The organism is Streptomyces sp. NPDC002055, assembly GCF_040296705.1.
Lineage (GTDB): Bacteria > Actinomycetota > Actinomycetes > Streptomycetales > Streptomycetaceae > Streptomyces.
This window is the reverse complement of record NZ_JBEOXS010000059.1, coordinates 1-43,324: the sequence shown is the minus strand read 5'-3', so window position 1 is coordinate 43,324 and position 43,324 is coordinate 1. Positions and strand designations below refer to the sequence as shown.

The 43,324-nt window shown below is 72.6% G+C and carries 32 protein-coding genes, 4 tRNA genes and 1 pseudogene; 17 read left to right on the top strand and 20 right to left on the bottom strand.

What is annotated here, in order from left to right; genetic code table 11:
* Positions 1-471: 471 nt before the first annotated feature.
* Positions 472-2,070 carry a hypothetical protein gene (locus ABT112_RS28180; protein WP_351514261.1) on the top strand — a complete coding sequence of 533 codons (1,599 nt, stop codon included), beginning with the start codon at positions 472-474 and terminating at the stop codon, positions 2,068-2,070.
* A 127-nt stretch (positions 2,071-2,197) separates the two neighbouring features.
* Here the strand turns inward: ABT112_RS28180 and ABT112_RS28175 are convergent, their stop codons facing one another.
* Positions 2,198-2,452 (bottom strand): hypothetical protein, encoded by a 255-nt coding sequence (locus tag ABT112_RS28175; RefSeq protein WP_351514259.1) that lies wholly within the window; start codon positions 2,450-2,452, stop codon positions 2,198-2,200.
* A 206-nt stretch (positions 2,453-2,658) separates the two neighbouring features.
* Here ABT112_RS28175 and hrpA point away from each other — a divergent pair, with 206 nt between their 5' ends.
* The 3 genes from hrpA to ABT112_RS28160 all read left to right on the top strand — a co-directional run bounded on the left by hrpA (position 2,659) and on the right by ABT112_RS28160 (position 7,498).
* Positions 2,659-6,612, top strand: coding sequence for an ATP-dependent RNA helicase HrpA (hrpA, locus tag ABT112_RS28170; protein ID WP_351514257.1), 3,954 nt, complete (start codon positions 2,659-2,661; stop codon positions 6,610-6,612).
* Positions 6,613-6,747: 135 nt separating this feature from the next.
* Positions 6,748-6,822 (top strand) — tRNA-Asp (locus tag ABT112_RS28165).
* 121 nt (positions 6,823-6,943) lie between these two features.
* Complete coding sequence (locus tag ABT112_RS28160) at positions 6,944-7,498, top strand: DUF6274 family protein (protein WP_351514255.1); 555 nt, start codon at positions 6,944-6,946, stop codon at positions 7,496-7,498.
* A 494-nt stretch (positions 7,499-7,992) separates the two neighbouring features.
* Here the strand turns inward: ABT112_RS28160 and bldC are convergent, their stop codons facing one another.
* Both bldC and ABT112_RS28150 read right to left on the bottom strand, forming a co-directional pair.
* Entirely contained in the window at positions 7,993-8,199 is a 207-nt protein-coding gene (bldC, locus tag ABT112_RS28155; protein ID WP_003949541.1) for a developmental transcriptional regulator BldC, read from the bottom strand.
* A 489-nt stretch (positions 8,200-8,688) separates the two neighbouring features.
* Positions 8,689-9,525, bottom strand: a complete 837-nt coding sequence (locus tag ABT112_RS28150; RefSeq protein ID WP_351514253.1) for a DUF8083 family protein — start codon at positions 9,523-9,525, stop codon at positions 8,689-8,691.
* Between the two features lie 242 nt (positions 9,526-9,767).
* On the opposite strand from ABT112_RS28150, the gene ABT112_RS28145 reads away from it, so the two are divergent.
* The gene (locus ABT112_RS28145) at positions 9,768-10,871 is read left to right on the top strand and encodes a Leu/Phe/Val dehydrogenase (RefSeq protein ID WP_351514251.1); all 1,104 of its coding nucleotides are present in this window, start codon (positions 9,768-9,770) and stop codon (positions 10,869-10,871) included.
* A 400-nt stretch (positions 10,872-11,271) separates the two neighbouring features.
* The gene (locus ABT112_RS28140; RefSeq protein WP_351514250.1) at positions 11,272-11,526 is read left to right on the top strand and encodes a DUF3073 domain-containing protein; all 255 of its coding nucleotides are present in this window, start codon (positions 11,272-11,274) and stop codon (positions 11,524-11,526) included.
* 272 nt (positions 11,527-11,798) lie between these two features.
* On the opposite strand, the gene purM is transcribed toward ABT112_RS28140, so the two are convergent.
* The 3 genes from purM to ABT112_RS28125 all read right to left on the bottom strand — a co-directional run bounded on the left by purM (position 11,799) and on the right by ABT112_RS28125 (position 15,800).
* A complete protein-coding gene (purM, locus tag ABT112_RS28135) occupies positions 11,799-12,866 on the bottom strand; it encodes a phosphoribosylformylglycinamidine cyclo-ligase (protein ID WP_351514248.1) in 1,068 nt (355 codons plus the stop codon).
* Positions 12,867-12,901: 35 nt separating this feature from the next.
* On the bottom strand, positions 12,902-14,476 hold the full coding sequence (gene purF, locus ABT112_RS28130; protein ID WP_351514246.1) for an amidophosphoribosyltransferase: 1,575 nt from the start codon (positions 14,474-14,476) through the stop codon (positions 12,902-12,904).
* Between the two features lie 508 nt (positions 14,477-14,984).
* Positions 14,985-15,800, bottom strand: coding sequence for a maleylpyruvate isomerase family mycothiol-dependent enzyme (locus tag ABT112_RS28125; RefSeq protein ID WP_351514244.1), 816 nt, complete (start codon positions 15,798-15,800; stop codon positions 14,985-14,987).
* 113 nt (positions 15,801-15,913) lie between these two features.
* Between ABT112_RS28125 and ABT112_RS28120 the strand changes: the two genes are divergently transcribed.
* Complete coding sequence (locus ABT112_RS28120) at positions 15,914-16,309, top strand: nuclear transport factor 2 family protein (protein WP_351514242.1); 396 nt, start codon at positions 15,914-15,916, stop codon at positions 16,307-16,309.
* A 228-nt stretch (positions 16,310-16,537) separates the two neighbouring features.
* Here the strand turns inward: ABT112_RS28120 and purL are convergent, their stop codons facing one another.
* The 3 genes from purL to purS form a co-directional block, all read right to left on the bottom strand.
* Entirely contained in the window at positions 16,538-18,787 is a 2,250-nt protein-coding gene (gene purL / locus ABT112_RS28115) for a phosphoribosylformylglycinamidine synthase subunit PurL (protein ID WP_351514240.1), read from the bottom strand.
* A gap of 85 nt (positions 18,788-18,872) precedes the next feature.
* Positions 18,873-19,553 carry a phosphoribosylformylglycinamidine synthase subunit PurQ gene (gene purQ, locus ABT112_RS28110; RefSeq protein ID WP_351514238.1) on the bottom strand — a complete coding sequence of 227 codons (681 nt, stop codon included), beginning with the start codon at positions 19,551-19,553 and terminating at the stop codon, positions 18,873-18,875.
* Positions 19,550-19,795, bottom strand: coding sequence for a phosphoribosylformylglycinamidine synthase subunit PurS (purS, locus tag ABT112_RS28105; RefSeq protein WP_351514237.1), 246 nt, complete (start codon positions 19,793-19,795; stop codon positions 19,550-19,552). Before purS ends, purQ begins: the two co-directional genes overlap by 4 nt.
* A 298-nt stretch (positions 19,796-20,093) precedes the next feature.
* On the opposite strand from purS, the gene ABT112_RS28100 reads away from it, so the two are divergent.
* The 6 genes from ABT112_RS28100 (at position 20,094) to ABT112_RS28075 (ending at position 23,524) form a co-directional block, all read left to right on the top strand.
* The gene (locus ABT112_RS28100) at positions 20,094-20,411 is read left to right on the top strand and encodes a histone-like nucleoid-structuring protein Lsr2 (protein ID WP_351514235.1); all 318 of its coding nucleotides are present in this window, start codon (positions 20,094-20,096) and stop codon (positions 20,409-20,411) included.
* A gap of 87 nt (positions 20,412-20,498) precedes the next feature.
* Positions 20,499-20,570 (top strand) — tRNA-Gly (locus ABT112_RS28095).
* A gap of 92 nt (positions 20,571-20,662) precedes the next feature.
* Positions 20,663-20,735: transfer RNA gene (locus ABT112_RS28090), tRNA-Gly, on the top strand.
* 384 nt (positions 20,736-21,119) lie between these two features.
* A complete protein-coding gene (locus ABT112_RS28085) occupies positions 21,120-22,676 on the top strand; it encodes a sensor histidine kinase (RefSeq protein ID WP_351514234.1) in 1,557 nt (518 codons plus the stop codon).
* An 86-nt stretch (positions 22,677-22,762) separates the two neighbouring features.
* The gene (locus ABT112_RS28080) at positions 22,763-23,410 is read left to right on the top strand and encodes a response regulator (RefSeq protein WP_351514232.1); all 648 of its coding nucleotides are present in this window, start codon (positions 22,763-22,765) and stop codon (positions 23,408-23,410) included.
* Between the two features lie 41 nt (positions 23,411-23,451).
* Positions 23,452-23,524, top strand: a tRNA-Gly gene (locus ABT112_RS28075).
* A gap of 159 nt (positions 23,525-23,683) precedes the next feature.
* Here the strand turns inward: ABT112_RS28075 and ABT112_RS28070 are convergent.
* The 4 genes from ABT112_RS28070 to purD all read right to left on the bottom strand — a co-directional run bounded on the left by ABT112_RS28070 (position 23,684) and on the right by purD (position 30,520).
* A complete protein-coding gene (locus ABT112_RS28070; protein WP_351514230.1) occupies positions 23,684-24,586 on the bottom strand; it encodes a phosphoribosylaminoimidazolesuccinocarboxamide synthase in 903 nt (300 codons plus the stop codon).
* A 202-nt stretch (positions 24,587-24,788) separates the two neighbouring features.
* Complete coding sequence (locus ABT112_RS28065) at positions 24,789-26,282, bottom strand: N,N-dimethylformamidase beta subunit family domain-containing protein (protein WP_351514229.1); 1,494 nt, start codon at positions 26,280-26,282, stop codon at positions 24,789-24,791.
* Between the two features lie 522 nt (positions 26,283-26,804).
* On the bottom strand, positions 26,805-28,583 hold the full coding sequence (locus ABT112_RS28060) for a hypothetical protein (protein ID WP_351514227.1): 1,779 nt from the start codon (positions 28,581-28,583) through the stop codon (positions 26,805-26,807).
* A gap of 647 nt (positions 28,584-29,230) precedes the next feature.
* Positions 29,231-30,520 carry a phosphoribosylamine--glycine ligase gene (purD, locus tag ABT112_RS28055; RefSeq protein ID WP_351514225.1) on the bottom strand — a complete coding sequence of 430 codons (1,290 nt, stop codon included), beginning with the start codon at positions 30,518-30,520 and terminating at the stop codon, positions 29,231-29,233.
* 501 nt (positions 30,521-31,021) lie between these two features.
* Between purD and ABT112_RS28050 the strand changes: the two genes are divergently transcribed.
* Positions 31,022-31,777 (top strand): SLATT domain-containing protein, encoded by a 756-nt coding sequence (locus ABT112_RS28050; protein WP_351514223.1) that lies wholly within the window; start codon positions 31,022-31,024, stop codon positions 31,775-31,777.
* Positions 31,778-31,975: 198 nt separating this feature from the next.
* Here ABT112_RS28050 and ABT112_RS28045 read toward each other — a convergent pair whose 3' ends face one another.
* The 7 genes and pseudogenes from ABT112_RS28045 to ABT112_RS28015 form a co-directional block, all read right to left on the bottom strand.
* The gene (locus ABT112_RS28045) at positions 31,976-32,626 is read right to left on the bottom strand and encodes a putative DNA-mimic protein (RefSeq protein WP_351514221.1); all 651 of its coding nucleotides are present in this window, start codon (positions 32,624-32,626) and stop codon (positions 31,976-31,978) included.
* Positions 32,627-32,727: 101 nt separating this feature from the next.
* Entirely contained in the window at positions 32,728-34,941 is a 2,214-nt protein-coding gene (locus tag ABT112_RS28040) for a glycosyltransferase family 2 protein (RefSeq protein ID WP_351514220.1), read from the bottom strand.
* On the bottom strand, positions 34,938-35,840 hold the full coding sequence (locus ABT112_RS28035) for a dolichyl-phosphate beta-glucosyltransferase (RefSeq protein WP_502975471.1): 903 nt from the start codon (positions 35,838-35,840) through the stop codon (positions 34,938-34,940). The genes ABT112_RS28040 and ABT112_RS28035 overlap by 4 nt, the downstream gene beginning before the upstream one ends.
* A gap of 246 nt (positions 35,841-36,086) precedes the next feature.
* Positions 36,087-36,176: pseudogene (locus tag ABT112_RS35450) on the bottom strand (transposase); the annotation flags it as partial.
* A 100-nt stretch (positions 36,177-36,276) separates the two neighbouring features.
* Entirely contained in the window at positions 36,277-36,675 is a 399-nt protein-coding gene (locus tag ABT112_RS28025) for a hypothetical protein (protein WP_351514218.1), read from the bottom strand.
* A 422-nt stretch (positions 36,676-37,097) separates the two neighbouring features.
* The gene (locus ABT112_RS28020; RefSeq protein WP_351514216.1) at positions 37,098-37,796 is read right to left on the bottom strand and encodes a GntR family transcriptional regulator; all 699 of its coding nucleotides are present in this window, start codon (positions 37,794-37,796) and stop codon (positions 37,098-37,100) included.
* Positions 37,797-38,200: 404 nt separating this feature from the next.
* Positions 38,201-39,556 carry an aspartate aminotransferase family protein gene (locus ABT112_RS28015; RefSeq protein WP_351514214.1) on the bottom strand — a complete coding sequence of 452 codons (1,356 nt, stop codon included), beginning with the start codon at positions 39,554-39,556 and terminating at the stop codon, positions 38,201-38,203.
* 278 nt (positions 39,557-39,834) lie between these two features.
* Here ABT112_RS28015 and ABT112_RS28010 point away from each other — a divergent pair, with 278 nt between their 5' ends.
* From ABT112_RS28010 to ABT112_RS28000, 3 genes are all read left to right on the top strand, one after another.
* Complete coding sequence (locus tag ABT112_RS28010; RefSeq protein ID WP_351514212.1) at positions 39,835-41,691, top strand: protein kinase domain-containing protein; 1,857 nt, start codon at positions 39,835-39,837, stop codon at positions 41,689-41,691.
* A gap of 146 nt (positions 41,692-41,837) precedes the next feature.
* Positions 41,838-42,467, top strand: coding sequence for a DJ-1/PfpI family protein (locus ABT112_RS28005; RefSeq protein ID WP_351514210.1), 630 nt, complete (start codon positions 41,838-41,840; stop codon positions 42,465-42,467).
* A gap of 95 nt (positions 42,468-42,562) precedes the next feature.
* Positions 42,563-43,120: a MarR family winged helix-turn-helix transcriptional regulator gene (locus ABT112_RS28000; RefSeq protein ID WP_351514263.1), complete on the top strand. Its 558-nt coding sequence runs from the start codon at positions 42,563-42,565 to the stop codon at positions 43,118-43,120.
* The last annotated feature ends 204 nt before the right edge of the window (positions 43,121-43,324 follow it).

Below are 43,324 nucleotides of genomic sequence, written 5' to 3'. Positions count from 1 at the left end.
CGGGCGGGCCGGCGGTGGTGGCCGATGGTTGGTGGGCCGACGGCTGGTGGGCCGACGCTTGGCGGGGCCGATGGCCGCCGCACACGGTGGGGGCAACCGCACACGGTGGGGGCAACCGCACACGGTTGGGGACAGCAGCACGCGGTGGGGACAACCGGACACGGCGCACAGGGCCCACGTTCCGGCCTCCCGTCCCTTCCGGCCGCCGGATCCCTTCCGGCCGGCCCCGGATCCCTTCCGGCCGCCCATTCCCTTCCGGCCTCCCCTTCCGCTCCGGCCGCCGCCCCGCGCGTCCGCCGCGTCGTCGGCGTCAGGTCTTCCCCTGCGGCGTCGGGTCGGATCGTCCGTTGCGCCGCCGGGTCGGATCTTCTGCCGCTTTGTCGGGGTCGGGCACTCCTTGCGGCGCACATCCCGATACGATCAACTGCTCCGCGCGGATGCGCGAGTGAGCATGTGGACCCGGGGGGGTTCTTGAAACGCATCACCATGGGCGCTGCCACGGCTGTGGCCGCGCTCGTCAGCGCTCTCGTCGTGCCCGGCACGGCCTACGCGGCAGGCCCGGCCATCGAGGACGTCGGCAGTTCCCTGAAGGACTGGTCCGTCATCGACGTCCGGCTGAACCACAGCGGACCGATCACCGACGTCACCGCCCATGTGCGGCCCCAGGGCAGCGACACCGAGGTCGCCACCGTCAAGGGCTTCACCGAGAGCGACCGGGTCGGCCCGGACGAGGGGGTCTGGAGCTCCGCGCCCGTCCGCCTGAAGGAACTGGGCGACTACGCGATCGACGTGGAGGTCACCGACGCCTCCGGAGCGACCACGACGAAGAAGGACGCCGGCACGCTGCACTACGCGAAGCAGCCGGTCTTCTCGTCCTTCCGCGTCACACCGACCGCACCGACCCTGGAGGACCGGACGGTCACCGCGACCGGCGACCTCGTGGTCCGCGACCCGGTCACCCGCGACACCACTGCCCTGCCCGACGCCCCGGTCGAGGTCTCCCTCGACCGGAACGGCGAGGCGACCGCCACCACCGACGCCGCCGGGCACTTCTCCGTCTCGCACGAACTGGAGCAGGGCGGCTGGGCCTCGGCGACGTACCGGGGCGGCCTCGGGTACGCCCACGCGGACTGGATCGCCGTCACCCCGAAGGCCGCGCCGACCCGGATCGTGCTGGACAAGAGCTCGCACCGGGTCGACCTCGGGCAGCAGGTGGACGTCTCCGGGCTGCTGCAGTACCGGAGCGGTACGGCGTGGAAGCCGCTGCCGGGCGTCAAGCTGGCGCTGGACCGGAAGAACTGCACCGCCTGCGACCCGGTCGAGGCGACGAGCGACCCGTCGGGCCGCTTCACCTTCACCAAGTACGCGACGGAGCGCGCCACCTGGCAGGTCGGTTTCCCCGCCGGGCGCAACCCCTGGATCGACCGCACCACCACCGCGGCGGTGACGGTCGACGTCGTGGCGCGGACGGCGTTCGAGGACTTCTCGGCCTCGCTCGACAAGAACGTCGGCCTCGAGATCGCCGGACGTCTGAGGATCACGGGCCGGGACGAGCCGTCCGGGCGGGTTCCGGTCCGGATCCAGTACTCGCCGGACGGCCGCACGGGATGGACGACCCGCAGGACGACCGACGTCTCCTTCGGCTCCCGGTTCACCGAGCAGCTGCCCGGCCACACCGACGGCCACTGGCGGCTGCAGTACGCCGGAACCGCGGACATCAAGGGCACCACGAGTACCGCCGTCCACGCGAGCCGCACCCTGACGCGGATCAAGGGCGCGGGCGCCTCGCCGGAGCCCGTGCGCAAGGGCCGCACGCTCACGGTGCGGGGCACCCTGCAGGAGCGGAAGCCGGGCTGGAAGGGCTACGGCGCGCAGAAGGTGCAGATCCTGTTCCGGCCCAAGGGCCTGCAGGAGTGGTCGCTGATGGGGACGACGACCACGAAGTCCGACGGCAGCTTCAGCAAGGGGTTCACCGCGCGGCGGGACGGCACCTGGGCCCCGGTCTTCCTCGACGCCGACAGCGGACACTTCGTCGCCGGCGGCCACGAGGACTACGTCGACGTGAAGTGACCCGCCCGGCACCACCCACACAGCAACCCGGCACCACCCGCACAGCTCAGAGCCCCGCTCCTCGTCGAAAGGAGCGGGGCTCTCACGTCGGGAGCCGGGGGCGCCGGCGGGCGGGACGGGCCCCGGGTCAGCCGCTGCCCCCGGGTCCGGCGGGCTCGGGCTCCGCCGCCTCGCCCTCCCGGGCATGCCCCTCGGACTTCTCGGGGAAGAACAGGTGCACCCCTCCCCGGATGATCCCCAGACTCATGGCCGCGAGGGCCCAGCGCACCCACCGCATGGACCCCTCCCAGTCATGGGGAGGGCCGAACACCAGCCAGGACGCAACGGCGACCCCCGCCAGTACCATCACCACTGAGCCGATCCGGCGTAATCCACTCTGCATGGGCTCATCGTTCCACCCGGGATCCCCGCCCCGCCAAGCCTTTCCCGGCCCACGGCGCGCCTCCCCGGCCGGCCCCGCGTGCCGCCCCTCCCGACCCGATACTCGGCCGGGCCCGGCAGCGCGGCGGCCCTCCGATACCGCCCCCGCCCGGTCGTTACGGAAATGGTTGGCCGACAGTTTCGGCGGGGTGAGATCCTTGACCAGGTATGCCTACATCCTCGCCTTCCGCCTCCCCCGCGTTCGCCGCTCTGCAGGAGCGGCTGTCCGAGCTGACCCTCCGCGACGAGCGGCGGCTCGGCCGCCGTCTCGACGGCGCGCGCCGCATCCGTAAACCGGAGGCCCGGCAGGCCGTCCTCGACGAGATCGCCGCCGAGGTCGACCAGGCCGCGCACCGGGTCGACCGGCGTCGCGCCGCCGTCCCGGCGGTCGACTATCCGGAACAGCTCCCGGTCAGCCAGAAGAAGGACGACATCCTGGAGGCGATCCGCGACCACCAGGTCGTGATCGTCGCGGGCGAGACCGGCTCCGGCAAGACCACCCAGATCCCGAAGATCTGTCTGGAGCTCGGCCGGGGTGTCCGGGGCCTCATCGGCCACACCCAGCCCCGCCGGATCGCGGCCCGGACGGTCGCCGAGCGGGTCGCGGAGGAGCTGCGGACCCCGCTCGGGGAGGCCGTGGGCTGGAAGGTCCGCTTCACCGACCAGGTCGGCGGCGACACCCTCGTCAAGCTGATGACGGACGGCATCCTGCTCGCCGAGATCCAGACCGACCGCGAGCTGCGCCAGTACGACACGATCATCATCGACGAGGCCCACGAGCGCAGCCTCAACATCGACTTCATCCTGGGCTACCTCGCCCAGCTGCTCCCCCGCCGCCCCGACCTCAAGGTCGTGATCACCTCGGCGACGATCGACCCGGAACGCTTCTCCCGGCACTTCGGCGACGCACCGATCGTCGAGGTCAGCGGGCGGACGTACCCGGTCGAGGTGCGGTACCGGCCGCTGCTGGAGGAGGGCGGCGAGGAGGGCGACCGCGACCAGGTCACCGCCATCTGCGACGCGGTGGACGAGCTGCAGGCCGAAGGCCCGGGCGACATCCTGGTCTTCCTCTCCGGCGAGCGGGAGATCCGCGACACCGCCGACGCGCTCAACAAGAAGAACCTCCGGCACACCGAGGTGCTGCCGCTCTACGCCCGGCTGTCCCACGCCGAGCAGCACCGGGTCTTCCAGCGCCACACGGGCCGCCGGATCGTCCTGGCGACCAACGTCGCCGAGACGTCGCTGACCGTCCCCGGCATCCGCTACGTCATCGACCCGGGCGCCGCCCGGATCTCCCGCTACAGCCACCGCACCAAGGTGCAGCGGCTGCCCATCGAGCGGATCTCGCAGGCCAGCGCCAACCAGCGCAAGGGCCGCTGCGGGCGGACCAGCGACGGCGTGTGCGTCCGGCTCTACTCCGAGGAGGACTTCCTCTCCCGGCCGGAGTTCACCGACGCCGAGATCCTCCGCACCAACCTGGCCTCCGTCATCCTCCAGATGACCGCGGCGGGCCTCGGCGACATCGAGAAGTTCCCCTTCATCGACCCGCCGGACCGCCGCAACATCAAGGACGGCGTCCAGCTCCTCGAGGAGCTCGGCGCGCTCGACCCGCAGCAGAAGGACCCGAAGAAGCGCCTCACCGACACCGGGCGCAAGCTGTCGCAGCTGCCGGTCGACCCGCGGCTGGCCCGGATGGTGCTGGAGGCCGACCGCAACGGCTGCGTCCGCGAGGTCATGGTGATCACCGCGGCGCTGTCCATCCAGGACCCCCGCGAGCGGCCGTCGGACAAGCAGCAGCAGGCCGACCAGCAGCACGCCCGCTTCAAGGACGAGACCAGCGACTTCCTCGCCTTCCTCAACCTGTGGCGCTACATCCGGGAGCAGCAGAAGGAGCTGTCCTCGTCGGCGTTCCGCCGGATGTGCCGCAACGAGTTCCTGAACTACCTCCGGATACGGGAGTGGCAGGACATCTACACCCAGCTGCGCCAGGTCGCGAAGTCGATGGGCGTCCACCTGAACGAGGAGGACGCGGCGCCGGAGCGGGTGCACACCTCCCTGCTCGCCGGTCTGCTCTCGCACCTCGGGCTGAAGGACACCGACAAGAACGAGTACCTGGGCGCGCGCAGCGCCAAGTTCGCCGTGTTCCCGGGCTCGGCGCTGTTCAAGAAGCCGCCGCGGTGGATCATGTCGGCGGAGCTGGTCGAGACCTCCCGGCTGTGGGCGCGGGTGAACGCCCGGGTCGAGCCCGAGTGGATCGAGCCGCTCGCCCAGCACCTGGTCAAGCGGAACTACAGCGAGCCGCACTGGGAGAAGGACCAGGCGGCGGTGATGGCGTACGAGCGGGTGACGCTGTACGGCGTGCCGATCGTCGCCCAGCGCAAGGTCAACTACGGGCGCATCGACCCGGAGACCAGCCGCGAGCTGTTCATCCGGAACGCCCTGGTGGAGGGCGACTGGCGCACCCACCACCAGTTCTTCCACGACAACCGCAAGCTGCTCGGCGAGGTCGAGGAGCTGGAGCACCGCGCCCGCCGCCGCGACATCCTGGTCGACGACGAGACGCTCTTCGACTTCTACGACCGGAAGCTCCCCGAGCACGTCGTCTCCGGCGCCCACTTCGACTCCTGGTGGAAGCACAAGCGCCGGGAGGAGCCGGAACTGCTCAACTTCGAGCAGTCGATGCTGATCAACGAGAACGCGGAAGCCGTCACCAAGGACGACTACCCGGACTCCTGGCGGCAGGGGAAGCTGAAGTTCCGGGTGACCTACCAGTTCGAGCCGGGCACGGACGCGGACGGCGTGACCGTGCACATTCCCCTCCAGGTGCTCAACCAGGTCACCGCCGAGGGCTTCGACTGGCAGATCCCGGGGCTGCGCGTGGACCTGGTGACCGAGCTGATCCGGTCGCTGCCGAAGCCGATCCGGCGCAACTACGTCCCGGCGCCCGACTTCGCCCGCCGGTTCCTCGACTCGGCGGTGCCGCGCCAGGAGCCGCTGCCGCTCACGCTCGCCCGCGAGCTCCAGCGCATGGTCGGGGTGCCGGTCACGGCGGAGGACTTCGACCCCGGCAGGGTCCCCGACCATCTGAAGATCACCTTCCGGGTGATCGACGAGCGCCGCCGCAAGCTCGCCGAGGACAAGGACCTCCAGGGGCTGCAGCTGAAGCTGAAGCCCCGGACCCGGGCTGCGATCACCAAGGCCTTCGAGAAGGCCGCGGACGCGGCCCCGGGCAGCGCGGGCCCGGAACAGCGCACCGGCCTGACCCGGTGGACGATCGGCGCCCTGCCGCGGACCTTCGAGACCCGGCGGGCCGGCCATCCGGTGAAGGCGTACCCGGCGCTGGTCGACGAGGGGTCCACGGTCGCGGTGCGGCTCTTCGACACCGAGGCGGAGCAGGCCGAGGCGATGTGGCGCGGCACCCGCCGCCTGATCCTGCTCAACATCCCGTCCAACCCGGCCAAGTTCGCCCAGGGCAAGCTGAGCAACCAGGCGAAGCTGGCGCTGTCCCGTTCGCCGCACGGCAGCGTGCAGGCGCTCTTCGACGACTGCGTGACCGCGGCGGCCGACCGGCTGATCGCGGCCCGCGGCGGCCCGGCCTGGGACGAGGAGGGCTTCCGCAAGCTCTTCGACGCGGTGCGCGCCGACCTGGTGGACGCCACGCTGGACACCGTCCGCGCCGTCCAGGAGGTGCTGGCGGCCTGGCACTCCTGCGAGGGCCGGCTGAAGGCCACGAAGTCCCCGGTGCTCCTGCCGTCGCTCACCGACCTCAAGGAGCAGCTGGCGGGGCTCATCAAGCCGGGCTTCGTGACCGATCACGGCGCCCGCCGGCTGCCCGATCTGCTGCGCTATCTGGTCGCCGCCGACCGGCGCCTCCAGCAGCTCCCCACCAACGCCGAGCGGGACCGCACCCGGATGGCGAAGGTGAAGGAGATGCAGGACGAGTACGCCTGGCTGCTGGAGCAGTTCCCCGCGGGGAAGCCGGTGCCGCAGCAGGCCCGGGAGATCCGCTGGATGATCGAGGAGCTGCGGGTCAGCTACTTCGCGCACGCGCTGGGAACGGCGTACCCGGTGTCGGACAAGCGGATCGTGAAGGCGGTCGACGCGGCGGTCCCGGGGGCCTGAGAGCCGGGCCGGAGCGCCGCCGGGGGCGGTGGTTCCCGGCTCCGGGCACCCCGCGCGGGCGCGAGTTCGACCGCACCCCCTGACCTGCTGTAGAGTCTCGTATCGCAGCGAAGAGAGATCGCCGCTGCGACACCTGGTCCTGTGGAGCAGTTTGGAGTGCTCGCCACCCTGTCAAGGTGGAGGCCGCGGGTTCAAATCCCGTCAGGACCGCAGCAGTAAGGCCCGGATCCCCAGGATCCGGGCCTTCTTCGTGTTCCCGCCTCCTTGACTGCGGCCCGGACCCCGAGTACCCAGGCACGTAGGGGAACGGGGAGCCCGGGAGGTGCCGCACATGAGGACACCGGTCCGACATGAGACGAAGGCCCTGCTGCGGGCGCACTTGGCCGCCGCTTCCGGCTACCGCCACCTGACCCGGCACTGCCCGATCTGCCACCGGCTGCTGCGGCTGGCGATGGAGCCCGCGGAGCGGAGCGCGGACACGGGGAGCCCTCCGGCATCGCGGGACCGGGAGGGACCGGGCGGGATGCCGGACACGGAACCGACGGAGAGCCGGCGCTCCCCGGACCGGACGGCCGGGCCGGAGTCCATGCCCGTCCCGTCCGAAACACCCGCGGAGTCGGGCCCGTCCGGAACGGGCGCCGAGTCCGGCACGTCCGACGCGCCCGCCGGCACCGGCCCGCACGACGGCACCGCCGCCGCTTCCGGCACCACCCCCGACACCGCGACGGCACAAACCTCCCAGGACGCCGCCTCGCGGCCTCGCCGCAACTCCCGCGCCGATCAGGGCCCCGAGGCCGCGCCGACCCCTCAGAACGCCGCCTGCGGCCGCATCGCCCCGCAGGGAGCCCCGGGGTGCGATGAATCCGGAAGCACTCCCACCGCTTGACCGGCCCGCCTCCGAGTGGCGATCGGACGCGATGCGTCCGGCGTGTCCACTACCGCAGGGTTACCCAGCAGTACAAGCTTGAGGCCATGTGACGGGAGTCACCGACGAAGTTTAAAAAAGGGGGGAACTTAACCCCTCCCTACAACAGCTCAATTTAATATGTGCAATTGCACTCTCGGGAGCGGCACCCTGTCCGCATCCCCCGGAAGGCCACCGGGGAGCTCGCCCGGAGCCGTCCGCTCCGCACCGGCCACCTGCCCGTCCGGCCGCCGGCGACGGCCCGCCGGCCAGGAACCCGCCACCCGGGGGCCGTTGGGTCACCGGGCGGGTGCGGACACAAAAAGATCGCGCTGGACCCGGCGGAGTCCAGCGCGATCAAACGACGCACCCTCGATGCCGAGGGAAGGAACCTGTTGGGGCAGGCGCCCGTCGTGTGGAGCTGAGGTGGGCAACAGCCGGGTTGGGGGCCCCGAATTGCCCGGTTATGCGGTTGTTCAGGCTTCGCTGCGCTGCTGCGGAATGCCCGCGAGCAGCGCCCGGACCTCCGCTTCGCGGTAGCGCCGGTGTCCACCGAGCGTACGGATGGACGTGAGCTTGCCAGCCTTGGCCCAGCGCGTGACCGTCTTCGGGTCCACGCGGAACATCGTGGCAACCTCAGCCGGGGTCAGCAGCGGCTCGGCATCAGGGGTGCGAGCGGTCATGAGCGGCCTCCTCGGGAGAACCGAACCATCACGGTTCTTTCCTCTAAATTCTGCACCTTGACCCGCGTTGCCCGAAATGGCGCACGCAGGCCGAGTCGGTTATAGGACGAACGGCTTGTCCTCGGCACTACAACTACACCATCCGTCCAGCCGGGTCGGCCAAACCGATGGAATTGCCCTCTGAGGTGTTCAACCTCGGCGGATGCCGATGGACCATGCCATAGCGGACAGTCACGCCGTCGTGACGATCAGTCACAGCGTGACCAGAGGCCACGAGACCCACCAAGCAGTGCAATACCGATCTTTCCGCCCTTAGTTGGACGGAAGGAGCCCTTCCTGGACTCCTTGTCCTATTTTGACACGAGGGTAGTGGTTGAGGGCAAGGCCCGGCTTAGTGCCGTCCATCACCCTTGCCACGTTGGCCCGGATCGGGACTTAAGTCCCTTGCCTCGGGTCAACCCTCCGCATGCGGCCCGCGGAGACGCTCCCTCAGCTCGCGAACTGGCGCTCCCGCACTCCGCGCCACCGGTCCGTGAGCCGCTCGTACGCCTCGCCGGCCCGCGCGCCGTCTCCGTCGCGCAGCGCCTTCAGCCCCTCGGCCACATCGGCGGCCGAATGGTCCTCGGTGAGCAGGTCCTCGGGAAGAGCATGCACCAGCCCTCCGTAGTCGAGCTCCACGAGCGACCGCGGATGGAACTCCTCGAGCCACTTTCCGACGTCCTCCAGGCCGTCGATCAGCGTTCCCTCGTCCAGGGCGTCGCGCAGCACCTTCAGCCCGCGGGCCACCCGGCGGCGGGCCTGCACCATCGGGGTCCGGTAGCGCAGCACCGGACCCTCCCCGCCCTTGAGGTGCTCGCGCTCCTTGTCCGCGAAGAGCACGAACCACCGGACCGGGACATGCCAGGTCGCCGAGCGGATCCACGGGCGGGCGTCGGGATTGCGCTCCAGCCACTGCTCGTAGTCCGCCTCGGCCTGCCGGCGCACCACCGGCGGCAGCACGGCGTCCAGCACCGGCGTCGGCAGGGTCTCCGCCAGCTCCTCCAGGGCCAGCCAGCCGCGCAGCCGGGTGCGCCAGGGACAGACGCAGGTCACGCCGTCCACGACCGCCACGAAGGCGTCGCTGCTCTCGTGCACCGGGACGGGCACCGGCGGCACCGGCAGCAAATCCGCCAGCGAGCGTCGGAGTTCGTCCTGCGCCGTGGGCAGCTCCTCCCGGGCGGCATAGCGGTACCAGTGCGAGCGCTCGGGTTCGGGGAAGGCGGCCAGCGGCTCGTACACCCGCAGATACGCCGCGTACGGAACGACCACCGATGACGCCGGACTCACGCGCCTACTCCTCCGCTGCCGCCGCGAGTTGCCACCTGACAGTGCTGATCGTCCCACGTGCGGGCGCCCCCGGGGCGCTCCGGGGCGGCCGGGTGCACCGGCGCCGACCGCCGAATGCCGGAGCCCCGGACCCCCGATCGGGGCACCTCGGTGCCCCGGAGGCCGCACAGGATCTACCCTGACCCCAGCCGGCCCTCCCCACCCACAGGAGGGCGTCCCATCACGCTTCGGGAGTCACCACCGTGACCGACGTTCCCCCGCCAGCCGACGATCTCGGCGTGCTGTCCACCCTCTTCCGCTCCGAGCAGGGCGGACACGAGCAGGTCGTCCTCTGCCAGGACCGCGAGACCGGCCTGCGGGCCGTCATCGCGCTCCACTCGACCGCCCTGGGCCCGGCCCTCGGCGGCACCCGCTTCCATGCCTACGCCTCCGACGCCGAGGCCGTCATGGACGCCCTCAATCTCGCCCGTGGCATGTCGTACAAGAACGCCCTGGCAGGGCTGGACCACGGCGGCGGCAAGGCCGTGATCATCGGTGACCCGGACACCCTGAAGAGCGAGGAGCTGCTGCTCGCCTACGGGCGCTTCGTGGCCTCGCTCGGCGGCCGGTACGTCACCGCCTGTGACGTCGGCACCTATGTCGCGGACATGGACGTCGTCGCCCGCACGTGCCAGTGGACCACCGGCCGCTCCCCGGCCAACGGCGGCGCCGGCGACTCCTCCGTCCTGACCGCCTTCGGCGTCTTCCAGGGCATGCGCGCCAGCGCCCAGCACCTGTGGGGCGACCCGACGCTGCGCGGCCGCCGGGTCGGCATCGCGGGCGTCGGCAAGGTCGGCCACCACCTCGTCGAGCACCTGCTGGAGGACGGCGCCCAGGTCGTGGTGACCGATGTGCGCGCCGAGTCCGTGGACCGCATCCGGGCCAAGCACCCGGAGGTCATCGCGGTGCAGGACACCGACGCGCTGATCCGGGACGATCTGGACGTCTACGCTCCGTGCGCGCTCGGCGGCGCGCTCAGCGACGAGAGCGTCCCGGTGCTCACCGCGCGGATCGTCTGCGGCGCGGCCAACAACCAGCTGGCCCACCCGGGCGTCGAGAAGGACCTCTCCGACCGCGGCATCCTCTACGCCCCGGACTACGTCGTGAACGCCGGCGGCGTGATCCAGGTCGCGGACGAGCTGCACGGCTTCGACTTCGAGCGGGCCAAGGCCAAGGCGACGAAGATCTTCGACACCACTCTGGCGATCTTCGACCGGGCCAAGGCCGACGGCATCCCGCCCGCCGCCGCAGCGGACCGTATCGCCGAGCAGCGCATGGCCGAATCGCGCGCCCGTAGCGCACGCTGACGCCCGGCGCCCGGGCCGTCCCGGGCGCCGTTCACGCACCGTTCACCCCGCTGTGGGCCGCTCCCCCGCCTCCGGGCGGACTTCACCGGCCCGCGGCGGGGCCGGCGAACGCCCGGCAGAGGCCTTCCGGCCCCCGGGTCCGCCGCTGACGAGACGGAACTCACCTCACCTCGGCGGGTCGATCCCGGCCGGCCGGTAAAATCGCGACTGACCAGCGGGGACGGGGCTCCCCGCGGGTCCTGCGGTGTGGCGCGTCCTGCGGACGACGTACCGTATGGCCACGGAAGCAGGTACCGTTGAAGCCCTACGGACCGGTCTCTCCCAGGGGAGTCCGCTCCGACTCATGAACGCGTGTCAAGACTCTGGGGCCGTCGAGCCCCGTCGTTGAGGGGGTCGAGCCATGGGGCGCGGCCGGGCCAAGGCCAAGCAGACGAAGGTCGCCCGCCAGCTGAAGTACAACAGCGGTGGGACTGATCTCTCACGCCTGGCTCAGGAGCTGGGCGCATCGAATTCGAGCCAGCCGCCGAATGGCGAGCCGTTCGAGGACGATGAGCTGGACGACGACCCGTACGCACAGTACGCGGAGCGCTACAACGACGAGGACGAGGACGACGAGCAGTCGTCCGACCAGTCCGCCTATCGTCGGCGCGCTTGACGCTGTCTGCTGCGGCTCCGGCCGCGGCGCGTACGCAGCGAGGCCGTCCACTGCACGACCGCTGAGCCGGTCCGGGACATATCCCCGGGCCGGCCCATTGTCGTGTCCGGACGCTTGTCGTGTCCGGACACAGTGCCGGGACCGGTGGCCCGGCCGGGAGTGCGCACCGTCCCGGGCCGTGGGCCGGGACGGCCCTCCGCGCAGGCCCCGCGGCCGGAGTCCGGCCTGTCGGGGCGCTCCGCGGTCCCCGGCCCTGTGCACGGCCCGGCTCCTCAGCCGGCGTAGTCGCCGGTCAGGGACACGGCCTCGGCCGCGTCCGCGCGCTCGGTGACCCGGCCGGCGACCCAGGCGTCCACACCGCGGTCGGCCAGCGTGGCCAGGGCCACGTCGACCGACTCCTGCGGAACGACGGCGATCATGCCGACGCCCATGTTGAGCGTCTTCTCCAGCTCGGGCCGCGCCACCTGTCCGGCCGCGCCGACCACGTCGAAGACGGGGCCGGGGGTCCAGGTGGAGCGGTCGACCGTGGCGTGCAGGTGGTCGGGGACGACCCGCGCCAGGTTGTTGGCGAGCCCGCCGCCGGTGATGTGCGAGAAAGCGTGCACCTCGGTCGTGCGGGTGAGCGCCAGGCAGTCCAGCGAGTAGATCTTGGTGGGCTCCAGTAGTTCCTCGCCGAGGCTGCGGCCGAACTCCGCGACCTCCCGGTCCAGGGACCAGCCGGCCCGGTCGAAGACGACGTGCCGGACCAGCGAGTACCCGTTCGAGTGAAGACCGGAGGACGCCATGGCGATCACCGCGTCGCCGCTGCGGATGCGCTCCGCACCGAGCAGCCGGTCGGCCTCGACCACACCGGTGCCGGCGCCGGCGACATCGAACTCGTCCGGGCCCAGCAGGCCGGGGTGCTCCGCGGTCTCGCCGCCGACCAGCGCGCAGCCGGCCAGCACACAGCCCTCGGCGATGCCCTTGACGATCTGGGCGACCCGCTCCGGGTAGACCTTGCCGACGCAGATGTAGTCGGTCATGAACAGCGGCTCGGCGCCACAGACGACCAGGTCGTCGACGACCATGCCGACCAGGTCGTGGCCGATGCTGTCGTAGACCCCCATCTGCCGGGCGATGTCGACCTTCGTGCCGACGCCGTCGGTCGCCGACGCCAGCAGCGGACGCTCGTAGCGCTTGAGGGCGGAGGCGTCGAAGAGGCCTGCGAAGCCGCCGAGGCCCCCGAGGGCCTCCGGGCGGGTGGCCTTCTTCACCCACTCCTTCATCAGCTCGACGGCGCGGTCGCCCGCGTCGATGTCCACGCCCGCGGCTGCGTAGCTGGCACCAGTGGTCTCAGACATGGCCTTGAGATCTTTCGTGTCGTTGATGGCGGGCTCTACGGGCGGCGCAGCGCGTCGGCGGCGCCGATACCGGCCGTCAGTGTCCCGACCCCGTCCACATCGCTGCGCGGCGCGGCGGGCTTCGCCGGCTCGGCGGCGGAGGCCTCGAGGAGGTGCTTGCCCAGCAGCTCCGGGTCGGGCAGGTCCATCGGGTACTCGCCGTCGAAGCAGGCGCGGCAGAGGTTCGGCTTGGCGATGGTGGTCGCCTCGGTCATGCCGTCGATGGAGATGTACGCCAGCGAGTCCGCGCCCAGGGACTTGCCGATCTCCTCGACCGACAGCCCGTTGGCGATCAGCTCGGCCCGGGTGGCGAAGTCGATGCCGAAGAAGCACGGCCACTTGATCGGGGGCGAGGAGATCCGGATGTGGACCTCGGCGGCCCCGGCCTCGCGGAGCATCCGCACCAGCGCGCGCTGGGTGTTGCCGCGGACGATCGAGTCGTCGACGACCACCAGGCGCTTGCCGCGGATGACTTCCTTGAGCGGGTTGAGCTTGAGCCGGATGCCGAGCTGGCGGATGGTCTGGCTCGGCTGGATGAACGTCCGGCCCACGTAGGAGTTCTTGACCAGGCCCGAGCCGTAGGGGATGCCGCTGGCCTCGGCGTACCCGACGGCGGCCGGGGTGCCGGACTCCGGGGTCGCTATGACCAGGTCGGCGTCGGCGGGCGCCTCGGCGGCCAGCTTGCGGCCCATCTCGACGCGGGAGAGGTAGACGTTGCGGCCCGCGATGTCGGTGTCGGGGCGGGCCAGGTAGACGTACTCGAAGACGCAGCCCTTGGGGCGGGCCTCGGCGAACCGGCTGGCGCGCAGCCCGTCCTCGTCGATGGCGACCATCTCGCCGGGCTCGATCTCCCGGATGAAGGAGGCGCCGACGATGTCGAGGGCGGCGCTCTCGCTCGCCACGACCCAGCCGCGCTCCAGCCGGCCCAGGACGAGCGGGCGGATGCCCTGCGGGTCACGAGCGGCGTACAGGGTGTGGTCGTCCATGAAGACGAGGGAGAAGGCGCCCTGGACGTGCGGCAGGACCAGCGAGGCGGCCTGCTCGACGGTCAGCGGCTTGCCGTCCTCGTCGACCTGGCCCGCGAGGAGGGCGGTGACCAGGTCGGTGTCGTTGGTCGCGGCGACCTGGGTGGCGCGGCCGTTCTCGCGCGGCAGGGCGGCGACCATCTCGGCGAGTTCGGCGGTGTTGACCAGGTTGCCGTTGTGGCCGAGGGCAATGGAGCCGTGCGCGGTCGCGCGGAAGGTCGGCTGCGCGTTCTCCCAGACCGAGGCACCGGTGGTGGAGTACCGGGCATGGCCCACCGCGATGTGGCCCTGGAGGGAGCCGAGAGAGGTCTCGTCGAAGACCTGGGAGACCAGACCCATGTCCTTGAAGACGAGGATCTGGGAGCCGTTGCTCACCGCGATGCCCGCGGACTCCTGTCCCCGGTGCTGTAGCGCATACAGCCCGAAATAGGTGAGCTTGGCGACCTCTTCTCCCGGAGCCCAGACCCCGAAGACGCCGCAAGCGTCCTGAGGGCCCTTCTCGCCGGGGAGGAGATCGTGGTTGAGTCGTCCGTCACCACGTGGCACGACACCGAGTCTAGGCCAGGTCGCGGATTCATCCGAACCACGTACACCGGTGAAGCCCTCCCGAAAGATCATCCGAGCGTCCGCGGTGCGGTCCGGGTGCCGGAACACCGGCGTCCTGCCTGGCCGGAAGGGGGTGCGGGGCGACGGGGGCGGATTCCGATGACGTCTACGTCACACTTCCCGGCCGGGCTTCGGACGGCGGCTCCGGACGGCCGGGAGGCGGGTGGACGGTGGCGTTCCGGTGGCCGGAAGCGGAGGGGCGGGGAGGGGGCCTCGGGCTTGCCTTCCGCCGCGGGCCTTGCCTCCGCCGGCCTTGCCTCGGGCGTTCCCCCCGGGGATTCCGGCTTCGGGTCCGCCGGCTTCAGCTGTGCGGCTTCGGTTGTTCGGCTTCGGTTGTTCGGCTTCGGTTGTTCGGCTTCGGCCGTGCAGCTTGGCCGTGCGGCTCCGGCTGGGCGGCTCCGGCTGGGCGGGGGCTTCGAGTGCCCGGATCCGGCTGCCGACGCGGGTGTCACCGCATGAGCGGCAGGTGATCGCTCAGGTCCGCGCGCTCCCCGCTCGCGGTGACCGCCCCCGCCTCCACCGCCGCGTCCCACCCGGTCCGGCCGGTCGCCAGCCGGATCCAGGTCAGCGGGTCCGTCTCCACGACGTTCGGCGGGGTGCCGCGGGTGTGGCGCGGGCCCTCGACGCACTGCACCACCGCGAACGGCGGGATCCGCACCTCCACCGCGCCGCCGGGCGCCCGGGCCGCCAGCGCGTCGGCGAACAGCCGCGTCGCGGCGGCGAGCGCCTGGCGGTCCGTCGGGATCTCCGTGCCGAGCGCGTCCGCCAGGTCGTCGCCGTGCACCACGAGTTCCACACACCGGGTGACCAGGTAGTCGCCCAGCAGCATCGCGCCGGAGGGGACGGCGAGCAGCCGGTCGTCGGGGGCTCCCGGGAGGAGGCGTTCCAGCCGGTCCACGGCGGCCGTCAGCAGCTCCTCCGGCTCCTCCGGCCCGTCGGCCGGGGTCGCGGCGCGGGTGCTCCGGTCGACGTGCCCGGCGGACCCGGCGGACCCGGCGATCACGAACGGCCAGTCGGTGAGCGTCACTTCCCGGTCGGGCGGCGCGGGCAGGTCCAGCAGGGTCCCGACGCCGTCCACGGCCCGGGCCAGGTGGACGAGCAGGTGGCGCACGGTCCAGTCGCCGAGCCGGGTGGGGCGGGCGAGCTGGTCGTCGGAGAGCCCCGCGGCGGCGTCCAGCACCTGCCGCAGCTGCGCGGTGACGGCCGCTCTCACCTTCGCGGAGTCGTAGGTCCGGGTCCGGGGGCGGCGCGTACGGGGCGGCATGACGGCGAGCCTATGCGGTGCACGGGCCCGGACCCTCGGTGCCGTGGACACCCTTCCGGGCCGGGCCGATGATGGAAAGACGGCAAATTCGGGAGAGAAAGGTGTGAATCGACATGGCTGAGCACCCGGACTGTGCCCTGGTGCGCCGGGGCTACGAAGCCTTCAGCAACGGCGACATGGACACGCTGTCCTCGCTGATGACATCGGACGTCACCCACCACGTGCCGGGTGACCACATGCTCTCGGGCCACCACAAGGGCCGCGAGGCCGTTCTGCAGATGTACCGCCGCATCGCCGAGGAGACCAACGGCACGTTCCGGGTCGAGCTCGAGCACCTCTTCGCCGACGGGCGGGGGCACGTCATGTCCGTCCACCGGAGCTACGCGGACCGCAAGGACCGCGGCGTCGAGATGCCCGGCGGACTCATCTTCACCATCGTCGGCGGGAAGATCACCGACCTCGACGAGTGCGTCGAGGACATCGACGTCGAGAACGACTTCTGGCGCTGAGCGGCGAGCCTCCGGGCTCCGGCGGACGCGGACGGGCGCGGACGGCGTCCGGTGGCCCGCCCGGAGCCCGGAAAGGCCCGGCAGGTGAAGCGGAACGCGCCCGGGCACCGCACGGAACGCGCGTGGCCCCCGCCCTGATGCGAGCGGGGGCCACGGCGCGGAACGCCGGACGTGCGAAACGCCGGACGTGCGGAAGCCGGACCTGCGGCATTCCGGATGGGCGAAACGTCAGACCAGGAGCCCCGGAATGGTCGCCTCGTGCGACTCCCGGAGTTCGGCCAGCGGGATGGTGAACTGGCCCTGGACGTCGAGCGCGTCCCCGTCCACCACACCGATACGGGTGGCCGGGAGGCCGCGGGCACCGCACATGTCGGTGAACCGGAGTTCCTCGCTGCGCGGGACCGCGACGACCGCGCGGCCCGCCGACTCGGAGAAGAGCAGGACGAACGGGTCCAGCTCCTCCGGGACGACGATCCGGGCGCCGTTGCCGCCGCGCAGACAGGACTCGACGAGCGCCTGCACCAGACCGCCGTCGGACAGGTCGTGCGCGGCGTCGATCATCCCGTCCCGGGAACCGGAGATCAGGATCTCGGCGAGCAGCTGCTCCCGGCCGAGGTCCACGGCCGGCGGAAGGCCGCCGAGGTGGTCGTGGATCACCTGGGACCAGGCCGAACCGCCCAGCTCCTCCTTGGTGTCACCGAGGAGGTACAGCAGCTGCCCCTCCTCCGCGAAACCGATCGGCGTGCGGCGGTTGACGTCGTCGATGACGCCGAGCACCGCGACCACCGGGGTCGGGTGGATGGCGGTCTCGCCGGTCTGGTTGTAGAGGGAGACGTTGCCGCCGGTCACCGGGGTGCCCAGTTCCAGGCAGCCGTCCGCCAGCCCGCGGGTGGCCTCGGCGAACTGCCACATCACCGCCGGGTCCTCGGGCGAGCCGAAGTTCAGGCAGTTGGAGATGGCGAGCGGCTTCGCGCCGGACGCGGCCACGTTCCGGTAGGACTCGGCCAGCGCCAGCTGGGCGCCGGTGTACGGGTCGAGCTTGGCGTAGCGGCCGTTGCCGTCCGTGGCGACGGCGACACCGAGACCGGTCTCCTCGTCGACGCGGACCATGCCGGAGTCCTCCGGCTGCGCCAGCACCGTGTTGCCCTGCACGAAGCGGTCGTACTGGTCGGTGACCCAGGACTTGGACGCCTGGTTCGGCGAGGCCACCAGCCTCAGGACCTGCTCGCGCAGCTCCGCGCCGTCCCCGGGCCGGGCCAGCGCGTTCGCGTGGTCGGCCTGGAGGGCGTCCTGCCACTCCGGACGGGCGAACGGCCGCTGGTAGACCGGGCCTTCGTGGGCGACGGTCCGCGGCGGCACGTCCACGATCTGCTCGCCGTGCCAGAAGATCTCCAGCCGCTCGCCCTCCGTCACCTCACCGATGACGGTGGCGATGACGTCCCACTTCTCGCAGATCTCCAGGAAGCGGTCGACCTTGCCCGGCTCGACGATCGCGCACATGCGCTCCTGCGACTCGCTCATGAGGATTTCCTCGGGCGAGAGGGAGGAGTCACGCAGCGGCACGGTGTCGAGCTCGACGCGCATCCCGCCGGAACCGGCCGACGCCAGCTCGCTGGTGGCGCAGGACAGGCCCGCGCCGCCGAGGTCCTGGATGCCGGTGACCAGGTCCTCCTTGAAGATCTCCAGGGTGCACTCGATGAGCAGCTTCTCCTGGAACGGGTCGCCGACCTGGACGGCCGGGCGCTTGGCCGGGCCGGTGGAGTCGAAGGTCTCGGAGGCGAGCACGGACACGCCGCCGATGCCGTCGCCGCCGGTGCGGGCGCCGTAGAGGATGACCTTGTTGCCCCGGCCGCTGGCCTTGGCGAGGTGGATGTCCTCGTGCTTCATCACGCCCACGCACAGGGCGTTGACCAGCGGGTTGCCCTGGTAGCAGGGGTCGAAGACGACCTCGCCGCCGATGTTCGGCAGGCCCAGGCAGTTGCCGTAGCCGCCGATGCCCGCGACGACACCGGGCAGCACGCGCCGGGTGTCCGGGTGGTCGGCCGCGCCGAACCGCAGCGGGTCCATCACCGCGACCGGGCGGGCGCCCATGGCGAGGATGTCGCGCACGATGCCGCCGATGCCGGTGGCCGCGCCCTGGTAGGGCTCGATGTACGAGGGGTGGTTGTGCGACTCGACCTTGAAGGTGACGGCGTAGCCCTGGCCTACGTCGACGACGCCCGCGTTCTCCCCGATGCCGACGAGCAGCGCGTCGTTCTCCGGGGCCTTCTCGCCGAACTGCTTCAGATGGACCTTGCTCGACTTGTACGAGCAGTGCTCGGACCACATCACCGAGTACATCGCGAGTTCGGCGCCGGTCGGGCGGCGGCCCAGGATCTCGCGGATGCGCTCGTACTCGTCCGGCTTGAGCCCCAGTTCGGCCCAGGGCTGGTCGGTGTCCGGGCTCTCGGCCGCGTGCTTGACGGTGTCGAGGGTCACGCTCGGTCGCTCCTTCGCGCGGAGTGGTGCATGCGTCGCGTGCCGGGGCACCCGAGGGCTCCCGCGGCGGTTCCGGCGGCCGGCCTCATGCGTTGACCAGCTTCTTGAGGATCGAGGTGAAGAACCCGAGCCCGTCGGTGCCACCGGTGCCGACCAACGGCTCGACGGCGTACTCGGGGTGGGGCATCAGACCGACGACGTTGCCCGCCTCGTTGGTGATGCCGGCGATGTCGCGGAGCGAGCCGTTGGGGTTGCCGTCGAGGTAGCGGAACGCCACCCGGCCCTCCGCCTCCAGCATGTCCAGGGTGCGCTCGTCGGCGACGTAGCGGCCGTCCATGTTCTTCAGCGGGATGTGGATCTCCTGGCCCGCGGCGTAGTCGGCGGTCCACGCCGTCTCCGCGTTCTCCACCCGCAGCTTCTGCTCGCGGCAGACGAAGTGGAGGTGGTCGTTGCCGAGCATCGCGCCGGGCAGCAGATGGGCCTCGGTGAGCACCTGGAATCCGTTGCAGATGCCGAGGACCGGAAGTCCGGCCCGGGCCTGCTCGATGACGGTCTCCATCACCGGCGAGAAGCGGGAGATGGCACCCGCCCGCAAATAGTCCCCGTAACTGAAGCCGCCGGGGAGGACGACGGCGTCGACCTGGTGCAGGTCGGTGTCGCGGTGCCAGAGGGCCACCGGTTCGGCGCCGGCCCGGGTCACGGCACGCCGGGTGTCCCGGTCGTCGAGGCTGCCGGGAAAGGTGACGACACCGATGCGGGCGGTCACGATTCCACCTTCACGGTGAAGTCCTCGATCACGGTGTTGGCCAGGAAGGTCCCGGCCATCTCGTGGATACGGGCGAGTGCGGCGTCGTCGACCGGCCCCTCGACCTCGAGTTCAAAACGCTTTCCCTGGCGGACGTCCGCGATTCCGTCGAAGCCGAGGCGGGGCAGTGCACGCTGCACCGCCTGGCCCTGGGGGTCGAGGATCTCCGGCTTGAGCATGACGTCGACTACGACGCGTGCCACTGGCACTCCCGATGGTGTGGTGCGTAAGGCGGTGACCTCAGCGTACCCCGTTCGAAAATCTACGCGAGTAGATATGCTGGCCCCGGTCACGTTCATGTATCGACCGCCGCAACCGCCGAGGAAAATCCGGGGAAAAACGTGCGGCCCCGATTGCCGGGAGACACGCGGACGGAATTAACTGGGCTTCGCAATACAATGCCTGCGGCTGTACAAATGAAAAAGAACCGACAACAGACATCTCGACACTCCGCATCCGTGCACGTCATTGCGGTGGTGTCGGACGAAAGGACCGATATCCGTGGCTCAGCGCGTAGTGGTCACACTCTCCGACGACATCGACGGCGGGGAAGCGGCGGAGACGGTCAACTTCGGGCTCGACGGGAAGTCGTACGAGATCGACCTCACCGAGGCCAATGCGGAGAAACTGCGCGGCGCCCTCGCTCCCTACGTGGAGGCGGGTCGAAAGCGTGCCAAGTCCGGCAAGGCGTACCACCGCACCTCCGTCGCCCCCGACCCGTCGGCGGTCCGTGCGTGGGCCCGGTCCCACGGCATGGAGGTCCCGCCGCGCGGCCGCATCCCCAAGAAGGTCTACGAGGCGTTCAACGCCGCCCGTTGAACCGACTTGCATGACACCCGGGGTGATCAGCTAAAGTCTGGAGCACGCCGAGGGGCGAGGCCGCAGGGCCGGACCTCACGGAGTCACGCGGGTGTAGCTCAGTAGTAGAGCGCCCCCTTTCCAAGGGGGAGGCGCAGTGTGCGATCCCTGTCACCCGCTCTGATCACTTTCCGACCACTCCGGTGGATCGGGTACAGTAGTGGTCGCGCCGGACGGCAGCTCCTTTTCGAAGGGCTGAAGTTCGGAGGTATGCGGACGTGGCTCAGTTGGTAGAGCATCACCTTGCCAAGGTGAGGGTCGCGAGTTCGAATCTCGTCGTCCGCTCAGAAGGAGAAGGCCCCGGTCATCACGACCGGGGCCTTCTTCGTGTGCGGAGAGTTCTTCGCGTGCGGAGACTCTGATGTGGTGGTCGTGGCCTTCGCGTGGGGGCCGCATGTTCCGGTGGGGCCCGGCTTCCGCGCGTTCCCGGTGAGACGTCCCTCCCTTCTTCTCCGAGCATCCCATTCAGGGTGTTCAGGATTATTTCCCCTGGTTTCGGACTGTCCGGTCTTTACATCTCGTTCGGTCCCCATGCCGTCGGCACTGGGTGCGGGGGCGCGCCCCCGCGAATCCGGACCGGAGGCGACCGGTCACAGCCGTGCTTTCCTGTAGCGCGGGGTTTCCGAGGGAACCGCGGCGCTGGAGGCGGCACGAGCGGGGGGCGTACGGATGTCGAAGCTGACGAGGTGGTGGGACCGGCGCAGCGACGCTGCCCGGATCGAGCTCTACACCCGGTGGTCGTTCCACTTCTTCATGCTGATGGAGATCGTGGGGCTCGGCGGACAGCTGGCCGGCACCGCGGGCTCGTCGCAGGCGCGGGGCTGGCTGTTCCTGCTCATCGCCGCGCATGCGGTGATGTGCGCGGTGCTGTCGTCACGCGGGCTGGACTGGGCGCTCGACCGGCGGGAGCGGCCCGTCCGGCTGGCCGTGACCGTGGGCACGGTGTCCGCCGCGGGGGCCGTGGCCGTGCTGGCGCTGTGCTCCAGCGGCGCGCTGCCGGAGATGGAGCTCACCAGCATCGCCTTCTGCGCGCTGGTCGGCTTCGGGATGGCATCGTTGTCGCTGGTCATGCGCAAGCGGCGGCACATGCTGTACCTGGTGGTGGGCACCGCGGCCGCGATGGCCGGGGCAACGGCGGCCGTGGGCCTGCCCGGCCGGCAGGTGATCGGTTTCGGGATCGTGTCGCTCATGGGCGGCACCGTGCTGACCTTCACCTATGGCTTCTCCTCCTGGCTGCTGTGCGCGGTCTGGGAGCTGGCCAGCACCCGGGAGTTGCAGGCGCGGCTGGCGGTCGCCGAGGAGCGGCTGCGGTTCGGACGGGATCTGCACGATGTGATGGGGCGGAATCTGTCGGTGATCGCGCTCAAGAGCGAACTGGCGGTGCAGCTCGCCCAGCGCGGCCGGCCCGAGGCCGTCGAGCAGATGCAGGATGTGCAGCGCATCGCGCGGGAGTCCCAGCGCGAGGTGCAGGAGGTCGTACGGGGTTACCGGGAGGCCGACCTGGACGTGGAGCTGGCCGGGGCCCGTTCGGTGCTCCGCGCGGCGGGGATCACCTGCCGGGTCGAGGGGGACGACGGCTCGGCGCTGGCACCCGGGGTCCAGTCGGCGCTGGGCTGGGTGGTCCGGGAGGCGGCGACGAACGTGCTCCGGCACAGCGATGCCGGGACGTGCAGCATCCGGCTGCGGATCACCGGGGGCGCGACGGCGGTGCTGGTGATCGAGAACGACGGTGTGCCGCTGAACGACGGCGATCTGTTGGTGAGCGACGGTCCGCCGGTGAGCGACGGCGGTCTGTTGGTGAGCGACGGTCCGCCGGTGAGCGACGGCGTCCCCGTTCCGGGGCAGGCGCGGGTGGCGGCGTCCGGGGCGAGGGCGTCTTCCGGGGCGGAGGTGGAGTCCGGGGTCCGGGCGTCGTCCCGTTCGGCGAGGCACCCGGCCGGGCGCGGGGCGGGCGGCGCGGGGCGCAGCGGCGGGCACGGCGGGTCCGGACTCTCCGGTCTGCGGGAGCGCCTGTCGTCCCTGGACGGCGCCCTCACCACTCAGTACCGGCCGGGTGGCGTCTTCCGTCTCACCGCCCGGATCCCGTCGGCCCGGGACGGCGGCGACTCGCTGCGGGGCGCGGCGGAGGGCACGGACGGCGTGGACGGCGGCGCGGACGGCGCGGCGGCGCGCCACCGCAGCGCGGAGCGGACCGGCCGCCCGTCGGTGCGGAAGGGGTCGGCATGACGCCGGAGGCGGGCGACCGGCCCCGACCGCGGTATCGGGCGGGGGACACCAGGACAGAGGCAGAGGCAGAGGCAAAGGGGGCGGGCATGCCGACGGACGACGGCGTGGCGGGGAGCGGCGGGCCGGCGCCGGTGCGGGTGCTGCTCGCCGATGACGAGCATCTGATCCGCGGGGCACTGGCCGCGCTCCTCGCGCTGGAGGACGATCTCTCCGTCGTCGCCGAGGCGGCGTCCGGGCCGGAGGCGCTGGCGATGGCGATGGCGCACCGGCCCGATGTGGCGGTGCTGGACCTGCAGATGCCGGGGGCGGACGGTGTGGCGGTCGCCACATCTCTGCGGACCGAACTGCCCGGCTGCCGGGCCATGATCGTGACGAGTCATGGCGGGCCGGGACCGTTGAAGCGGGCTCTGGCGGCGGGGGTGCGGGGCTTCGTGCCGAAGACGGTGTCGGCACAGCGGCTCGCCGAGATCATCCGTACCGTGCACGGCGGAAACCGCTATGTGGACCCCGAGTTGGCGGCCGCGGCGATCAGCGCCGGGGACTCGCCGCTCACCTCCAGGGAGGCCGAGGTGCTGGAGCTGGCGGCCGACGGGGCGCCCGTCGCGGAGGTCGCGCGGCGGGCCGCGCTCTCCCCCGGGACCGTCCGGAACTACCTCTCCTCGGCAGCGGCGAAGCTGTCCGCGGAGAACCGTCATACGGCCGTGCGCATCGCACGCGAGCGAGGTTGGCTATAGTGGGTCTCGCTGCGGCGCCGAAAGGCACCGGAGCGACACCTGCGGACGTAGCTCAGTTGGTAGAGCATCACCTTGCCAAGGTGAGGGTCGCGAGTTCGAATCTCGTCGTCCGCTCAGAAGAAGAAGGCCCCGGTCATCACGACCGGGGCCTTCTTCGTGCGGTCTGCCGGAGGGCGCCGGAGGCTCCTCGGGCGGGCTTGCCGGATCGCGGAGGCGCCGGTGTCCCCGCGAGGACGGGGACACCGGCGGCGGTTTCCGTGACGCCGCCCGCGCCTAGTAGGCCCAGGGGACCCCGGTGAGCCGCTCGTACGCCTCCACGTACTTGGCCCGGGTGCGGTCGACGACCTCGGTGGGCAGTTCCGGCGGCGGCTGCTCGCCGTGGCGGTCCCAGCCCGCGGCGGGCGAGGTCAGCCAGTCGCGGACGAACTGCTTGTCGAAGGACGGCTGGGCGTGACCGGGTTCCCACTCGTCGGCGGGCCAGAAGCGCGAGGAGTCCGGTGTGAGCACCTCGTCCGCGAGCACCAGCGCGTCGCCGTCGAAGCCGAACTCGAACTTCGTGTCCGCCAGGATGATGCCGCGTTCGCGGGCGATGTCGCGGCCCCGGCCGTAGACGGCGAGGGTGAGCTGACGCAGCTCGGCGGCGGTCTCCGGGCCGACCCGGCGGGCGACCTCCTCGTACGCGACGTTCTCGTCGTGGTCGCCGACGTCCGCCTTGGTGGCCGGGGTGAAGATCGGCGCGGGGAGTTCGGAGCCGTCGACCAGGCCCTCGGGGAGGGCGAGCCCGCACACCGTGCGGGTCTGCCGGTACTCGGCGAGGCCCGAGCCCGTGAGATAGCCGCGGGCCACGCACTCGACGGGCACCATCCGCAGGGACTTGCAGACCAGGGTGCGGCCGGCCCAGTCCTCGGGCGCGCCCTCGGGGAGGTCGGTGCTGAGGACATGGTGCGGGACGAGGTCGGCGAGCTGGTCGAACCACCACAGCGACAGCTGGGTGAGGATCCGGCCCTTGTCCGGGATCTCGGTGGGCAGCACCCAGTCGTACGCGGACTGGCGGTCGCTCGCGACCATCACGAGGTCACCCGCGGCGTTCCGGTAGAGGTCGCGCACCTTGCCGGTGTGCAGATGCTCCAGACCCGGCACCTGTGCGGGCTCGGGCTTTTCGACGAATCCGGACACGCTGCCTCCGCGTAGGTTGATCCAGGAGTCCCGATTCTCCCGCATCCGCTCGGCGGCGTCCCGTCAGGGGTGGATGCCCTTCAGGGCTGGATCTCCCAGGGTGGGACGGCTCGACGGCAGGACGGGACGGGGCGGGGCCGACAGGCCGGAACCGTGGCGAGGTTCCGGCTCCTGGCGGCTCCGCCCCGTCTCGCCGCGGTCGTCAGTCCCGCTTGCAGATGCGGTCGAGGAGGTTGGCCGTGGCGCGCTGGATCCGGGTGTCGACATGGCCGGGCCGGTCCAGGGCCGGGGACCAGGCGAAGGTGCCGGAGGCGAAGACCAGGGCGCCGCTGGGGGCGCGGTAGAGCGAGGTCTCCTGGTGCCGCCTGGCACCCTCGGCGTCCTCGTAGGGCGAGTGGGCGAGCAGGATCCGGTGGCTGTGCTCGGGCAGGGAGGTGCGCGGGAAGTAGCGGTCGGCCTCGCCCGCGACCATGCCGGACAGTTCCTCGCCGTCGCCGGCGCCGGTCGCGTCCCACAGCCAGTGGTCGGCGTTGCGGACCACCAGCGGGTACGGCTCGGGCACCCGCCCGGCGTACTGGATGCCCAGCAACTGCTGCTCCGGCTGGGAGAGATCGCGCCAGAGGGCGGGCCGGCCCGGGCCCCGGCGCTTGCGGCAGCTGAGCAGGCGGTCGGGGGTGCCGGCGGCGGACGGGGCCAGCTCCACCTGCCAGTACATGGTGTTGGCGGAGAGGAAGACCAGGGAGGTGCCGCCGTCGCGGGCGCGTTCGGCGGTGCGGCGCATCGGGACCGACCAGTACTCGTCGTGGCCGGGGAAGACGAGCCCCCGGTAGCGCGTCGGGTCGATCCGGCCGGCGTGCAGGTCCCGCGTGTCGGCGTAGGCCACGTCGTAGCCGTAGCGCTCGGCCCAGCGGATGAAGTCGTAGGCGTGGCCGACGTGCAGGGGCAGGCCCGCGCCCGCGTACGGCCGGTCGAACGACACGGTGACGGCGGCGTCCTCCTCGCCGAGCAGCCGGCCCTCCTCGTCCCACGCGTGGTAGAGGCTGGCGCCGGTGTGGCCGTCCTCCGGGTAGAGGTTGTACGCCTGCCAGGTCACGTCGGGCAGCAGGAGCAGCAGGTCGGCGGGGTGGAAGTCGCGGACGGTGAACGGGATGTGGCTGCGGTAGCCGTCGGCGGTGGTGAGCACGGCGACATAGGCGCCGGTGCTCCAGTACGTCGGGACCTGGAGGCGCCAGGACAGCCACCAGTGGTGGCAGGAGACGGTCCGGTCGGCGGTGAGCGGGGCGGGCTGGACGATCCCGGACAGCCGGGGGCTGGTGGTGATCTTCGAGGCGCCGTCGCCCCCGTAGTGGCCGATGCGGTAGATGTCCACGGAGAACTGCTGGGGCGGATCGACCGTGATGCGGAAGTCGATGGCCTCGCCGGGCGCGACCGCCGAGCTGGAGGCGAATCCTTTGATCTGGCGGCGGACGTCGTCGGCCGTGCGGGGGCCCGGGCGGGAGTCGGCGCGCCGCGGGGCGGGGATGCCGGGCTCGGTGGCGGCGACGGCGGGGTCGACGTACCAGGGCACGACGTGGCCGGTGTCGTCGAAGTAGTTCTCGCTGCCGCGCAGCCAGGGCAGCGGGCCCTGGCCGAAGGGGTCGGAGACGGCGTGCGCGAGCGCCCCCGACTCCCAGCGGCGGATCTTGTCCGTGCTCACGAACGATCCCTCCCGGAGCTGCTGTCCCCTGATCGGCTCCAGCAGATCACACTCAGCACTTTGTTCGTAACTGTTCGTGGCTATTCAGCCTGTGCCGACTCATGTCGACAGGTGTTCAAGTGGTGCAAATGGGATGACTCTTCGGATGAGAAGGACGACTCCGATGAGACGTCCATTCTCGGGGCTGTAACGGGGCTGAGCCCAGGGGTCGGCTCCGGTTCGTGCCGGGCGCACATGCCCCGCGGCACAGGCGTCGGTCGCCGACGGTCCGCATGGACTCCCCCTCCTCCACCTGCTCCGTCCTCCCGGCGTTCCGCCGGGAGGTCCCCCCACGGCCGGCGCCGGGAGAGTGCTCCGCCCCGGCCCCTCGCCGGGGAGACGCTTCCGCTCCGGCCTTCGCCGGAAGGTTCCTCCACCGCCCTGCGCGGGGAGTTCCCCGCGCTGTCCGACCGCCCTGCCGCCGGCCGACAGGCACCCCCAACAGGCCCGTTTCCCACCCGGGACCGGCCCGAGGAACAGACCTTAGACCAGACGCACGGGCTTTTCCGGTCGGACTCCCGCGGCGATCAGCCAACCACGGAGCGGCTCCGGATCGCCATCCTCGACGAGAGCCAACACCGGAACTCCCAGATCCGGTCCGCGTTTTCCGGCGAGCAGCAGGACCGGGCCGTCCAGCCAGTCGAGGCCGGGAGCGGCGCCCGCGGTGTCCACCGCGGCACAGCAGACCATCGCGACGATGTGATCGGCGAGCAACTCCCGGCCCGTACGAGGACTCTGTATCGGGAAGAGCGGAGTGACCCCGTCTCCCCAGAGCGCGGGCAGCTCCGGCCCGGGGGGTGCCCCGGTACCGGCTCCCGGGCCCGCGCCGTCCCCATCACGCGCAGCGCCCGCCTGCCGGGCGGCCGCGCGGGCCGCCTGCCGGCCTGCTTCCTCCTCGCGGGCCACCTCCGCGGCGAGACGCTCGGCCAGCCCCTCCGCCAACTCGGTCCCGCCCGGGGCGGCGAGCCGGTCCACCACCCGGGCGAGGGTCGGGCCGGCGGTGTCGGTGGACGTCAGGGCCGCGGAGTGGCGCGGCTCGCCGCCCGGAACACGGAGGCCGGTGCCGGACGCCGCGCCGGCGCCGGGCCGGGTTCCGGAGCGGGGCGGTGCTCCCGTGCCGGGCGGGGTGAGGTCGTCCAGGACGCGGTGCAGCCGGGCGGCCTCAGCCCGCCACTTGCGGTCGACGACCTCCTCCGGATAGGCCGACCAGTCGATGGGGGACCAGTCCGGGCCCGGCACCGGGGGGCCGCCGTGGAACAGCCGGGCGGCCAGCAGCGACGCCGCCTCGTCCACCGCGCCCGGCTCCTCCAGGAGGTCGCAGGCGGGCCGCTCCCCGAGGCGGGCGGCGAACCCTTCGGCGAGCCGGTCGCGGCGGGAGAGTTCGGTGAGCGCCGAGACCACGCCCGCGTCGAGCCGGGACGGCCAGCGGCCCATCCGCCAGGCCGGCAGCGCCACCCTGGTCAGCAGCCGGTCCCAGCCCGCGTAGGCGAGCCCGACCTGTTCCTGGGCGACGATCCGCAGCCCGTAGTCCACGGCCTGCGCCCGGGCGGACGCGGCGGCGGCCACGCCCCGCTCCATCTCGGCCGCCCGGTCGCGGCAGCGGCGCAGCAGCAGGCGCGCGGGCGGGCCGACGAAGCACAGGGCCGGACGGCGCGCGGCGACGGCCACGGCCGCGTCCAGTCCGCGGACGAACCGGCGGGCGGCCGCTATGTCGGGATGCGCCGAGGGGCCCGTCCCGGCGACCACCGGCGCGAGCAGCGCCCGCAGTTCGGCCACCCGCATCCACCACAGGAACGGCGAGCCGATGACCAGCACCGGCGGTGTGGAGCCGCCGCGGCCGGCCCGGCCCGCGAGGTGCGCACGGTCCTCCAGCCAGCTGTCGCAGTCGGGGGTGAGCGCCATGGCCGACGGGGCCGGTACGTCGAGCCGGTCCGCGAGGTCACGGACGAGGCGGTAGAGGTCCGGTGCCGTCTCCTCGGCGATGGGCACCGTGGGGCTGACCGCGGGCGTGGCGCGCGCGACGACGGCGGCCACGGCGGCCGCGAGCAGCAGGGTGAGCGCGCCGAGGGCGGTGCAGGCCCAGCGGACCGCGTCCCACCCGGGGCCGCCGATCCGGTCCGTGGCGGCGGCGACGGCCAGCACGACCGCGACGGCGGCGGGCAGCAGGGCGACGGCCAGCGCCGTGCTGCGGACCCGCAGCACCGCCAGCGCCCTGGAGCGCGCGAAGTGCGAGCCTGGCTCCGCACCGGACGGTTCGGACACGGTCGAAGGTCACCCCCTGCTGGCTACTGCCTGTTGCGGCTTGCCCACTCCCCCACTGTGGCACCGGGCCCCGGCACCGCAATGCCGGTGAGCCACTTGCCGGACGCCCCCCGGATGCCCCGGGGCGCGCCTGCGCGGAACCCTAGTTGGGGGGTGCGCATGCGTCAGCGGTATGACGAACCGGTCACTCGATGGAATGGCTTTGGGTAAAGCCGGTTCCGCTGCGCTCGGCCGTGGGGTTGGGTTCGGACGGCCTGCGGCGGCCTGCGACGACCTTCTCAGCGGGCGCCGACGGCCTTGCGGCGGGCCCCCCGGCGGGCATGCGGCGAGCCCCGGCGGGCTCCGGCGGGGCTCCTGCCGGCTCCTGCCGGCTCCGGAGTGAACGGGAGCGGTTCGCCGGGGGATCCGGGACGGCTGCCGCCCGTCGGCCGCACGGAATCACCCCGAAGCGGGACGGAGCGGACGCCGTACGGGCCGGGCAGCACCGCGCCGCCGCGAGCGGGCTTCCGGTGGCGCGTACGGATGCGGATGAGGCCGCCGCGTGAGCCCTGCGGCGGGCGCGTGAGCCTGCGGCGGGCCCGGACGCGGAGCCCGCCGTGCCGAAGGTGCGAGGCCCGCCCGGGACGGCGCGTACCGGGCGGGGCGGCTCAGCTCTCGGCCGATGCCGCCTTGGCCGCGATGTCGGTGCGGTGGTGCGCCCCGTCCAGCCGGATCCGCGCCACCCCCCGGTACGCGCGGTCCCGGGCGGCGGAGAGGTCCGGGCCGGTCGCCGTGACCGACAGCACCCGGCCGCCCGCGCTCAGCACCTCGCCGGACTCGCCGAGCTTGGTCCCCGCGTGCAGCACGTAGGCGTGCTCGTCCTGGTCCGCGACGTCCGCCAGGCCCTCGATCGGGTCGCCCGTGCGGGGCGTTCCCGGGTAGTTGTGCGAGGCGATGACGACGGTGACCGCCGCGCCGTCGCTCCACCGCAGCGGCGGGAAGGCGGCCAGCGTACCGGTCGCCGCGGCGTGCAGCAGCCCGGCCAGCGGCGTCTTCAGCCGGGCGAGCACGACCTGGGTCTCCGGGTCGCCGAAGCGGGCGTTGAACTCGATGACCCGCACGCCGCGGGAGGTGATCGCCAGACCCGCGTAGAGCAGGCCGGAGAACGGGGTGCCCCGGCGGCGGAGCTCGTCCACGGTGGGCTGGAGGACGGTCGCCAGGACCTCGTCGACCAGCTTCGGGTCCGCCCAGGGCAGCGGGGAGTAGGCCCCCATGCCGCCGGTGTTGGGCCCCTCGTCGGCGTCGAGGGCGCGCTTGAAGTCCTGGGCGGGCTGGAGCGGGAGGACCGTCTCGCCGTCGGTGACGGCGAAGAGGGAGACCTCGGGGCCGTCCAGGAACTCCTCGATGACCACGCGGCCGGTGGCGCCCGCGGAAGCGCCGGGGGTGCCGACACAGGCCAGGGCGTGGGCGCGGGCGGTCGGCAGGTCCTCGGTGACCACGACGCCCTTGCCGGCGGCCAGGCCGTCGTCCTTGACGACGTACGGCGGGCCGAAGGCGTCCAGCGCCTCGTCGACCTCGCTCTCGTCGGTGCAGAGGTAGGCGCGGGCGGTGGGGACGTTCGCCGCGGCCATGATGTCCTTGGCGAAGGCCTTGGAGCCCTCCAGCTGCGCCGCCTCGGCGGACGGCCCGAAGACCGGGATGCCCCGGTCGCGGACGACGTCCGCGACGCCGGCGACCAGCGGGGCCTCGGGGCCGACGACCACCAGGTCCGCCGCGAGCCGCTGGGCCAGGTCGGCCACGGCCCGGCCGTCCAGGGCGTCCACCCGGTGCAGCTCGGCGACCTCGGCGATCCCTGCGTTGCCGGGGGCGCAGTGCAGCGCGGTGACGTCGGGGTCGAGAGAGAAAGAGCGGCACAGGGCGTGTTCGCGGGCGCCGCCGCCGATGACGAGGACCTTCACGCGCCTCAGCGTAGTCGGCCGCACCCCGGGACCGGCGGGCCGCCCCTCCGGCGGGGTCGTGGCGGGGCGCGATGGGGGGCGCTGGGTGCGGCGGAGGGGGCGGGGCGGGCTTCCCCGCGGGGCGGTCCCGGCCGGGGGACCGCGGACCCGGCAGGGAGGCGGGGGCCCGGCAGGGAGGCGGGGCGCGCGGCAGGGTGGATCGGCGGCCCTCGCCCCGCGGGCCACGGCGCCCCACTCTTTCGAGTGAGCACTACCGGGTCCTCTACCTGATCACGCACCCCTTCCGAGCGGAATTCCCGCGTTCGTGCCCGCGCGGCCAGCCTTTCGGCGGTAGGAAGGGGGCCTCGCGAGGGCCGTTGACGCGGTCCGCGCGCACCGCGGGGAACCGCGGCACCGCACCCGCGGCGAACAGCGCCGCGCCGACCGCACGTCCGTACGCACGGCACGGCACCCTGCCGCGCAGCGCACAGCACCGCATCGCCATCGCAGAGGGAGCGCACGGTGAGCAAGCCGGAGATGCAGCCCGAGAAGCTTCCGCGCGAGGGCGGCAAGGCGCGCGAGGAGGGCGGGCGCGGCCCCGGCGATCTGCACGGCCGCCCCCTCCCCTCCGGTGACTGGGGCGAGCCCGCGGACCGGCTGGAGGACCTGTACCGGTGGGTGGAGGGCCGGGCGCTGGACACCGTCGACTGGTATCTCGCGGGGCGGCTCTGGAAGCGGCAGGGCGCCAGGGCCCTGCGGCTGGCCGCGGCCGTCACGGCCACGGTCGGGGTCACGCTGCCGCTGCTGGACCTGACGGAGGTGCTGGGCGACGGGGCGGGGTGGGGCTGTCTCGCTCTGGCGACCGCCGTGGTGTGCCTGGGCGCGGACCGGTTCTTCGGGCTGACGTCCGGCTGGATGCGCGATGTCGCCACGGCCCAGGCCGTGCAACGCCGGCTGGAGGCGCTGCAGTTCGACTGGGCGTCGGAGAGTGTGCGCGAGGTGCTGGGGCCGACCGAGGGCACCGCGAGCGAGGCCGCGGAGCGCTGCCTGACGGTGCTGCGCCGCTTCTCGGAGGGGGTCTCCGACCTCGTGCGGTCCGAGACGGCGGACTGGATGGTGGAGTTCCGGGCCGGCGCCGCTCCGCTGCGCACCCAGTCGCTGGTGCCGTGGGGGCCGCGGCCCGAACAGCTCGGGCAGCCGGCCGGCCGCTTCTCGCTGCCGCCCGGCGCCCGCCCGAACATGCCGCGCCAGCGACCGCCGGAGGGCCCGCGTCCCTAGGGCCGGGTGCCTCCGGGGCCGCCGACGGGCCGGGTATCTCTCCAGGGCCGCCGACGGGCCGGGCCCACCAGTGCTCCGGGGGCGGAAGCCGCTCACGCCGGGACAGCGGGAACAGCGGGTCGGCCGACAACCGGGGAACCGGGCAACGGAGTCGGCGGGCCGCCCCCTCAGCAAGCAAGGGAAAGCAGGTCAGCAGGGTCAGCTGAAGACGATCATTGAGCCCTGGCCCAGGCTCCGGGTCGCCGCCGCGTGCAGGCCCAGCCAGACGTGCCGCTCGCGGGCGTACGGGCTGTCGTCGTAGGGAGCCGTCGCGGCCGGCTCCTCCAGCTCGGTGGGCCGGCCGGGCGCGGCCGGTGCGGCGGGCGGGTTGGCCGGGTCGATGCCGATCGCCGGTGCCACCGCCTCCAGTTCGCGGAGCAGACCGTTGCTCGACCCCAGGGGGCCGCCGCCGGCGAGCAGTTCCTCGTTGGTCAGCGGCTGCGGGAAGTCCACCGGCACGTAGGCACCCGCGTGGTCGTAGTGCCAGACCAGGTGCGACTGCTGGGCCGTGGACTCGAACATCTCCAGCAACTGCTCGTAGTCGCCGCCCAGTTCGTCCACCGGTGTCACCGGCAGCCGGCAGACCTGCAGCAGGTAGGCGCGGCGCAGGAAGTGGAGCGCGTCGTAGTCGAAGCCGGCGACCGGGGCGACCGTCCCGGACAGGCCCGGCATGTAGCCGAAGACGGGGACGGGCGGCAGGCCGGCCTCGTTCAGGGCCTTGTCGAAGGTCGCGAGCTCTTCGGCGAACGGGTTGTCGGGGCTCTGGCACAGTACGTCGACGAGGGGGACCAGCCACAGGTCACACGCCACGGGGGCTCGCTCTCTTCCGGGGGCGGACTTCTACTCGTTGATCGGTCGGCACAGTTGCTCGTTGGTCGGTCGGGACAGCGTAGTGCCCCGGGCACCCTGCGTCAGCCCACGTCCCACACCCAGGCGTCCCCGATGCGGCGCCCTTCCACACCCAGCAGCCGCTCCACGGTGATGCGCAGCGCCTCGTCGTTCGGCTGCGAGGCGAGGACGAGCGCGCCCGCCCGCCAGAACCGCAGGTCCTCGCGGGCGGCTCGCTGCTGGTCGGGGCCGATCTGCGGGACGCGGCCGGTGTAGCGGACATCACGCAGCAGGTCGTTGGTGGGGCGCGGCACGGCGCCGTAGATCCCGACGCGGTCGGGGCCGGCCGGGCCGTTGAAGTAGCCGCCGGGCAGCGGGAAGCCGAAGTCGGCGTCGATCTGCCACTTCAGCGCGCTCGCCTCGCCCGGCGACGGCAGCGGCACGGGAACGAGCGACTGGCCCGGCCGGACGAAGCTGCGCCAGGTGCCGTCGGCGACGACCTGCGGGACGGCCGGCCGGTCGACGGTCTCCAGGGGCCGGGGGACGATCGGCAGCAGACCGGCGGTGAGGGCGACGCCCGCGGCGAGGCGCATGACGCGCGCCCGGTTGCGGCGTTCCCGTTCCGTCCCCTCCCCGGCCGCGGCGGCCCGCGCGGACTCCGCGACCGCCGTCCACGCCACGGCCAGCAGCATGCCGATGGCCGGGGCGCACACCATCGCGTAGCGCGACTCGATGACCGACTCGAAGAGCGGCAGCTTGTCGAGGACCCACCAGGGGCCGGGGGCCGCCGTGTCGGTGAAGGCCAGCGGGATGCTCACCCCGAGGGACAGCACGGCCGTCACGACCACGGTCCAGGTCAGGGCGCGCACCGCCACCCGGTCCCAGAGCAGCACCACGATGCCGAGCAGCAGGGAGGCCAGCGGCCAGCCGTAGAAGGCGTTCTGCTCGGTCGGGTTCATGGACAGGGCGGCGGCGCGCTGCACGTCGCCGGCGAGCGCGCGGGCGGAGAACTCGAAGAGCGCGAGCGGCGGGTTGCCGGTGGGGCCGTGCAGGATGCTGCTGTAGCTCTGGTCGCCGGAGAACTGCCAGTACAGCGGGTACGCGACGAGGGGCAGGCAGACGACGGTGGCGATGCCGACACCGCGCAGCAGCGGCCCCAGGGCGGCGCGGGCGAACGTACGGCGCATGCAGGCGTGCGCGACCGCGAAGACCAGCATGCCCGTGGCAGCGAGCAGCAGTGACTCCTCGCCGAGGAAGATCTGCCAGGCGAGCAGCAGCCCGAGCACGATCCCGTCGCGCAGCGGGCGGGGGCGGAGCCGGGGCTCGCTCCCCTGCGCCTCGCTCTTTTCGGGGTCGTTTGGGGAACCCTTCTCGGGGCCTGGTTCGGGGCCGTTTTCGGGCTCGGTGTCGTTCTTCGGCTCGGCGTTCTTCCGCTCGGCGTTTTCCGGCTCGGCGTTCTGCCGCTCGGCGTTCTGCGTGACGCGCCCGGTGGCCGAAGCCGCGACGGGCGGAGCGGTGACGGGCGAAGCGGCGATGGGCGAAGCAGTGATGGGCGGAGTGCCGCAGAGCCGTAGCAGCCGGTCGATGATCAGCGGAATCGCGAACAGCACCACGAGGTTGGGGTGCGCGTTGGCGTGCGAGATCATCGGCGGCGCGAAGGCGCTGAAGGCACCGCCGAGGACCGCTGCCGCGCGGTCGCGGGTGAGGTACTTGCGGATGAGCCAGTACCAGGCGGTGGCCGTGCCCGCGAGTCCGCCCGTCAGGACGAGCGCCCAGGTCACGGTCGGACCGAACAGCGCCGTGACCGGGGCCAGGGGCACGGACAGCCCCAGCATCACGGTGTTGGCCATGAGGTTCACACCGAGCGGGAAGTTCTGCTGAACCGTGAAGAGCGGGTTGTCCAGGTTCAGCACGTTGTGCGCCGTGACGGCGAAGAACCACTCCCACTGGTTCTGGTCGCGCATGCTGTCGACCAGGTAGCGCCGGTCGAGGTCGGCCCAGAGGTGGACGTAGAGCAGGAGCGACGCGAGCAGATAGCCGACCGGGACGGCGAGCGCGGCGGGGCGCAGCCGCAGGGCGGAGCGCAGCCGCGCGGTGAGGCGCCTTCGCGCGGTGGGGTGCACCGGCTCGGTGGAGCGAATCCGCGGCCACGGGAGCCGCGGGCCCGGCTCCACGGCCTGGCCGGGCTCTACGTCCTGCCCCGGCTGCACGTCCTGCCCCGGCTCCCGGATGTCGGTGCCGCGCCGGGCGCCGACGCCGTCCGGCTGCGGGGCCGTCGTCGGCCGGTTGTCCGTCACCGCGTCCTCGATTCGCTGTCGCGCCGGCCGGCGTCCTGCCCGTCACTGCCGCGCGGGCCGGCGTCGGGGCCGTCCGCGCCCGGCTCCCCGGCGCCGTATCCGTCACCGCGCTCGTCGACGACGCGTGGCCCGGCCCCCTGGAGCCGGACCCGTACGACGTCGGCCAGCACCTTGGCGTAGTCCAGCGGGCCGACCTTGGAGCCGGGCCGGTGCGACCAGCGCACCGGCACCTCGGCTATCGGCCAGCCGTTGGCGTGGAAGATCCGCAGGATCTCGACGTCGAAGCCCCAGCCGTCCGTACGGGCGCGGGCGAAGGCCGTGCGCGCCTTGTCGCCGTCGAAGAGCTTGAAGCCGCACTGGGTGTCCCGGATGCCGGGCACCGCCATCGCCTGGATCAGCCGGTTCCCCGCCTTGCCCAGCAGTTCGCGCAGCGGGTGCTGACGGGTCCCGATGCGCGCTCCGGGGCGGGCGCGGGAGCCGATCGCGGCGGCGTAGCCCTGGTCCAGCTGCTCGTGCAGCAGGGCGAGTTCGTCGATGGGGGTCGCGGCGTCCGCGTCGCAGAACAGGACGCGGCGGCCGCGGGAGGCGGCGATCCCGATCCGTACCGCGTGGCCCTTGCCGCGGTTGACGGGGGCGCGCAGCAGCCGGATGCGGGGCTCCTCGGCGGCTGCCGCGGCGGCGACGGCCGCGGTGGCGTCCGCGGAGCCGTCGTCGACGACGATGACCTCCCAGCGGACGCCGGCCGCCCGCAGGTAGCGGCAGACCTCGTCGACGCCGGGGAGCAGCCGGTGTTCCTCGTTGTAGGCCGGGATGACCACCGAGATGTCGAGGACGGGGACCGCTTCGGCGGGGTGCCGGGACCGGGGTCCGGGCAGCGCGGCCCGGTGTACGGCGTCCATAGCTGTTCCCCCCTGCTCCCCGTGCCGCGGTCGACCGTGTGTACGGTACCGGCCCGTATCCCGACGGGCGGGTCAAGGGGCGGACGTTGGGAAGGCTGTCACGTCCGTCACGCCGTCGCGTGGATACGCCGCCTGCGCCTGGAGGCGGCCCAGGCAGCGCACACGCCCCGGGCCTACCCGCCCGGGGCGTGTGCGCACTTCGTGGCGTGCGGCCGTTTCCATGACCGGCCGTTGCCGGTCTCGCACCCCGGCGGTGCCGGAGTACTGGCGCTGCACTCCGGCCGACTTGACGCCCTTCTTCAGGAAGCCGGTGTCGTCGCGGGTCAGGGCGCCGTCCGGTCGTATTGACCTCTTCGCGCAGCACCGAACACGACGACGGCGGCAGGGACGGCTTGCTCGCCGTCTCCCTGCCGCCGCGATCGTTGGGGACGACCGATCAGCGGTCGTTCTCCCAGGAAGCGCTGCTGTTGGGGCCCTTGGCCCAGAATCCGAAGTTGACGCCGTTGTTCTCGTCCAGGTTGTACTTCGCGCCGTCCGCGGCGCGATGCGTCTTGCACGTGCCGGCGCCCGTCGTGACCGACATGCTGTACGTGTAGCTGCTGTAGCCGTCCTCGCCGATCTCAAGCTGGGCGGAATAGCCGTCGCTCTTGGTGTCGCACAGTTTGACGATGTCGCCGCGCTCCTCAACGTACACGCGCACGCCGGACGAGCCGGGCATGTTGGGGCCGAAGCTGTGGTCCCAGCCGGCCGCGGAGGCGCCGCCCGCGGTCGTCGCGAGGGCGGCGGAGGCCAGCGCGGTCGCACCGACGAGCATGCGGCCGATTCGAAGCTTCACAGGATTGCTCCTTGTGTGAGGAGAAATGCGGACTTGGTGGTGCGGGTGCAGCGCTGGGCGGAAAATCACTCGCACACGGGATGCATTCGGATAGATCCCGCCTGGCATGACGGACACCCCTTGGTCGACTCAAGGACCATCCGATGCGGATTCCGGCCACACGCCGTGCCAGGCAGAAATGATCATGCCACCCATGCGAGAAGGGGAGTCACGGAGGGCCCTTGGGGATGACCTCGGGCGGCCCCTGCCCGTGACCGATTCACCGCATTACGCAACTTCGCGCTGCTCCCCGTCGAACTCTTACTGGTGGACCGTGTGGCCGACGCCCCGGTCGGAGCGTGACACCAGCTTCCTTCAAACAGGGGTCCACGTCGTGAGCGCAGAACGCAAAGATGATGCGCATCCAGTGCACCAGGGGAGCGTCAGCCGGCGCCCCCGGGCCGCTCGCCGCCCGCCGTCAGGTGGTCGAGGAGCCGGAGTGAGTGGTCGTTGTACTCGCCGATGATGCGCTGCGCGGCGGCGGCGTCCCGGCTGCCGACGGCGTCGACGAGCTCACCGTGCCGGGACCACAGCCGCCCCTTGAGGCTCCGCTGCCGGCGCAGGTGGGGAACGACGAAGGCCCAGCCCTGCACCCGCACCCGGTGCAGCAGGTCCGAGATGTACGGATTCCCTACGAGCCCACCCAATTCGCCCCAGAATCTGAGGTCGTAGCCGATGAGGATGTCCAGGTCTCCGGCCCGCGAGGCCCGCTCGGCCTCCTCGGCGCGGCGGCGGACGGAGGCCAGGCCGTCGCTGCCGGCCGCCTCCAGCACCCGCTCGGTGGCGAACCGGAAGATGCCGTCGATGACCAGGGCCCGGGCCTCGACCATGTTGCGGAAGTCGTCGGGGGTGAACCGGTGCACCTGGAAGCCGCGGTGGTGCTCCAGGTCGACGAGCCCCTGCACGGAGAGGTCGACGAGCGCCTCGCGCACCGGGGTGGCGGAGACCCCGTACTGTTCGGCGATCTCCCGGACCGTGACGTGCCGCCCCGCGGGCAGCCGCCCGGCGAGCACCTCGTCGCGCAGCGCCTCGGCGATCTGCTGGCGCAGGGTGTTGCGCGTGACGGGTCCGGTGCCGGGCATGGTCGGGGATCTCCTTAGGGAACGCGACCGCACACCTGCGCGAACGGCCGACGCATCACGATAGGCGACGGCCGGACGGGCTCCGGCCGCGTGCGGGCGTCCGGGGCCGCGCCACCACGGGGCGGCTGCCCTGCGGGCCCGCACCCCAGGGCCGCCACGTGAAGGACGCCACACGGGAACGCTTCAGCGGGACGCCGCACGGGGCTCCCGTGTGAACCACGCCACACGGGAGCCACCGAGCGGAGCCGCGCCGGACCGGAGGCGAACCGGAGCCGAGCCAGGCCGGACCGGAGCCGCGCCGGACCGAAGCCGAGCCGGAGCGCGCGAAGCCGAACCGGACCGGAGCCGAGCCGACGGCCGTCGGACAGTCCGCCCGTCGCCGACCGCTTGTCGCCGACCGCCTGTCAGACGGTGTGCGCGTCCGCCGCCGTCAGTGCCTCGTCCAGAGCCGCGAGCCCTTCCTTGGCCTCGGCCTCGGTGATGGTGCACGGCGGGACGACATGGGTCCGGTTCATGTTCACGAACGGCCACAGGCCGCGCTGCTTGCACGCCGCCGCGAAGTCGCCCATCGGCGCGTTGGCCGGGCCCGCGGCGTTGTACGGCACCAGCGGTTCGCGGGTGTCCCGGTCCTTGACCAGCTCCAGCGCCCAGAAGGCGCCCATGCCGCGGACCTCGCCCACGCTCGGGTGGCGGGCGGCGAGTTCCGCCAGGCCGGGGCCGAGGACGTTCTCACCGATCGAGGCGGCGTTCTCCACGATGCCCTCCTCCGCCATCGCGTTGATCGTCGCGACGGCCGAGGCACAGGCCAGCGGGTGGCCGGAGTAGGTGAGCCCGCCCGGGTACGGCCGCTGGTCGAAGGTCGCGGCGATCTCCGCGGAGATCGCGACCCCGCCGAGCGGGACGTAGCCGGAGTTGACGCCCTTGGCGAAGGTCATCAGGTCGGGGGTGACGTCGAAGTGGTCGGCGGCGAACCAGCGGCCGGTGCGGCCGAAGCCCGCCATCACCTCGTCGAGGATGAAGACGATGCCGTGCCGGTCGCAGAGGTCGCGCACCCCGGCGAGGTAGCCGGGCGGCGGGACGAGGATGCCCGCGGTGCCGACGACCGTCTCCAGGATGATCGCGGCGATCGACTGCGGCCCCTCGAAGGCGATGAGCTCCTCCAGGTGCTGCAGCGCGCGCTCGGTCTCCTGTTCCTCGGTCTCCGCGTGGAAGTGGGAGCGGTAGCGGAACGGGCCCCAGAAGTGCACGACGCCCGCGGACGCGGTGTCGGACGGCCAGCGACGCGGGTCACCGGTGAGGTTGATCGCGGTGGAGGTGGCCCCGTGGTACGAGCGGTAGGCGGACAGCACCTTGGGCCGACCGGTGTGCAGCCGCGCCATGCGCACGGCGTTCTCCACGGCCTCGGCACCGCCGTTGGTGAAGAAGATCTTGTCGAGGTCGCCGGGGGTGCGCTCGGCTATCAGGCGCGCGGCCTCGGCCCGGACGTCGACGGCGAAGCCCGGCGCGATGGTGCACAGCTTGGCGGCCTGCTCCTGGATGGCGGCGACGACCTTGGGGTGCTGGTGACCGATGTTGGTGTTCACCAGCTGGGAGGAGAAGTCGAGGTAGCGGTTGCCGTCGTAGTCCCAGAAGTACGAGCCCTCGGCTCCGGCGATCGGCAGGGGGTCGATGAGCCCCTGTGCGGACCAGGAGTGGAAGACATGGGCACGGTCGACGGCCTTGACAGCCTTTCCGACCTGGGAATCTGCGGGAGGGGTCATGGGCACAGACTAGGAGCGGCACCGGCCGCCGGACACCGCCAATCTGTATGGCCTCGGCCACGTCGCCCGGCACCCTGTCGGGTCGCGGGGTCCCCGCCTGTCGGGTCGCCACGCCCCCGCCGGCCGGTCGCGTACGTCCCCGCCGCTCCGTCCGGCGCCGGCTCGGCCCGGAAACGGAGAACGCCCGCGGCCGGTCCGCACCCGGTACGGACGGGACCCCGGCGCCCCGGTCCCCCTATCCTCGTGCCGCAGGGCACGAGGGAACGGGGGATGCTGAGATGGACGCGTTGAGGGCCGACGACCCGCAGTGGATCGGTGAGTACCGGCTGCTCGGCCGGCTGGGCGAGGGCGGCATGGGGCGGGTGTACCTGGCGCGTTCCGAACGCGGCCGCACCGTCGCGGTCAAACTCGTCCAGAGCGAACTGGCCCACCAGCCGGACTTCCGGCGCCGGTTCGCCGCCGAAGTGGAGGCCGCACGGCGGGTCGGCGGCGCCTGGACGGCCCCCGTGCTGGACGCCGACACCGACGCGGCGACGCCCTGGGTGGCGACCGGCTACATCGGCGGGCCCTCCCTGCACGCGGTCGTCGCGGACGAGTTCGGGCCGCTTCCCGAGCACGCGGTGCTGACCCTCGGCAACGGCCTCGCCCAGGCCCTGCGGGACATCCACGGCGCCGGTCTGGTGCACCGCGACCTGAAGCCGTCCAACGTGCTCATCACGATCGACGGCCCCCGCGTCATCGACTTCGGCATCGCCCGCGCCGTGGAGACCCTCGCCGGGAACGGACTGACGATGACCGGCGCGGTCGTCGGCTCGCCCGGCTTCATGTCGCCCGAGCAGGTCCGCGGCGAGCGGGTCACGACCGCGAGCGACCTGTTCTGCCTCGGCTCCGTGCTGGCCTTCGCGGCGACCGGGCGCCAGCCCTTCGGCACCGCCAACAGCGGGATGCACGCGCTGATGTACCGCATAGCCCAGGAGGAGCCCGATCTGACGGGTCTCCCGGACACGCTCCGGGAGCTGGTGAGCGGCTGCCTCGCCAAGGACCCGGCGGCGCGGGTCACCGTCGACCAGGTGCTGGCGCACACCGCCGGCGGCGCGGGCACCGAACCGTGGCTGCCCGGCGGGCTGCTGGCCCGGCTCGGCCGCGAGGCGCTGCAACTGCTGGAGCTGGAGGCGGAACGGCCGTCGGCCCCGGCACCCGGCCCCTCCCCCGCGCCGCAGGCCGTCGTCTCCCAGCCGCTGCCCGAGGCCGTCCCGGTGCAGAACGCGGTCGCGACGCCGCCCCCGGCGGTGCCCCTGCACGCGACGCCCGTGCAGTCGACACCGCCGCCCCCGGTCCCGCCGGTGTCCACCCCGCCGCCCGCCCACCCGGCGTACGGCCCCGCGGCGGCCCCGTACGGCCCCGCTCCCGCGCCGTACGCCGGTCACGGGACGGCCCCGGGGTGGCGCTCGCCGCGCACCCTGGGCAGCTGGCTGGCGGTCATGCTGGGGCTGTCGACGGTGTTCATGCTGATCGACCTCAAGCTCAACTGGGCCGTGTACGACGCGTACGAGGCCTACTCCGCCGGTACGGGTTCGCGGGCGGCGATCCGCGACGGCCAGAAGACGGTCGACTCGGTCGGGGCGGCGGCCGCGGTGGTGTCCCTGACCGTCGTGGTGCTCTGGCTGGTCTGGTTCCGGCGCCTGTACCTCAACGCCGAGGTGTTCTCCCCGGGCAGCCAGCGGCTGAGCCGCGGCTGGACCATCGGCGGCTGGTTCACCCCGATCGTCCAGCTGTGGTTCCCCAAGCAGATCGCGAACGACATCTGGCGGGCGAGCGTCGAACCGAGCGTGCCCGGCCCGTACGGGCCGGGGACCCGCCGGCCGTCCCTCGCGCTGCTCGGCTGGTGGTGGGCGCTGTTCCTCACCATGTACGCGACCGGGTGGCTGAACGAGCTGGTGGCCGTCGCCGCGGAGACCACCGAGGACTACGCCGGGGTCACGGCCTGGGCCATCCTCACCGATGTCGTCGCCCTCCCGGCGGCCGTGCTCGCGCTCTCGGTGGTCCTGCGGCTCACCTCGCTCCAGGTGAAGCGCAACGCGGCGCGGCAGCAGGCCAACCCGGGGTTCGGCCCCGCGTACGGCCGGAGGTACTGAGCCGGCTCTCCACCGATTGACAGCATGCTGCCTTTTTGACAGCATGCTGCATATCGGGGTGCTCCGGCGACCGGCCGACGGCATCCTCGGCGACCGAGGAGCCGCATCCGGCGCTCCCGCGCCGCCCGACACCGTACGGAGGAGCCATGCCCCGCAGAACCGTGCACGTGGCCGTCTACGACACCCTCGCCGACTGGGAGTTCGGGCACGCCACGGCCCACCTCCGCAACACCGCGTACCACCGGGCCCCCCGCGACGGGGCCGATGTCGTCGCCGTCTCGGCGACCGGCGCTCCCGTGACCACCATGGGCGGGCTGCAGATCCTCCCCGGCCTCGGCCTGGACGCGCTGCGCCCCGAGGACAGCGCGCTGCTGATCCTGCCGGGCGCGGAGCTCTGGGACAGCGGCGCGGAGAACGCGCCGTTCGCCCGGGCCGCCCGCACCTTCCTCGACGCCGGCGTGCCGGTCGCCGCCATCTGCGGCGCGACGGCCGGTCTGGCCCGCGAGGGGCTGCTGGACGACCGCGACCACACCAGCGGCGCGGCCGGCTACCTCGCCGGACAGCCCGGCTACGGGGGCGCGGAGCGCTACCGGGAGACGGACGCGGTCCGCGACCGAGGGCTGATCACCGCCGGCCCCACCGAGCCGGTCGCCTTCGCCCGCGAGATCCTGGCCGAACTGGACCTGATGGAGCCGGAGGTGCTGGACGCCTGGTACCGCCTGTTCCGCCACTCGGACGCCGCCGCCTTCCCCGTCCTGATGGCAGCGGCCGGATGACGGGGCCCGGCGGGGCGTACGTTCCCGGCGGCGACGAGCGGGTGGCCGGGACCGACAGGAGCGAGCGGGCAACCGAGCCGAACGGCGATGCCCGGATGTCCGGGCACCGCGAGGACGACCCGGCGGTGCCCGAGGCCGAGCTGCTGTCCCGGACCGCGCTGGGCCTCTTCCGCCTCAACGGCCAGTTCCTCACGGTGTCGGAGAAGCTGGCCGCACCGGCCGGGCTGACCGCCGCCTGGTGGCAGGTGCTCGGCGCCGTACTCGGGGAGCCGCTGCCGGTCTCCGGCATCGCCCGCGCCATGGGCATCACCCGGCAGAGCGTGCAGCGCATCGCCGATCTGCTGGTCGGCAAGGGGCTCGCCGAGTACGTCCCCAACCCGGCGCACCGCCGCGCCAAGCTGCTCCGGCCGACCGAGGAGGGCCTCGCGGCCGTGGAGCGCACCCGCCCGGGCCACGCGCGGCTCGCCGCCCGGCTGACGGACGAACTGGGACCGGAGGGCTTCGCGGAGACCGTACGGGTCCTGGAACGGCTCTCCCGCACGATGGACACCGTCGAAGCCGAGCACGCCGCGGAAGCCGAACGCCCCGACGGGACCGGACCCACCCAGGGAACGGGGGAATCCAACGACCCCGGGGACTCAGGCGAAACCTGAGCCCCGCACGGAACCACCGGGACCACCGGGACCACCGGAACCACCGGGCTCACCGGGACCACCGAGCCCAGGACCCACGGGAAAGGGACCAACGCACGGGAGGGGGCCGGGGCCGGAGGGGTGGGGGTTCCGGAAGCTTCCGTGTTTTTGTGGCCCCCAGGGCCGTAAATATACGTTCCGGAACCCCCACCCCGCAGGCCCCGG

Coding starts and splice junctions, on each gene's coding strand:
- ABT112_RS28015 (WP_351514214.1), bottom strand. CDS start 39,556: ATGACCCCTCCCGCAGATTCCCAGGTCGGAAAGGCTGTCAAGGCCGTC.
- ABT112_RS28010 (WP_351514212.1), top strand. CDS start 39,835: ATGGACGCGTTGAGGGCCGACGACCCGCAGTGGATCGGTGAGTACCGG.
- ABT112_RS28000 (WP_351514263.1), top strand. CDS start 42,563: ATGTCCGGGCACCGCGAGGACGACCCGGCGGTGCCCGAGGCCGAGCTG.
- ABT112_RS28020 (WP_351514216.1), bottom strand. CDS start 37,796: ATGCCCGGCACCGGACCCGTCACGCGCAACACCCTGCGCCAGCAGATC.
- ABT112_RS28035 (WP_502975471.1), bottom strand. CDS start 35,840: ATGGACGCCGTACACCGGGCCGCGCTGCCCGGACCCCGGTCCCGGCAC.
- bldC (WP_003949541.1), bottom strand. CDS start 8,199: ATGACCGCTCGCACCCCTGATGCCGAGCCGCTGCTGACCCCGGCTGAG.
- hrpA (WP_351514257.1), top strand. CDS start 2,659: ATGCCTACATCCTCGCCTTCCGCCTCCCCCGCGTTCGCCGCTCTGCAG.
- ABT112_RS28125 (WP_351514244.1), bottom strand. CDS start 15,800: ATGCCGCCCCGTACGCGCCGCCCCCGGACCCGGACCTACGACTCCGCG.
- ABT112_RS28175 (WP_351514259.1), bottom strand. CDS start 2,452: ATGCAGAGTGGATTACGCCGGATCGGCTCAGTGGTGATGGTACTGGCG.
- purM (WP_351514248.1), bottom strand. CDS start 12,866: ATGTCTGAGACCACTGGTGCCAGCTACGCAGCCGCGGGCGTGGACATC.
- ABT112_RS28005 (WP_351514210.1), top strand. CDS start 41,838: ATGCCCCGCAGAACCGTGCACGTGGCCGTCTACGACACCCTCGCCGAC.
- ABT112_RS28120 (WP_351514242.1), top strand. CDS start 15,914: ATGGCTGAGCACCCGGACTGTGCCCTGGTGCGCCGGGGCTACGAAGCC.
- ABT112_RS28085 (WP_351514234.1), top strand. CDS start 21,120: ATGTCGAAGCTGACGAGGTGGTGGGACCGGCGCAGCGACGCTGCCCGG.
- ABT112_RS28160 (WP_351514255.1), top strand. CDS start 6,944: ATGAGGACACCGGTCCGACATGAGACGAAGGCCCTGCTGCGGGCGCAC.
- ABT112_RS28080 (WP_351514232.1), top strand. CDS start 22,763: ATGCCGACGGACGACGGCGTGGCGGGGAGCGGCGGGCCGGCGCCGGTG.
- ABT112_RS28140 (WP_351514250.1), top strand. CDS start 11,272: ATGGGGCGCGGCCGGGCCAAGGCCAAGCAGACGAAGGTCGCCCGCCAG.